Below are 56,995 nucleotides of genomic sequence, written 5' to 3'. Positions count from 1 at the left end.
GAGGTCGGCGAGGTCGCCCTCCTCGAGACGCTCCTGTCCTCGCCACGAGAGCAACCGGCTCCCCGACTCCGCCGCGACCGGCGGCGCCTCGGGCACCTCGACGCCACGGAGCTCGGCCACCACCTGGGCCAGCGACCGCATGCCGAAGACCGCGACGTCCGGCACCAGCGCCGCCTCCGCGGCCTGCGGCTCGGGCACGAAGACGCGCCGGATCCCGTGGCTCGCGGCGGCCAGCACCATCGGCAGCACCCCGGGCACCGGGCGGAGCGCCCCCGCGAGGGTCAGCTCCCCCAGGAACAACGCGTCGTCGGTCGGGATCGGTGCGTCCTTGCGCGGGTCGACCGCGGCAGCCAGCACGGCGACGGCGATGGCGAGGTCGAAGTGGGTGCCGCGCTTGGGCAGGTCGGCGGGTGACAGCAGGATCGTCGTGCGGCGCGTCGTCGGCCAGGCGAACCCCGAGTTCGAGACCGCCATCCGGCAGCGGTCGCGGGCCTCGCTGATCGCCGCGTCGGGGCGGCCGACCAGGATCGTGGCGACCATGCCGGGCGAGACGTCCACCTGGACGTCGATGAGGTGGCCGGTCGCGCCCTGCAGCGCGATCGTGCGGGAGGTGGCGACCGCCATCAGGCGGCCCTGCGGTGAGGAGTCATGGCTCGATCCTCGGAGCGGGGAGGGCCCTGCGGTGGTGCCCGACCGCCTGCTGTGGAGAACCCCGCGCGACGGCTCGGCTGGGGACGAGGAACGGGTCGCGCTAGCCGATCCCGGCGACGTGCTCGACCTCGGCCGGCCCCGTCCGCGGGCACAGCACGCCGACCATGTCGATGCGCACGTGCTCGACCCGGAGACGGCGCTCGGCGACCCAGCGCGCGCCGAGCCGACGGAGGCGCGCGAGCTTGGCGGGGGTGACCGCCTCGAACGGCGACCCGTAGGCCACCGAGCTGCGCGTCTTCACCTCGCACACGACGAGCACGTCGCCGTCGCGGAGGACCAGGTCGAGCTCGCCGGCCTCGCACCGCCAGTTGCGGTCGAGCAGCACCATCCCCGCGGCGACGAGGTGGCGCGCGGCGAGCTCCTCGCCGTGGGCACCGAGGGCGAGGCGGCGGTGGGTCATCGCACCACCGTGGGCCGTCCGCCACCGGGCCACCAGCACCGCTCGACCGTCGGTGGAGAGACGGCCGTCAGACCGGGACTGGGGACGGAACCCGGGCCGTCACTGACGCAGGCGAGGGGCGTTGCAGGTCGGCGTCCGCTTCGCGAAGACGTCCGCGCCACCCAGCTGCAGGCCGAGCAGCTCCGCGAGCGGCAGCACCAGCGCGTTCTGCAACGAGGTCACCAGCGGGGACAGCACCGAACCGGTGAGGCTCGACAGGACGGGGTTCACCACGTCGGTGAAGAGCGGGTCCGTGCGCAGGACCGCTCGCACCTGCGCGCCCCCGAGCAGCGTCGAGTAGCGCAGGCGGAGCGTGGTGGCCGACGACACCGACACCGAGGGGACCGTCAGCAGGACGCCGGAGCCTGACCCCTGCGGGATGTCGTAGCTGGCGGGCAGCGTCAGCGTGACCGGCTTGTCGAAGCCCCCGGCCGTGGAGCGACCCGCGATCGACACCGGCGCGTCGAGCTCGAGAGTCGGCAGCCCGAGCACGCTCCCGAGGCCGAGGAAACCGAGGATCGGTGTGAGGAGCGAGTTGCCGAGCGGGACACCGATCGAGGCGCTCAGACGGGTCGACGCGCTGAGGTCGATGGAACCGACCACCGCCGACCGCACCTGGAGGAGCACCTTGTCGGGGCCGTTGGCGTTGCACTGCACGTCGAGCAGCCTGGCCACCGCCTGGCCGAGGTCGATCGACAGGTGGAGGTCCGTCGCGTCCATGCTGACCGTGGAACCCAACGCGCTCAGGGTCCGCGCGTCCACCCGCGCCGTCAGCTCCAGCTTGATCTGCGCCGTCTCGGCCTCGTTCCCGACGTTGAGGCACGCCTCCTGGGCCGGCTCGACGATCGTGAGCTTCGTGGAGGTGACCACGGCCCCCGGCAGCCCGATGCCCAGGTTCGGGACGTTGACCGTGCGACCGTCGTTGACCAGGTACGCCGTGCCCGTGACCAGGTCGAGCACGTTCAGACTGGCGTCGAGCGCGGCCTGCGGGGTGCCCTGCACCCCGAGCAGGTCCGCCACCGAGACCGTCGGCGTCGACACCGTCGCCGCCAGGGCCCGCAGCACGTCCGCCTGCACGCCCTTGCCCTGCCGGTCCAGGACCGTGGCGGAGGCGATGAAGAGGTCGGCGACCCGCACCGAGGGCAGCTCGAGCAGCTCGTCGACGGTGCCGACCCCGAGCCCGGGCACCTGCACGAGGTCCAGCAGCGAGACGTTCGCCCCCGCGAGTCCCTGGTAGGACACCGCGCTGAGGTTGACGGCGCTCCCGAAGAGGGCGCTGAGGAGGGGGTTGAGCAGGGCGCTCTGCGAGCTGTCGAGCGACGCGATGAACGACCCGATGCGGATGCACGCCGACTTGTCGGCGGTCGACACCGCGCTGCGCGTGACGTCACCCCGGCCGCCCGTGAAGAGGTAGCCCACGGAGCCGACCGCGGTCACCTTCACCGCGGTCGCCGGGTCGCTGGGACCGATGGACGCGAACGCACCCGCCGCGTCGAGCCGGCCCAGCTCGTAGGAGTAGTCCTCCGGCTCCGCACCCAGCCCATCCCCGTTGCGCGCCACGCTCGCCTCGAAGGCACGGTCGAGCGCGGCGCCGGAGTACGCGCTCTTGGCGCGTCCGTCCAGCTCCCGGGCCATGTCGAGGGAGACCAGGTCGGCGATCGCCTGGGCGTCGCGCCGGGCGACCCGCTGCATCCCGAGGTCGACCGCGAACGCGGTGATGATGAGGAGCAGCGCCAGGCTGAGCGCGACGAACAGGGCGACCGCTCCGCGCTCGTCCCGCGCCGTACGCCCTGCTCGGCCCGGGCGGGCCAGCATCAGCTCGTCCTCGCCGAGGCGGAGTAGCTGAGCGTGTCGGGCATGACGGCGCCGACGAGCGGCAGCGGGATGAGGGGGTGTCCGTCGTAGTCGTAGGACAGGCTGACCTGGTAGCAGCTCGTCCCGGTGGCGCACCCCGCCGGCGACGCGTCGAAGGTGCACGTCATCCCCGCGTCGGTGCAGGCGACGCCGTAGGCATCGAGGGCCTCGTCGACCGCCGCACGGGCGTTGCCCTCCCGCTTCGACGCGTCGACCGACACCGCCGCCGCACGCGCACCCTCGGCGGCGGCCTGGCTCATCGAGCCGCGGAAGCTCAGCATGTAGCCGTACGCGATGATGCCGAAGAGCAGCAGGAGCAGGATCGGCAGGACGAGGGCGAACTCGACCGCCGCCGCGCCCCGCTCGTCCCGCGCCGCGCGCCGTGCCCGGAGCCGGGCCACCAGAGCCGCCACCATCATCGCCGTACCTCGACCTGATCCCGGGGACGCAGCTGTCCCCTCCCGCAGGTCAGGCTAGGACCGGCGACAGCTCCTGTCCTCGGAGTCGCGCAACAAACCTCTAGAAAACCGCAAGATTTTGCCTCCGCGTCTTGAGGAAGGGCCGTTCAGCCCTTCGGCGGCTCGAGGTCGTCGGGCGCGAGCTCCTCGACGTTGACGTCCTTGAACGTCAGCACCCGCACGTTGCGGGCGAACCGCGCGGGCCGGTACATGTCCCACACCCAGGCGTCCGACATCGTCACGTCGAAGAAGACCTCGCCGTGCTCCGACTTCGCGCGCACGTCCACCTTGTTGCACAGGTAGAACCGGCGGTCGGTCTCCACCACGAACTTGAAGATCTTCACCACGTCGCGGTACTCGCGGTAGAGCTTGAGCTCCATCTCGGCCTCGTACTTCTCGAGGTCTTCGGTGCTCATCGAGGCTCCTTCTCCGGGGGGTTCTCCAGGGGGACGGACGGGGTCACGCGGGTGGCGCCGGGGGCGACTCTAGCGAGCGGGCGGCGGCGGCGCGCCGTACGTTGACGAAGCACCAGCGGTGGATGGCCGAGGGCCCGTGGGTCGCCAGCAGCTCCTCGTGGAGCGGGGTGATGTAGCCCTTGTGGACGTCGAACCGGTAGTCCGGGTGCTCGTCGTGGTAGCCCGTCATGATGCGGTCCCGCGTGACCTTGGCGATCACGGACGCGGCCGCCACGCAGCCGGCGACCCGGTCGCCCTTCCACACGGCCAGGCTCGGGGCGCGCAGCCCGTCGACGGGGAAGCCGTCGCTCAGCACGTACGACGGGGCGAGACCCAGGCGCGCCACCGCCCGTCGCAGCGCCTCGACGTTGGCGACGTGCATCCCGAGCCGGTCGCAGTCCCCCGGCTCGACCACCACGACGCTCCAGGCGAGCGCGCGGCGCACGACCTCGTCGTACGCGCGCTCGCGGGCCCGGGCGGTCAGCAGCTTGGAGTCCGCCAGCCCCGGTACGACGCCGGACCGGCCCTCGGGGAGGATCGCGGCGGCCGCGACGAGCGGCCCGGCACAGGCACCGCGTCCGGCCTCGTCGACGCCCGCGACGGGGCCGAGGCCGTACCGGCGCAGCGCGCGCTCGTAGCCGTAGAGCCCGGCGTCCCGACGGATCGTGACCCCGCGGGGACGGCTGGTCACGCGGCAGGCACCCCGGGGATCACCGGGGGTCGGGCACGTCGGCGAACGTCGCCGGGCGCTCCAGCCAGTCCCAGCTCGACCGGGGCCACACGACCGCGAAGACCTTGCCGACGACGAGGTCGGTGTCCACGAACTCGCGCCCCGTCGTGCAGGCCGTGTTGACCGCCGGGTCGCAGATGCGGGCCGCGGAGTCCTCGGACTGGGCCCGGTTGTCGCCCATGACGAACATCTGGCCCTCCGGCACCTCCACCGTCTCCCAGTCGGCGGTGCAGCCGTTGACCTCGGGCCCGTTGCACTGCAGGCCGTCCGCCAGGTAGGGCTCGTCGAGCGGCTGGCCGTTGACGAGGATCCGGCCCTGCTCGTCGCAGCACGAGATGACGTCGCCCTCGAGGCCGATGACGCGCTTCACGAGGTGGCCGCCGGTCGGGTAGAGGCCGATCTTCGACATCACCTCCGCGATCGGGTTGCTGGGCCCCTCCGCCGCGGTGGGCCCGAGCCAGCCACCCGGGTCCTCGAACACCACGACGTCGCCGCGCTGGGGGCCGTTGTCGCCCCAGTAGGACGGCTTCTCGACCAGGATCCGGTCGTTGACCTGGAGGCCCGGCACCATCGACTCCGACGGGATGTAGAACGCCTGGAGGAAGAACGCCTTGATGACGAAGGCGAGCGCCAGGGCGACCGCGAGCAGCAGGATCGTCTCCTGCCAGAGCGGCAGCTGCTTGCGCTTGCGGCGCGAGCGCTTGGCGCGACCGGCGGTCTCCCCCGACGTCTCCGCCGAGGTCGTGGTGGTGGTCGAGCCCTCCGCTCCGTCGCCGGAGAACGACGACGACCGCGGGTCCCCGTCCTCGTCGTGAGGGTGGGGGGACACGCGGTCGTCGGACGTCACGGGGACGAGACTAGCCACCTGCGCGACACCCGGGTCGGGCGCCTCGCGGCGAGCCGGGTCAGCTGTCGCGACGCTCCTTGATCTTGGCGGCCTTGCCGCGGAGGTTGCGCAGGTAGTAGAGCTTCGCGCGGCGCACGTCACCGCGGGTGACGACCTCGATGGTCTCGAAGATGGGCGAGTGCAGCGGGAAGGTGCGCTCGACGCCGACGCCGAAGGAGACCTTGCGGACGGTGAAGGTGCGGCCGATGCCCGAGCCCTGCACGCGGATGACGACGCCCTGGAAGACCTGGACGCGCGAGCGGCTGCCCTCGACGACCTTCACGTGCACCTTGACGGTGTCACCGGCGCGGAAGGCCGGGATGTCGCTGCGCTTGCTCGCCGCGGCGAGCTCGGTGATGACGTTGTTGCTCATGTGTGCTCCTCGCGAGTGCCACAGGTCAGCCGCGGTTCGATGGTGCGGATCCGATGAAGTGACGCCGGCACGGCAGTTCCCCTGTGGCAGAGGCGTGCGTGGCGCGACTGGTGATGTTCGCACAGACGGCCCGCCCCGATCCAATCGGGGCGGGCCGCGTGCGGGGTGCTACGGGGTGCTACGGGGTGGTGCGGGGGTGGTGCAAGGTGCTCAGTCGAAGGCGTAGGCGCCGCCACCGTGCTGCACGGAGTCGATGCCCGCGACCTCGTCCTCCTCCTTGACCCGGAAGCCGATCGTCGCGTCGATGATCTTCGCGATCACGAAGGCCACGACGAACGAGTAGATCGCGACGGCGAACGCCGGGATCACCTGGACGATGACCTGCTCGAACGAGCCGCCGGTGAAGAGGCCGGTGTCGATGGCGAAGAAGCCGACGTAGATGGTGCCGATGAAGCCGGCCACGAGGTGCAGGCCGACGACGTCGAGCGAGTCGTCGAAGCCGAGCTTGTACTTCAGGTCGATGGCGAAGGCGCAGACCGCACCGGCGACGAGGCCCAGGACGATCGACCAGAAGGGGTTGAGGTTGGCGCAGGAGGGTGTGATGGCCACGAGGCCCGCCACGATGCCCGAGGCGGCGCCGACTGCGGTCGCCTTCCCGTCCTTGAAGTGCTCGACCACGATGAAGCCGAGCGCGGCGGCGGCCGGGCACACGATGGTGTTGACGTAGATCAGGGCCGCGCCACCGTCGGTCGTGGCCGCACCACCGTTGAAGCCGAACCAGCCGAACCACAGGATGGCCGCGCCGATGAGCACCAGCGGGACGTTGTGCGGGACCGCGTCCTCCTTGGTGAAGCCGCCGGCACGCTTGCCGAGCACGAGGGCGAGCGCCAGGGCGGCCGCACCGGCGTTGATGTGGACCGCGGTGCCACCGGCGAAGTCGATCGTGCCGACGTCGTAGCCGAGGTGCGTGCCGAGCTGGCCGATCCAGCCGGTGAAGGTGGTGACGCCGTCGCCGTCGACCACGAACGAGAAGACCCACGAGGCGACCGGGAAGTAGACCAGCGTGGAGAAGAGGCCGACGAAGACGAGCCACGGGAAGAAGCGGGCGCGGTCGGCGATGGCGCCGGAGACCAGCGCGACGGTGATGATGGCGAACGTGGAGCCGAACGCGGCGCTGGCCAGGACGACGGCGGCGTCACCGTCACCGGCGAACGCGTCAGCGGCGGCGCCGCCCAGCGCGAAGTCCGAGAAGGCGTTGCCGAGGATCTCCGGGATCCAGTCGGCCGACGAGCCGTCGACGAACGCCTGGTTGAAGCCGTAGAGCATCCACAGGACACCGACGAGCCCCATCGAGCCGAAGCTGAGCATCATCATCGAGACGACGCTCTTGGCCTTGACCAGACCGCCGTAGAAGAACGCCAGCCCGGGCGTCATGAAGAGCACGAGGGCCGCCGACAGCAGCAGCCAGGGAACAGTACCGACCATCGAACGCATGTCTCCTCGGGAGATGGGCCACGCGGGACCCGCCGTGCACCGGGCAGCCACGTTGCCACCCCGGACAGCGCCGTACTTTTCCCAGCGGGCGTTACCTCCCGCGGCCATAATTGTTTCGGGGTCGTAACGAGGTTCCCCGGTTCGTGACGATGACGTCACGCAAGCGTCGCTCCCGCCTCAGATGTGGCTCAGACGACACTCAGCAACGTCTCAGGCGTCGCTCTCCCGAGGGGCGACCGTCTCGGCCAGCAGGTCCGGCCGCCGCTCGGCCGTGCGGCGCAGCGACTCCTCGCGACGCCAGCGCGCGACCGCGCCGTGGTCACCGCTCAGCAGCACCGGGGGCACGTCGCGTCCGCGCCACGAGGCGGGCTTCGTGTAGACGGGGTACTCCAGCAGCCCGTCCTCGTGCGACTCCTCCACGAGCGACTCCGGGTTGCCCATGAACCCGGGCAGCAGCCGCACCACGGCCTCGACGATCGCCAGCACCGCAACCTCGCCGCCGTTGAGCACGTAGTCGCCGATCGACACCTCGCGCACCTCGGCGCCTGCGGCGGCGGCGTGCTCCACGACGCGGGCGTCGATCCCCTCGTACCGCCCGCACGCGAACACGAGCCGCTCCCGCGTGCTCAGCTCACGCGCCGTCGCCTGGCGGAAGACCTCGCCCGACGGGGTCGGCACGACGAGCGTCGCGCCCGTGACGTCGAGGGCGTCCAGGGCCTCCCCCCAGGGCTCCGGCTTCATGACCATGCCGGCTCCCCCGCCGTACGGCGTGTCGTCCACGGTGCGGTGCCGGTCGTGGGTGTGGTCCCGCAGGTCGTGGACCCGCAGGTCGAGCAGCCCGGAGCGCTGCGCCTTCCCGGGGAGGGAGAGGTCGAGCGCCCGGAGGTACTCGGGGAAGATCGTGACGACGTCGACGCGCACGCCTCAGGCCCCGGCCTCGGGCTCGCCGCCGTCGCTCTCCTCGGGGTACGGCGCGACCAGACCCGGCCGGTCGGCGACCACGACGTGACCGGCCGCGAGGTCCACGGTCGGCACGAGCGCAGCGACGAAGGGGACGAGCGTGTCGCGGCCGTCGGGCGTGCGGACGCCCAGGAGGTCCTGCGCCGCGCCGTGCAGCACCTGGGTCACCTCGCCGATCACCTGCCCCTCGAGGTCGTGCACCACCAGCCCGACGAGCTGGTGGTCGTAGAACTCCTCGGGGTCGTCGGGGGTCTCTCCCGGCTCGATGGTGGCGTGGAGCAGCAGCCCCCGCAGCGCCTCTGCCTCGTCGCGGGAGGAGACGTCCTCGAAGCGGACGAGCAGCACGCCCTGGTGCCAGCGGGCCGACTCGATCCCGATGCTGGTGCGGGACGTCGTGACGTCACGGGGAGCGGTCACGCGCAGCCGACCCCCCGGGGCGAAGCGGCGCTCGGGCTCGTCGGTGCGCACGTCGACGGTGACGTCCCCCCGGATGCCGTGCGGCTTCCCGATGCGACCCACGAGGACCTCGATGCTGCTGCTCACGGGACCGGATCCTACGTGTCCGCGCGCGGTGAAAATGACGGACGGGCGCCACCCCCTGGGGGGTGACGCCCGTCCGGCGAGCGGTGTGTCAGCGACGGCGGTCGACGTCGACGAAGTCGACCCGAGCGCCGCCCCGACCGGCGAGCGCACCGATGACGGTGCGGAACGCCGTGGCGGTGCGGCCGTTGCGACCGATGACCTTGCCGAGGTCGTCGGGGTGCACCCGGACCTCCAGCACGGAGCCGCGGCGCAGCTCCTTGTCCCGCACGGTCACGTCGTCGGGGTGGGCGACCACCCCACGGACCAGGTGCTCGAGCGCGTCGGCCAGCACGGTGCTCAGGCCTCGGTGCTCTCGGCGGGCGCCTCGTCGGCCGTGGCCTCGTCCGCCTGCGGCTCGTCGGCCTTGGCGTCGTCGGACTTCTTGGCCTTCTTCGTCATGGCGGCACCCTTGGGCTCGTTCTGAGCCTCCTTGAGCGCGGCGTTGAAGATCTCGAGCTTGTCGGGCTTGGGGGCCGCCGTCTTCAGCGTGCCCTCCGTGCCCGGCAGGCCCTTGAACGTCTGCCAGTCACCGGTGATCTTGAGGATGGCCTCGACCGCCTCGGTCGGCTGCGCGCCGACGCCGAGCCAGTGCTGGGCCCGCTCGGACTCGACCTCGATGAACGAGGGCTCCTCCTTGGGGTGGTACTTGCCGATCTCCTCGATCACCTTGCCGTCGCGCTTCTTGCGCGAGTCGACGACGACGATGCGGTACTGCGGCACCCGGATCTTGCCCAGGCGCTTCAAACGGATCTTGACGGCCACGGTGGGTGGTGTCTCCTCGAACGTTGCGGGTTGATGAGGGACGTCGCGACGGCGTGGGGCACCGGCTCCGGACCTCGAAGGGCGAGCGGCCCACGGATGAGAGGGTCCGGGGGTCGCACGACTCGACCGATCATTGTGCCAGAGCGCGCACGTCGCGGCGAATCGGGTCCGCCCTCGTCGTACGCGCCCCGGCGGCGCCGGTCGTCAGCTGACGCCGGCGTCGTCCAGCAGGGCGTCGCGACGGGCGCGGCGCGCCCGCTGCTCCACCGGGTCGGGCACGGGCACCGCGGCGACGAGACGCTGGGTGTACGGGTCCTTGGGGTGGTTGATGACCTGCGAGCTGGGGCCGATCTCGACCAGCTTGCCGTGGTGCATCACGGCGATCCGGGAGGCCAGCATCTCCACGACGGCGAGGTCGTGGCTGATGAAGAGGCAGCCGAACCCGTGCTGCGCCTGCAGCTCGGAGAAGAGGTCGAGGACGCGGGCCTGCACCGAGACGTCGAGGGCCGAGGTGGGCTCGTCGGCGACCAGCAGGCGCGGCTCGAGCGCGAGCGCCCGGGCGATGCCCACGCGCTGCCGCTGGCCGCCGGAGAGCTCGTGCGGGTAGCGGTTGCGCATGGCGCGGGGCAGGTGCACCTGGTCGAGGAGCGTCTCGACCCGCTGGCTGAGCTCCTTGCCCTTCACCCCGGTGTGCAGGTGGAGGGGCTCGCCGATCGACTCGCCGACCGGGATGCGCGGGTTGAGGGAGGAGCCCGGGTCCTGGAACACGATGCCGACCCGACGACGGAGGTCGCGCAGGGTGCGGCGGTTGGCGTCGGCCATGTCCACGCCGTCGACCGTGAGACGACCGCCCGCGACCGGCAGCAGCCCGACGACGGCACGACCGATGGTGGTCTTGCCCGAGCCGGACTCGCCCACCAGTCCGACGACCTCGCCCTCGCCGATCTCGAGGCTCACCTCGTCGACCGCGCGGAAGACGGGCTGGGAACCCCGCTTGGGGTACTCCAGCACCAGGTCCTCGATGACGAGCACCGGCTCCCGCTTCTCGGTGGAGGCCGACTCCGGTCGCGGCACGTCCCCCGCGCGGACCTCGGCGCGGGTGGCCTGGCCGAAGTGGGGAACGGCGGCCAGCAGCTGCTGCGTGTAGGGGTGCTGCGGTCGCGCGAAGACGTCCGCGGTGGTGCCGGTCTCGACGATGCGACCGTCCTTCATGACGACCATCCGGTCGGCCATGTCCGCCACCACGCCCATGTCGTGGGTGATGAGGACGATGCCCGAGTCGATCCGGTCCTTGAGGTCGGCGATGAGCTTGAGGATCTCGGCCTGGACGGTGACGTCGAGGGCGGTCGTCGGCTCGTCCGCGATGAGCAGCGTCGGGTCGCAGGCCAGCGCCTGGGCGATCATCGCGCGCTGCCGCTGACCGCCGGAGAGCTGGTGGGGGAACGAGTTGAAGCGTCGCTCCGGCTCCGGGATCTCGACGAGCCGCAGCAGCTCGAGCGCGCGCGCCTTCGCCGCCGAGGGCGACAGCGGGAGGTGGGTGCGCAGCGCCTCGACCACCTGGGCGCCGATCGGGTAGACCGGGTTGAGCGCCGTCATCGGCTCCTGGAAGATCACGGCGATCTCCTTGCCGCGCAGCCGCCGCTGCGCGGCGCCACGGAGCCCGAGCACCTCGGTGCCCTTGAGCTTCGCGGAACCCGTCGCGCGGCCGTTCGGCGGCAGGAGGCCGAGGAGCGACATCGACGACTGGGTCTTGCCGGAGCCCGACTCACCGACGATCGCGAGCACCTCGCCCGCGCGCACCTGGTAGGACACGTCGAGCGCGGCCGGCACCCACTCGTCCTCGACGAAGAAGTGGACGCTCAGGTCCTCCACGTCCAGCACGACCGGCTTGGCCTCGGCGTCGTCCGTCGTCGGCTTCGTCAGCGACGGGCCCTCGGGGGTGCCCTCGGGGGTGGTGGTCACAGCTCACCTTCCTGGATGCGAGCCCGGGACGGGCCCGGGGTGCTGCTCTGCTGGTCTGCGTGCTGCTCTGGGAGGCTGGCCCCATGGCCACCCCGTACGTCCAGACCTACCGATCCACGGTCGCACGCCGCCTGGCGGTCGCCCTCATGGGCGGCGCCGGCGTGGTGCTCGTCGGCCTGGCCGTCGGCGGCGACGTCGAGCTGCTCCTGCGCTGGGGCGGAGCCGTGCTGCTCCTCGGCGCGATCGGCTGGGTCGTGTACTGGCGCCCCGCCCTCCACCTCACCGACGACGGCCTGCAGGTCGTCAACCCCTTCCGCACCGTCGAGGTGCCGTGGGGCGCCCTGGAGGAGGTCGACGGCCGGTACGGCGTGCGTCTGGTGCTCCTCGACGGCTCCACGGTCGACGCCTGGGCCTGTCCCCCGCCGCTCGGCATGGACCGCGCGAGGGGGAAGGAGTCCGAGGCGGCCACCGCCGTGCGCGAGCGCTGGCGCCGTGAGGAGGCCACCGGACGCCCCGCGGGCCCGGAGGCCACGCGGTCCCTGGTGCGCCCCGACCCGGCCGCCGTCGCCACGCTCGCGCTGCTCGCGCTGGCCGCGGTGGTCACGCCCCTCCTGGTCTGAGGGCCGCGGGCGGCGCGAGGTCACGCGGTGCCGCCCGGCTCGTCGTCCCGGCGGTCCGTCTCGCGCGCCCGCTTCTCGACGTCCACGCCGGCGACGTCCGCACCGGTCGGGAGCGCCGGGGTCGCCGCCACGAGGCTCTCCTGCTGGGCGAGGCGCGCCCGGTTCATCGCGCGGAGCGAGGGGATCTTGCGCTGGCGCGGGTCGAAGGCGTCGCGGAGGCCGTCACCGATGAAGTTGACGCAGAGCGCGATGACGATGATGAAGGCGCCCGGCCACCAGAAGAGCCACGGCCGCGTCTGGAAGTAGGACTGGTAGTCCGACACCATCTTGCCGAGCGAGATGTCGGGCGCCTTGACGCCGAAGCCCAGGTAGCTGAGCGACGCCTCGAGCAGCACCGCGGCCGACATGAGCAGCGTCGTGTTGACGATGATCGGGCCCATCGCGTTGGGCAGCATGTGCTTGAGGATGATGCGGGTGTCGCTCGCCCCCGCCACCCGGGCGGCGTCGACGAACTCCCGTTCGCGCAGCGACAGGAACTCGGCGCGCACCAGGCGCGCCAACGTCGTCCACACGACGAGGCCGAGCACCAGGGCGAGCACGTAGACACCGGAGTCACCGGCCATCTTGCCGAGCACAGCGCCGATGACGATGAGCGGGAACGTGATGACGAGGTCGGTGAAGCGCATGAGGGCCTGGTCGGTGGCCCCGCGGTAGTAGCCGGCGAGCGCGCCGACGGCGATGCCCATGACGGCCGCGACGATGCCCATGATCGCCATGACGATGAGGGAGGTCTGGGCACCGAGCATGGTGCGGGCGAAGATGTCGCGGCCCAGGTTGTCCCGACCGAAGGGCGCGTCACCCCACGCGAGTCCGCTGCCGCCGAGCCACGTGGGCAGCCCGAGGGTCGGGGCGCCGCGGTCGGTGACGGGGTCGAACCCGGCGGGACGGTCGCCCGGCGCGTACTTCCACCACCCGGGGATGCCGCCGACGCCGATCGAGCTGAAGGCGAGGATCGTCACGAGGGCGAGCACGACCATCCCGACAAGGGCGCCGCGGTGGCCGAGGAAGCGCTTGAGGACGATGCGGCCCTGGGACAGGCCGGCGACGTCGCGGTTCTCGATGCCGTTCTCGTGGGGCTCGTCCGGCGTGGCGGCCGGCGGCGGGGTCGTCATGGTCATGCGAGGGATCCTCCGTGCAGAGGTCGGCGGGGGGCGGGCGCGGGACCCGAGCAGGTCGGGCTCCCCGCGCTCATGCGTTCACCCGGATCCGCGGGTCGAGCACCGCGTAGACGAGGTCCGCGACGAAGTTCGCGACCACGGCCAGGATCGCGACCACCAGCAGGTAGGCCATGATCGGGTCGATCACGTTCTTCTCCAGGGAGTCCGCGAACAGGAAGCCCATGCCGCGCCAGCCGAAGATGCGCTCCGTGATCACCGCGCCGCCGATGAGCGTGATGATGTCGACGGGCACGATCGAGGCGAGCGGGATCAGCGCGTTGCGGAAGGCGTGCCGCATGATCACCGTGCGCTCGGTGAGGCCCTTCGCCCGCGCCGTGCGGATGTAGTCCTGGTTGAGCACCTCGAGGGTGCTGGCCCGGGCGTACCGCGTGTAGGCCGCGAACGAGATGAGCGTCAGCGTCAGCGTCGGCAGCAGCAGGTGGCCGAACAGGTCGAGGGTCTCCATCCAGAAGTTGCCCTCGAAGTTCGGCGTGCGCCGTCCGGACGTCGAGATCGGGCGGCCGCTGATGCGCACGTGGTTGACGTAGACGTCCCACGTGGAGAACAGGCGGTCGAGGAAGAGGTAGAGCGACACGGGCACCGCGGTCAGCGCCGCCGTGCGCACCACCGTGCTGCGGTCGGGTCCGCCCCACAGGAAGCCGACGAGAGCGCCGACGAGCACGGCCAGCACGCCCATCCCGATCACGATGAGCCAGTTGGCGCCCGCGTAGTACCAGAAGTAGCGCATCGGCTGGTAGAGCACGATGCCGAGACCGGCGACGGTGAGAGCGGCGTAGAGCGAGCGGCGGTCGCTGAGTCCCGTCGAGAGGATCGTGACGCAGAGGGCCGTGCCGATCGACAGGACGGCGACGCCCACGATGCCGAGGGTCGGGTCCGAGATGAAGTCGGTGAGCTCGACGTAGAGCAGCACGACGAGGGTGGCGCCGCCCGCGACGGCGAAGTTGCGCAACCGGTTCTTCGTGCTCCCGCCGAGGGCCGCCATGAGCGTGAGCCCGGCCAGCACGACGCAGATCACGTAGAACCACCACGCGATCGACGGGTCCGCCAGGAAGTCGTTGAAGCCGATGGCGAGGAACTGCTTGAGGAGCACCGCCACCCAGAAGGTGGGGAGCGAGTAGAGCAGGAACGACACGAAGGTGATCGAGTAGTCGAAGCCCGAGTACTGCCGCAGCGCGCTGACGATGCCGATGAAGACGCCGATGAGGATCGCGAGCACCGTGGCCAGCGAGACCAGCTGCAACGTCGTGAGGATGGCGCCGCTCAGCAGGTCGGTGACCTGCTGGTTGGTCTGCCAGTTGGAGCCCAGGTCGCAGTTGCCGACGACGCAGCCGGCGGCACCGCCCAGCCAGTCGAAGTAGCGGTGGAACACCGACTCGTCGAGCTGCAGCGACTGGCGCCGCTGCTCGATGAGCTGCTCCTTGTTGGGCGACGTGCTCTGGCGCAGGTCGAACAGCGGGTCGATCGCGATGCTCACGAGCACGTACATCACGAACGTCGAGACCAGAACGACGAGGCTCGAGGTGAGCAGTCGTCGGACGAAGAACATGACCATCGGTGTGTCAGGACCTTCGGAGTGAGGGGGGCCGTGGTTTCGACCCCGAGGGGCGGACGGTCGCGAGCAGGGGCCGCCGGCCGGGCGACGGCCGACGGCCCCTGACTGACGGGTGGAGCTGGTGGGTCACTCCTCCTCGGGACCGGTCCAGTTCCAGTAGCCGTAGAAGATCGTCGGGTTGAGCGGCGCAGCCGTCACGTTGCCGATGACCTCCTTGTTGTAGGCCACGACCGCCGGGAACTGGAAGACGGTCGAACCGATGGCGTCCTCGACCAGCAGCGCCTCGATCTCCTCCTGGATGCTCTCCTGCTCGGAGGCCTCCGACGTCACCGCGAGCTCGTCGAACAGCTCGTCGACCTCGGGGTTGCTGTAGCCGATGAGGTTGTTGAGGCCGCCGGTGACGTAGGTCGCCTGCGACTCGGTCACCGCGGTGGAGGTCGACTGCCAGCCGAAGGAGACGGCGTCGTACGTGCCGTCGCCCAGGTCCTCACCCCACGTGCCACGACGGTCGGCGATCAGGTTGAAGCCCGCCTCCGCCAGGATCGGCTGGACGATGTCGAACTGGTCCGAGCGGCGCTGGTTGTCCGCCGGGATCAGCACGCGGACGTCGATCGGGCCCTCGACCCCGGCGTCGTCCAGGATCTGCGCGGCCGCCTCGGCGTCACCGTCGCCGTAGGCCTCCTGCATGCCGCCGGCCTCGGACACGGCGTCGTACGCCGGCGCGCCCGGGGTGACGAGGAACGAGTTGCGCACCTCGGCGTCGGGGTTGATCGGCTTGATCAGCGTGTCGACGATGTCCTTGCGCGGGTACGCCGTGAGGAACGCCTGGCGGACCTGGAGGGCCGTCTCGGCGTCGCCGCCGTAGGCCGCCGGGTCGAACGGGCCGCCGTTGTCCTGCACCAGGTCGATGTGCTCGTAGGTGGCGTCGACACCGGTCTCGATCTCCGCCTGGTCGACGGCCTCGAGCGCCTCGACGACGTCGGTCGTGGCCTGCGGGCCGAAGAGGTCGAGCTCGCCGTTCTGGAGCTGCTGGACCTGGGCCAGCGGGTCCTCGTTGTAGGTGACCGTGACCTCGTTGATCGAGGCCGGACGCTCACCGTCGTAGTCGGGGTTCGCCGTGAGCGTCACGTACTCGCCCTCGACGAAGTCCGTCATCTCGTAGGCGCCGCTGGACAGGTAGAGGAGCTCGTCGTCGGGCAGCGACGTGAAGTCGTAGCCGGTGTTCCAGAACTCGGCGATCGGCGAGAGCGCGGCGGCGTCGTTGTTCTGGACGGCCTCGACGAAGGCGTCCTTCGCCTCCTGCGGGTCCTCGATGCCGAGGCCCTTCATCGCGGTGACGTGGGCCGGGACGCCGAAGTCGAGCGCCACCTCCCAGTCGGCGAAGGGCTCGGAGTAGACCAGCGTCAGCGTCTTGTTGTCGTTGCTGAGCTCGGGCGTCTCGGTCACGAGCGGGAGGCCGGGGGACGAGGAGTTGAAGTAGACCTCGCCACCCAGGTTGCTGACGTCGTCGGCGCGCGTCGATGGTGTTGAAGTTGCCGCTCTGGCCCACGAAGGACAGCAGGAGGTCGGTCGCATCCATCGGCGTGCCGTCGGACCACGTGGCGTCGTCGGCCACGGTGTACTCGACCGTCAGCGGGTCGTCGCTCGTCTTCTCGAACGTGCCCAGGGACTCGTCGCGGATGAGCTCCTGGTTCTCGTCGTAGTAGAAGAGGTCGCCACGGAGCATGTAGTTGATGATCGAGTTGGCGGTGGCGTTGCCGTCCGACGTGTCGTCGTTGTACGAGTAGTACGGCTGGTTCCAGCCGATGGTGATCGCGTCGGGCGCCTCGCCGGCAGCGACTCGGTCGGAGTCCTGCCGGGCCTGCTCCTCGCTCTCGTCCTCCGGTGCCGAGCACGCGGTCAACGCCATGGTGACCGCGATCGCGGCCACGCTGATTCCCCTGAGTCTCACAGGTCCTCCCGCTCTTTCCGTCTCACCGGTGCACCCCACACCCCTCGGGTGGGACCGAGTGGCACCGCGGCGTGAAGTTAGCGCGCAGGTCGAGCCCGCGAACAGAGAGCGGCCGCGTCTAGACCTCTATCGTTACTCAAGCGAGACTTGCGGTGTCCTCCCCGTTCAGCCGCAAGGTCCCGTCTCCTCGCGGGACTCACCGCAAGATCTTCGCCCCGCCGCGGACCTGTCGGACCGATCTGCGGCGGAGCGGTCGCGTCAGCGGACGCCCGCCACCACACGCCCGCGGAGCACGACGGCGCGGGGCGCGAAGAGGGTCGAGAGATCGGCCAGCGGGTCGGCTCCCGTGACCACGAAGTCAGCCGGTGCCCCCTCCTCGAGCGTGGCGTTCCAGCCGAGCCAGTCACGCGCCCGCCACGACGCGGCCCCGAGCGCGTCGTACGCCGGCAGGCCCAGGGCGGCGAGCGCCACGACCTCGCCCACGAGGTTGCCGTGGCGGGCGACGCCGCCGCCGTCGGAGCCGGCGTAGAGCGGCACCCCCGCCTCGAAGGCGCCCATGAGCGTGTCCCGGCGGCGCACGTGCAGGTCGGTCATCGTGGCGGCGTAGGCCGGGAAGCGGGCCGCCCCGCCGCGGGCGTGCTCCGGGAACTTGTCGAGCTGCATCACGGTCGGCACCAGCGCGGTGCCGGCTGCCACCATCCGCTCGACGAGCTCCGGCGTCAGCCCGGTGCCGTGCTCGATGCAGTCGATGCCCGCGTCGAGGAGCCCGGCGAGGACGTCGTGGCCGAAGCAGTGCGCCGTGACCTTGGCGCCCTGCTCGTGCGCGGCGGCGATCGCCGCGGCGAAGGACGGCGGGTCGAACGACGGCGCGAGGTCGCCGGTCTCCCGGTCGATCCAGTCCCCCACGAGCTTGACCCACCCGTCGCCGCGACGGGCCTCCTCGGCGACCCGCGCCGCCAGGTCCTGCGGCTCCACCTCGTGGGCGTAGCCGCGGATGTAGCGCCTCGTGCGGGCGACGTGGCGGCCGGCCCGGATGAGCCGCGGCAGGTCCTCGCGCTCGTGCATCCACGCGGTGTCGAGGGCCGAGCCGCAGTCGCGGATGAGCAGCGCGCCGCCGTCGCGGTCGGCGATCGCCTGCTCCTCGGCCTCCGCGTCCGTGACCGGTCCGTGGTCGTCGAGACCGATGTGGCAGTGCGCGTCGACGAGGCCCGGCACGATCCAGCCCTCCGCCGCGGTCTCCGCGCCGGGCTGGGGCTCGTAGGTCACGTGCCCGTCGACGACGTAGAGGTCCGCGACCTCCCCGTCGGGCAGGACCGGACCGGAGAAGCGCAGCGCCGTCATGCGCCGGACGTTACAGGCGGTCGAGCAGCCAGGTCGGGCCGACCGCGAGCGCACCGACGTGGGTGACCCGCGCCTGCAGCGCCCGGTCCCCCGTCACCACCGTCGTACGCGCGCCGTCGGCCACGGCGGCTTCGGTGCGCGCCACGATCTCGGAGTCGCCGTCACGCGGTGCGTGGACGACGAGGACGTCGCCGTCCCGACCGGCCCGGACACCGCCCTTCGCACCGCCCTCGAGCACGAGGACGACCCGGTCGACGTCGAGGTCGGCGACGAGCAACCCCTCGTGGAGCCGCCGGGCCGCTCCGGCCCGGTCCTTCCACCACCCGTCGGGACGGGCGCCCACCACGTTGGCGCCGTCGACGACGAGCACCCTCACTTCAGGAACTTGGAGAAGTCCGAGGGGAGGTCGAGCGCCGCGGCGGCCTTCTCGTAGTCCACCGGCTCGTCGTTGCCGCCGAACGGGTTGCCGCCCGCGGCGGCGGCCTTGTCCTTCGACGCCCGCTCCTGCTGGGCGGCCTTGGCCGGGTTGCCGGACACGCGGCGACCCTTGCCCTTCTTCGGCTGCTGCTTGGCCTTCGCCTTCTTGCCGCCGGCACCCGGCATCCCGGGCATGCCCGGCATCCCCGGCATGCCGCCGCCCCGGGCCATCTGCTGCATCATCTTGCGCGCCTCGAAGAAGCGGTCGACGAGCTGGTTGACGTCGGAGACCTGGCGGCCGGAGCCCTTCGCGATGCGGGCACGGCGGGAGCCGTCGATGATCTTCGGATTGGCGCGCTCGGCCGGCGTCATCGACTGGATGATCGCCTGGATCCGGTCGATCTCGCGCTCGTCGAAGTTCTCGAGCTGCTCCCGGAACTGCCCCATCCCGGGCAGCATCCCCATGATCTTCGACAGCGAGCCGAGCTTGCGCACCTGCTGCATCTGCTCGAGGAAGTCGTCGAGCGTGAACTCGCCGTCGCCGCGGCCCGCGAGCTTGTCGGCCGCCTTCATCGCCTGCTCGGCGTCGAAGGTGCGCTCCGCCTGCTCGATCAGGCTCATCATGTCGCCCATGTCGAGGATGCGCGACGCCATGCGGTCGGGGTGGAAGAGGTCGAAGTCGGTCAGCTTCTCGCCGTTGGAGGCGAACATGACCGGCTTGCCCGTGATGGAGGCGATCGAGAGGGCGGCACCACCGCGGGCGTCGCCGTCGAGCTTCGTGAGGACGACCCCGTCGTAGCCGACGCCGTCGAGGAACGCCTGGGCGGTCGAGACCGCGTCCTGGCCGATCATGGCGTCGACGACGAAGAGGACCTCGTCGGGGCGCACCGCGTCGCGGATGTCGGCGGCCTGCTGCATCAGCTCGGCGTCGACGCCCAGGCGGCCGGCGGTGTCGACGATGACCACGTCGTGGAGGCGGCGCTTGGCCTCCTCGATCGACGCCCGCGCGACCGCGACGGGGTCCCCGACGCCGTTGCCCGGCTCGGGGGCGTAGACCGGGACGCCGACGCGCTCGCCGTTGACCTGGAGCTGGTTGACGGCGTTGGGGCGCTGGAGGTCGCAGGCGACGAGGATCGGCGTCTTGCCCTGGTCCTTCAGCCACAGCGCCAGCTTGGCCGCGAGCGTCGTCTTGCCCGCGCCCTGGAGGCCGGCCAGCATGATGACCGTCGGGCCGTTCTTCGCGTAGCGCAGCCGCCGGGTCTCGCCACCGAGGATCGCGACGAGCTCCTCGTTGACGATCTTGACGATCTGCTGCGCCGGGTTGAGCGCCTTCGAGACCTCCTCGCCGCGCGCCCGCTCCTTGACGGCGCCGACGAACTGCTTGACGACCGGCAGGGCGACGTCCGCCTCCAGCAGCGCAATGCGGATCTCGCGCGCGGTGGCGTCGATGTCGGCCTCGGAGAGCCTGCCCTTGCCGCGCAGGTTCTTGAAGGTGTCCGACAGGCGGTCGGAGAGTGTGGCGAACAACGAATCGTTCCTCAGGCTCGTGCGGACGGTGCGCGGCCCGGCGCCGCGACGTCCCAGGGTAACCGGCGGGCGGCCCTCACCGGTCCACGGTGGCCGAGAGCAGGGCGCGGAGCGCGTGGGCCGCCGCGGCCGCCCGTTGCTCCGACAGCGCACCGGCCGACGCCTCCTGCACGTAGAACACGTCGACGGCCTGCGGACCGAGGGTCGAGATGTGCGCCGAGCGCACCGAGATGTCGAGCCCGGCGAGCGCCCGGCAGACCAGGGCGACGACGCCCGGCCGATCGTCCGTCCGCACCTCCAGCACGGTCGCGCGTCGCGACGCCTCCGGGCGCACCACCACCGACGGCTCCCGCGTCGAGCGCACCATCCGGGCGATCCGGTCGCCGGGGTCGAGACGGCCGTCGACGATCGCCGCCACCCGCTCGCGCAGCACCGCGGCGTCGACGTCGCGCTCCCCCGACTCCCACACGGACACGGCGTAGGGCCCCTGCGACCAGGCCCGCGCCGCACGCACCGCGACCCGTTGCACGGCGAGGGCCGCGGCCACGTCGGCGAGCACGCCGTTGCGGTCCGTGGCGAGCGTCGTGATCCGCGAGCCGTCGACCGTCTCCTGCACCGTCACCGCGACGGCGCGGGGATCGCGGCGTACCTCCGCGGGCACCTCCAGCTCCACCTCCCCGGCGACCGGGGCCGCCGCGCCGGTGGCGCGGGCGAGCAGGGAGGCGAGGGTACGGCGCGCCAGCTGCCGCACGAGCCCCGCACGCCAGGTGGACCACGCCTTGGCGGAGGCCGCGCGGCTGTCCGCCTCGGTCAGGGCCACGAGCAGCGACAGCGCCTCCGGCGTGGTGACGTGCCGCGCGACGAGCTCGACGGTCGCCGGGTCGTCGGGGTCGCGCGTGGTCGCCGTCTCCGACAGCAGCAGGTGCCAGCGCACGAGGTCCCCGACGAGGTCCACCTCGTCGGGGGCGAAGCCCATGCGGGCCGCCACCTCGCGGGCGATGGGCTCGCCGGCGACGCTGTGGTCGACGAGGCCGCCCTTGCCGATGTCGTGGAGCAGCGCCGCGACCATGAGGACGTCGGGCCGGGCGACCGTGCGGATGAGCGCCGCCGCCTCGATGCAGGTCTCGATGACGTGCCGGTCCACGGTGAAGCGGTGGATCACGGAGGCGTGCGGCAGGCCGTGCACCCGCGACCACTCCGGCAGCAGGCGCTCGGCGACCCCCGTCTCCTCCAGCGTGCTCCAGACGTCGAGCAGCCCGCGGCCCGAGGCGAGGAGACGGACGAAGAGCTGGCGCGCCTCCGCCGGCCACGGCACGGGCAGGGGCGCCGACTCGGCCCCCAGGCGGGCCGCCGTCGCCGGCGCCAGGAGCACGTCGCGCTCCGCGGCCTCGGCGGCTGCCCGGAGCACGAGCAACGGGTCCGCCGCCGGACGCGCGCCCTTCTCCAGCACGATCTCCCCCGCCGCCAGTGCCACGCCGGGGGCGACGCGCTCCAGCTGGGGGCGCCGGGGACGGGTGGGCACCCGCTCCTGGGCGAGCACGGCGTCGACCCGGCGCCACGTGGTGCGCGAGATGTGGTCGATCCGACGCCCGAGGCCCCGCACGTGCCCCTGGGCGGCCACGGCGTCCGCAAGACCGAGCCGCGCGGCCAGCTCGTCCCACATCTCCGGGGCCACGCGGTCCGTGGCCCGCCCGGCCGCCGCGTGCAGGTGGTCGCGCACGTCGAGCAGGGCCCGGCGGCTCAGGTCGAGGTCGGTGTGCGGGATGTCGACGAGCCACGTCGCCACCAGCGCCTTGAGGACGGTGGCGTCGCGCAGGCCGCCCTCCGCCTCCTTGAGGTCGGGGACCGAGACGTGCGCGAGCTCCCCCACGAGGTCGTGGCGGGCCCGCGTCATGGTGCGCAGGCCCGGCAACCGGTTGCGGGCGTCGCGACGCCACGCGGCGAACAGCTGGGCGCGGAGGCGGAGGGTCACGTTGGGGTCGCCCGCGAGGTGCCGGGCGTCGAGCAGCCCGAGCGCGACCTTGAGGTCGTCGGCCGCCGCCGTGAGGGTCTCGTCGACGTCGCGCACCGCGTGGTCGATCTTGAAGCCGCCGTCCCAGAGCGGGTACCAGAGGACCCCCGCCAGCTCCTCCACGTCGACGCCGCGGTCGTGCACGAGCAGGACGTCGAGGTCCGAGTACGGCGCGAGCTCGCGCCGCCCGTAGCCCCCGACCGCGAGGAGCGCCACCCCCGTGTCGGGGCCGCCTCCCGCGTCGTACGCCGCCGTGCACGCCGCGTCCGCCGCCGTCGTGCGCTCGCTCCGCTCCGTCGCGCTCACGTGCTGCTCCCTCCCGGACACGCACGACGCCCGGCCGCACCGAGGCGGCCGGGCGTCGTGGTGACGTCGTCGGCGTCGTCGATCAGCGGTCGGTCAGATCGCCGAGGCGTCGCGGTCGCCGGTGCGCACGCGCACGACCGTGTCGATGCCGGAGACCCAGACCTTGCCGTCGCCGATGCGACCGGTCTGCGCGGTCTTCACGATGATGCCGACGATGTCGTCGGCGTCGCCGTCCTCGACCACGATCTCGATGCGGATCTTGGGGACGAGCGCGATGTCGTACTCCGCGCCGCGGTAGACCTCCGTGTGGCCCTTCTGCCGGCCGTAGCCGCTGACCTCGCTGACGGTCATGCCGGTGACCCCGAAGGTCTCCAGCGCCTCGCGCACGTCCTCCCACTTGTGGGGCTTGATGACTGCGGTGACGAGCTTCATGTTCACACTCCCTCGGAAACGTGCGTGGACCCTGCCAGGTGCTTGGAACCGCCGAGACCACCGCTGCGGGCGCCGACGAGATCGTAGGCCGACTCGCCGTGCTCGACCCCGTCGATGCCCTCGAGCTCGTCGTCCTCGTGGACCCGCAGGCCGACGATCGCCTTGACGACCAGGCCCACGACGAGCGTGGCCACGGCCGACCAGAGGACGGCGAACAGCGCGACCGCGGCCTGCACGACGAGGAGCTTCGCGCCATGGCCGTAGGCGATGCCCCCCGACGTGCTGAGCACGCCGATCGCGACGGTGCCGACGAGTCCACCGACGAGGTGGACGCCGACGACGTCGAGCGAGTCGTCGTAGTTCCAGCGGTACTTGAGGCCGACCGCCAGTGCGCACGCCACGCCGGCGACGATGCCGAGGGCGATCGCCCCCAGCGGCGACAGCGCACCGCAGGCGGGGGTGATGGCGACCAGACCGGCGACGACGCCGGACGCGGCGCCGAGCGACGTGGCGTGACCGTCGCGGAGCTTCTCCACGACGAGCCAGCCGACGATCGCGGCGCAGGTGGCGACGGTCGTGTTGAGCCAGACGAGGCTGGTCTCCTCGAGCCAGTACTGGCCCATCGCGTCGCCCGTGGCGTCCCCGGGGACCCACGAACCGACGTTGAAGCCGAACCAGCCGAACCACAGGAGGCCGGCACCGAGCATCGTCAGCGTCAGGTTGTGCGGCTTCATCGGCTCCTTGCCGAAGCCGATCCGCCGACCGAGGAGCAGCGCGAGCACCAGGCCGGCCACACCGGCGTTGATGTGCACCACCGTGCCCCCCGCGTAGTCCACCGGCGCCACGGCCGCACCGCCGTCACCGGAGAAGAGAAGGTCCGCGAGACCGTTCTGCGCGCCGCTGAGGAAGCCCCCGCCCCACACCATGTGCGCGAGCGGGAAGTAGGACAGCGTCACCCACAGGGGCACGAACAGCAGCCACGCGGAGAACTTGAGGCGGTCCGCCACGGCGCCGCTGATGAGGGCGGCCGTGATGACGGCGAAGGTGAGCTGGAAGCCGACGGTGAGGTAGGTGGCCCCCTCGACGTCGCGCAGCCCGAAGTGCTCGAAGGGGTAGTTGAACAGCAGCGCGACGTCCCTGCTGCCGTAGGTCATCGACCAGCCCCACAGCACGTAGACGAGGCCCACGACGCCAGCGGCCGAGAACGACATCATCATCATGTTGAGGACCGACTTGGACCGGCTCATGCCCCCGTAGAAGAGGGCGAGGGCCGGGGTCGTCATCAGAAGCACCAGCGATGCCGAGGCCAACATCCAGGCCTGGAGCGCGTACTCCATGGAAACTCCCGTCGTCGTACGTCGTCCTGCCCGTCCGCGACGGCGGTGTGCGGCGCACGGGAGGACCGGTGGAGGCAACCATCGAGTCCCGAGGTTTCCGAGCCGACCTCGACTTGTTTCGCGCAGGAAACACGTTCCGGGCGTTTGTTACGTTCCGGTGAACCGCTCGGCTCAGCCGTTCGCCGGCGCGCTGGCCCGCGCCTCGGCCACCGCCGCCTCGACGCGGTCGATGAAGAACGGCGTCAGGGTGCGCACGAAGGTCGCGGTCATGTGCGTGAAGTCGCGGTAGACCGCCACGTTGCCGATGACCGGCGAGCAGGAGTCGTCGGTGCACTGCAGGTCGCGCAGGCTGACCAGCGCGCTGCCCGGCGTCTGCTCGACGGCGGGACTGATCGCGTCGTACCCCGCGAACGCCCGCGACGGCGGCTGCGCGCACTCCGTCACCGCGGCGAGGCCCTCCCGCTCGACGCACTGCACGACGTCCTTGTCCATCATCGGGTTGTCCTGGATCGCCACGACGACCGCGCCGCGGGCGATCTGCGACTCCCAGGCCTCGCGGAGGCCGCGCACCGTCGTCTCCTCCTGCGTCTCCCCGTCGACGGGCTCGGCGAGGAAGCCGGACTGCAGGCTCGTCGTGATGATGAGGTCGTAGGGGTCGGAGTCGGCGAGGAGGTCGGCGACGTTCCGCTTCCACTCGTTGCACTCGTCGCGGCGGGCACCGACGCTGTTGCCCTGGGGCACGGTGCTCCACGAGCACCCGGCGCGGCCCGTCACGTCGATCTGCCAGCCGAGCTCGGAGTACATCTGCTCGTAGGCCGGCAGGAAGACGTTGTTGTGGGAGTCGCCGACCGCGAGCACCCGCAGGGGCTCCGCGTCGGCCGGCGGCTCGGGGGTGTCGTCCTCGAGCGGCAGCCGGCAGACCTGCGGCACGCTCTCCCCGTACGGCGCCCAGCAGCGCCCGTCGTTGTAGTCGTCGCGCCCGGCGACCGAGGGGTCGGGGACGATGACGGTGCCGAAGTCGCCGCACTCGTCGTCGTTGACGAGCTGGCCGGCGCCGAGGCAGCGGAAGTCCGCGCTGGCGAGGAGCGCGTTCGCCTCGGCGATGAGCTCGTCCTGGCGGTGCTCCGCGTAGCGGATCCCACCGAACGCCGAGCCGGCCACCACGCAGGTGACGGCGAGCATCCACGCCCCGACCGCGCGGGCGGACCGCCCGCCGCCGAGCAGGCGGGGCGAGAAGCGGACCGGGTCCTCGATGAAGCGGGTCGAGCCCCACGCGAGCAGGACCGTGACGACGGCGATGCCCAGCTTGTCGACCGTGCGCAGCGGCTGCTCGGTCACGAAGGGGACGAGCACGATGAGGGGCCAGTGCCACAGGTAGATCGCGTAGGACAGGTCGCCGATCCACGTGACCGGGCGGAACCGGCTGGCGAGCGCGACCGGGCCGGCGTCGGCCGCCGCCAGCAGGGCCACGGTGCCGAGGACGGGCAGGGCCGCGGCGTACCCCGGGAACGCCGTGTCCCCGGTGTAGGTGACGACGGTGACGAGCACGGCGGCGGCGCCCGCCCAGCCGAGCACCTCGCGGGTCCAGCGCGGGAGCCGCGGAGCCACCGCGGCGAAGAGCACGCCCGCGAGGAACTCCCAGGCGCGCGTCCAGGTCGAGAAGTAGGCGACGCCGGGCTCGGCCGTCGTGAGGTGGATCGAGTACGCGAGGCTGCCTCCGGCGAGCACCGCCAGCACCGGGATCACCACGGCGCGGCGCGGCAGCCGGGTGCCGCCGCCGGGGCGGCGCAGCAGCAGGGCCAGCGCGGCGAGGATGAGGGGCAGCAGGATGTAGAACTGCTCCTCGGTCGACAGCGTCCAGTAGTGCTGGATCGGCGACGGCGCGTCGCCCGCCGCCAGGTAGTCGACCGCCTCGTTGGCGAGCACCCAGTTCTGGACGTAGAAGGCCGACCCCACGACCTCCTTCAGCACGTCGGCGCGCTCGCTCAGCGGCATCACGACGTGCGCCGCGACGGTCACGACGAGCAGGACGAGCAGCGAGGCGGGGAGCAGGCGCTTGGCGCGGCGGGCCCAGAACCGGCCCAGGCGGATGCGACCGCTGGACTCGAGCTCCTTGAGCAGGTGGGACCCGATGAGGAACCCCGAGATGACGAAGAAGACGTCCACCCCGACGAAGCCGCCGGTCAGGCGGTTCGGCCACAGGTGGTAGAGCAGGACGGAGCCGACCGCGACCGTCCGCAGGCCCTGGATGTCGGGCCGGAGGTCGCCGGGCGCCGGCGCGGCCGCGCCGGGCTTGAGCGGGGCGGGCGCGCGGTGGGCACCGCGCCGGCCGCCCCCGGAGGTGGTCGCCACCAGGGTCAGCCCAGCAGGGCGTCGACGAAGGCGCCGGCGTCGAACGGCGCCAGGTCGTCCGGGCCCTCGCCCAGGCCGACGAGCTTGACCGGCACGCCCAGCTCGCGCTGGACGGCCACGACGATGCCACCCTTCGCGGAGCCGTCGAGCTTGGTGAGCACGATGCCGGTCACGTCGACGACCTCGCTGAAGACGCGGGCCTGCACCATGCCGTTCTGGCCGGTGGTCGCGTCGAGCACGAGGAGCACCTCGGTGACCTCGGCCTGCTTCTCGATGACGCGCTTGACCTTGCCGAGCTCGTCCATCAGGCCGGCCTTGTTCTGCAGGCGGCCCGCGGTGTCGACGAGCACCGTGTCGACACCCTCGGCAATGCCCTGCTTGACCGCCTCGAAGCCGACGCTGGCAGGGTCGGAGCCCTCGGGCCCACGCACGACCGGGACGCCGACGCGCTCGCCCCACGTCGCCAGCTGCTCGACGGCGGCCGCGCGGAACGTGTCCGCGGCGCCGAGCACGACGCTGCGGTCCTGCGCCACGAGGATGCGGGAGATCTTGCCGACGGTGGTGGTCTTGCCGGCGCCGTTGACGCCGACGACCAGGACCACGCCGGGCTTGCCGTCCGAGCCGCTCACCTTCAGGGTGCGGTCCATCGTCGGGTCGACGAGGGTGACGAGCTCCTCGCGCAGCACGGCGCGGACGTCCGCGGTGCCGCCCTCGACCCGCAGCCGCGTGCGGAGGTTGTCGACGAGCTGCTGGGTCGGCGCCACGCCGATGTCGGCCGTGAGCAGCGTGTCCTCGATGTCCTCCCAGGCGTCCTCGTCGAGCCGGTCGCGGGACAGGATCGCGAGCAGTCCACGACCCAGGCCGCCCTGGGAGCGGGAGAGGCGCTGACGCAGCCGCACGAGGCGCGACTGGGTGCCCTCGGGGCGGTCGAGCTCCGGGGCCGGGGTCGGCGGCTCCTCGACGGTGACGGGACCCTCGGGGAGCTCCGTGAGCGTCCCGGTCCCCCCGGCGGGCGCGTCCTCGTCGCCGAGGTCGCCGGGACGGGGCTCGTCGACCGGCCGCTCCGGCGCCAGCACCCCGCCGGCGCGGTCCTCCGGGGCCTCTACGGGCGGCGCGCCGCGTCGACGACCGACCGTCGCAACGAGTCCGACGATGGCGACGACGGCCAGCACGCCGATGCCGATGACGAGGTAGAGCCACTCACCCATGGGCCCAATCCAACCATCCACGAGCGGTCCGACCGGCATTCGCGTCATCGGGGCCGGTGGTGGCGCGCCCCGACCGAGCAGGGTGGGCAGAGGTCGAATATGGCTTGGACAGATCCGGCACGTCGACCGCCCGTTCGTCGCGCATGCACGGCCCTCCCCACGCCCATCGCGCGCAGCGCGGCGTTGTCCGGAGCCCGTCTCACGCGCATCGGGCCCGCCTCGGGTGCGGCGCGCGTGCCGGATCTGTCCAAGCCGTTCGGGACCCCGGACGTCGACTGCTGGCGCCGGCCCGTTGGTCGTCCACACCTGCCCGCGGCCGATCGACCGTCCCCAGGGCGGGCCGGCGACGGCCGCCGGGGGAAGGCCTCGGGGCAGGCTCGACCCCGTGAGCCCCGTCGACCCTGCACTCCCGCCCATCCGCTTCAAGCGGCCCTACCGCAGCAGGCATCCCGGCCGAGCGCCAGGCCGCACGGTGAAGGGCGCGACCGCCTGGCTCTCTGCCGTCTACAGCGCTGCGGAACGGTGTGACCGGGACGGGTGGGAGCGCACGCGGCTCGCGGACGTCGCGGGCGACGTCGGGATCGCCCGGGGGTCGCTGTACCGCTACTTCCCCACGAAGGACGACCTCGGCCTCGCCGTCATCGAGCACGGCGCGGGGCGGTGGACCGCAGCCGCCCGTGCGGCGAGCGAGGCGACCCTCGTGGTGGCCGAGCCCGCGGTCCCATCCCAGGGGGTCCTCCACCGGCTGGTCCGGACGACTGCCCGGGCTGAGGCGCCGTCGTGTCTCGGGGCCACCCTCGGCAACGCTGCTCTCCAGACCCCGTCCGTCCGGGTCGTCACGGCCCTCGCGGCAGCACTGGGCGACGGTCCTCACGCAGACGCGGTGCACGAGCTGGTCGAGGTCAGCGACACCGCCGTCGCCGAGGCCGTCGAGCAGGCAGCGGACCTCGCCTTCCGCGCCGCGGTCGCACGAGAACGGAGGGTGGAGCGCGGCCGCACCCCCGCCGGAACGGGAGACGGGGACGACGAGGCGTGGGCATCGAAGTCCGCGGCCGGAGCACAGCTCGACTCCGCCACCCAGCTCGCCCTCGCCCGAGTGCTGCGCGCGGCAGCCGCCGAGGTCCGGGACCGTGCCGCCGTCGATGCCTTCGCGCGCCTGACGGCGGTCGCCGTCGGCTGAGTGGACGCGACGCGACGCGGACCAGGAGCGTCAGCGACGCAGGTGGACGTCCTCGTCCTCGCGGATCACCGGGAGGCTCGGGACGGACCCGCGCAGACGCTGCACCCAGCGGTTCTCGCTCTCCTGGGCCTCGGCCGAGGTGCTCGCCACGACGGCGACGACGGCGCCGGCCACGACGAGCACGAGGAAGAGGGACAGCCAGACGACGAGCACAGGGGCCTCCGAGAGGTGGGACGGGAAGGAACGCAGGGCTGAACCACACGTCTGCGATTCAGGGTGCCACCTCCACCCAAGGGACGACGAAACCGCGCCGCGGCCTCGACCGTCAGCGCTGCACCAGCGGCTCCACGGCGGACCTGATGGCGGCCGGGATCGGGGTGACGGGCCGGTCGCCGGGGCCGCGGGTGTTGTCGACGTAGACGTGGACGAAGCGGCCCTCGGCGGCCGCCTCCTCGTCCGGTCCGCCGTCGGGTCCCTGGAAGAGCCCGATGCGGTAGACCACCGACGACGAGCCCACCCGGTCGACGACGAGGCCCATGTCGATGGGCGCGGGGAAGCCGATCTCCCGGAAGTAGCGGCACGAGGTCTCGGCGACGATGCCGATCTGCGGCTGGGCGCGCACGTCCAGCCCGGTCGCCTCGTAGAGGTACGCGTTGACGGCCGTGTCGAACAGCTCGTAGTACGTCGCGTTGTTGAGGTGGCCGTAGGCGTCGTCGTCCCGCCACCGGGTGGTGGCGCGGCGCCAGACCACGAAGTCCGAGCGGCGGGGACGGGGTGGGCGGTCGCTCATGCAGGTTCCTCCTCGCGGGAGCCCTCCCGCAGTCGCTGGCTGATCACGGTGGAGACCCCGTCGCCGCGCATGGTGACGCCGTACAACGCGTCGCCGACCTCCATCGTGCGCTTCTGGTGGGTGATGACGAGGAGCTGGGAGCTCTCCCGGAGCTCTTCGTAGATCTCGAGCAGGCGCCCGAGGTTGGTGTCGTCGAGGGCCGCCTCCACCTCGTCGAGGATGTAGAACGGCGAGGGTCGCGCCTTGAAGAGCGCCACGAGGAAGGCGACGGCGACGAGCGAGCGCTCGCCGCCCGAGAGCAGCGACAGCCGCTTCACCTTCTTGCCGGGGGGCCGCGCCTCGACCTCGACACCGGTCGTCAGCATGTCGGAGGGATCCGTGAGGAGGAGCCGCCCCTCACCGCCGGGGAAGAGTCGGGCGAAGACGTGGTCGAAGGCCGCCTGCACGTCCAGCCAGGCCTCGGTGAAGACCTGCTCGACCCGCGCGTCGACCTCGCGGACGATGTCGAGCAGGTCCTTGCGCGTGCGGCGGAGGTCCTCGAGCTGCTCCGTGAGGAACTGGTGCCGCTCCTCCAGCGCGGCGAACTCCTCCAGGGCCAGCGGGTTCACCTTGCCGAGCTGGGCCAGCGCACGCTCCGCCGAGCGCAGGCGCTTGGCCTGCTCCTCGCGGTCGTACGGCGCGTGCCCGTCCTCGAGCGGCACGGGCACGTCGGGGCCGTACTCGGCCACCAGCACCTCGGGATCGGTGCCGAGCTCCTCGACGGCCCGCGTCTCGAGCTGCTCGATGCGCATGCGCTGCTGGGCGCGCGCCATCTCGTCGCGGTGAACGCTGTCGACCAGCTCGTCGTGCTGGCGCCCGAGGTCGCGCAGCGTCGCGCGGACCGCGAGGAGCTGCTCCTCCCGCGCACGGCGTGACTCCTCGACGCGGCTCCGCTGGACGGCGGCCTCCGCCACCGAGAGCTCGAGCCACGACAGCGCGACGTCGGCACCCGCCACCACGGCCTCGGCCGCTTCCGCCTGCCGCCGCAGCCGCGCCCGACGCTCCGCGGCGCGCGCCCGTGCCTCGCGCTCCTGCCGGGCCTGGCGGAGCAGCCCGTCGGCGCGCCCCTGGATGGCGCGCCCCCGCTCCTCCGCGGTGCGCAGCGCCAGCCGCGCCTCCATCTCCGCCTGCCGGGCGTCCCGTGCCGCCGCGGCGAGCTCCTCGCGCTCCGACGTGTCCGGCTCCTCCACGGGCGCCGACTCGGCCCGCGCGAGGCGCTCCTCCAGGTCGGCGAGCCCGGCGATGCCCTCCTCGCGGGCCTGCTCGGCCGCGGCGATCGCCGCCCCGAGCCGGTCCGCCTCACCGGTGGCGGCCCGGGCCGACGACCCGTGCTGGGCGAGCTCCTCGGCCACCGCGGCGAGAGCGGCGTCGGACTCGTGCAGGCGGGCCAGCGCGGCCTCGACGCGCTCGGCCACGTCCTGCCGCTGCGTCTCCGCCGTGCGCACCGTCAACGTCAGCCGCTCGACCTCGGCCGTCGCCGCGGCCAGCTGCTCGGCGGCCTCGTCGACGGCGGCCTGCACCTCGAGCAGGCTCGGCTGGGCCTGCGACCCGCCGCTGGCCCGGTCGGCGGCGAGCACGTCGCCGTCCTGCGTCACGACGACGAGGTCCGGGGCATCGTCGAGCAACGACCGCGCCGTACCGAGGTCCGGCACCACCGCGACCCGCTCCAGCAACCGCGTCACGCCCGCCCGCAGGCGGTCGGGCACCTCGACGACGTCGAGCGCGTACGTCGCGTGGCCCGGCAGCACCGGCCAGGTCCCGCGGTCCGCCACCCCGGTCGGCGCGGTTCCCTCCGCCCGCGCCACCACCAGCTGGGCCCGTCCGGCGTCGTCGGTCTTCAGCAGCTCGATCGCCGCGAGAGCCCCGTCGACGCCCTCGACGGCGACGGCGTCGGCGGCCGCACCGAGCGCGGCGGCCACGGCGGTCTCGAACCCGTGCCGTACCGCCAGGAGCTCGGCGGTGGAACCGAGCACGACCCCCAGCCGGTCGCCGGCGGCGAGCAGGGCGCCCGCGGCGTCCTTGCGGGTGAGGCCGAGCTCGAGGGCCTCCGTGCGGGCGGCGAGCGCGGAGCGGCGTCGCTCCGCCTCCTGCAGCGCCGCGCGGGCGCCCGCGATCTGCTCCTCCAGGGCGTCGAGCGCGTCGGCGGCCGCCTCGTGCTCGGCATCGAGGCCCTCCTCCCCCGCGTCGAGACCGGCGACGCGGGTCTCGAGCGCCGTGAAGTCTCGCTGGGCGCGCTCCGCGCGGGCGAGCGCGTCGGCGCGGGCACGGGTCAACCGGCCGACCTCGTCCTCGGCCGCGCGGGCCCGGGAGCGGACGGCGTTGACCTGGCCGTGGAGACGCGCGAGCCCCTCACGGCGGTCCGCCGCGGCCCGCTGCAGCGCACCGATGCGCCGCTCCTCCGCGGCCGCGGCCTCCTCGGCGTCGGCCCGGCGCTCGACGGCCCGGGCGAGCGCCGCGGCCTTCTCCTCGACCTCGGCGCCGATGCGCTCCTCGTTCGCCCGCACCCGCTCGGCCTCGGCCTCGAGCTGCTCCGGGTCGCGGCCGGCCGGGCTGGCGGGCTCGTCGTGCCGCGCGGTCCGCACCCGCTCGGCGGCGAGCGACCGTGTCCCCTGCAGGCGGTCGCGGAGACCGGACAGCGCGAACCAGGTCTCCTGCGCCGCGGCCAGGGCGGGGAGGTCCTCCCGCAGGGCGGCCTCCACGGCGCCCTCGGACTCCCGCGCCGCGGCGAGCTCGGCGGCGACCGCCGCGCGGCGCCGCAGGAGCAGCGACTCGTCGGACAGCTCCTGGGCGAGCGCGGCGCGGGCGGTCACGATGTCGTCGGCCAGCAGCCGGGCGCGGGCGTCGCGCACGTCCGCCTGCACCGTCTGGGCCCGCCGCGCGACCTCGGCCTGACGACCCAACGGCTTGAGCTGCCGCCGGATCTCGGTGATGAGGTCGGACAGCCGGTGGAGGTTGCCCTCGGTGGCGTCGAGCTTGCGGAGTGCCTTCTCCTTGCGCTTGCGGTGCTTGAGGACCCCGGCGGCCTCCTCGATGAAGCCGCGCCGGTCCTCCGGCGTGGCCCGCAGGATGGAGTCGAGCTGGCCCTGGCCGACGATGACGTGCATCTCGCGCCCGATGCCGGAGTCGCTGAGCAGCTCCTGCACGTCGAGGAGGCGGCAGGCGGTACCGTTGATCGCGTACTCCGAGCCGCCGTTGCGGAACATCGTGCGGCTGATCGTGACCTCGGCGTACTCGATCGGCAGCGCCCCGTCGGCGTTGTCGATCGTCAGCGCCACCTCGGCGCGCCCCAGGGGCGGGCGGCCGGACGTGCCCGCGAAGATGACGTCCTCCATCTTCCCGCCGCGGAGGCTCTTGGCCCCCTGCTCCCCCATCACCCAGGCGAGCGCGTCCACCACGTTGGACTTGCCGGAGCCGTTGGGGCCCACGATGCACGTGATCCCCGGCTCGAGCTGGAGGGTCGTCGCGGACGCGAAGGACTTGAACCCCTTGAGGGTCAGGCTCTTCAGGTACACCCGCGGATCTCCTCGCCGACGCCGGTCGCTCCCGGTAGGTCGGGCCAGGCTAGGCCATCGGGAACCCCGAGGAGGCGGACCGGCTCACTCGCCGGCGTGCGCGATCCGCGGGAGCTGCCGCCAGATGAGGGCCAGGATGAGCGCCGACCCGGCGCACCCGAACCACAGCGTGGCCCGGACCCCGCCGAGCTGGGCGAGCGCGCCGCCGAGCAGCGCCCCCGCGACCAGGCCCGCCTGCATGCCCAGCAGGTAGACGCTCGTGACCCGCCCCTGCACGGCGGCGGGCACGGCGCGCTGGCGGACCGTCGTCGACGTGGTGCCCCACACGGAGGCCTGCACCCCGAAGGCGACGAGCACCGCCATCGCGACCGCCGGCCACGTCGTCAGCGCCAGCACCCCGTGGGTCGCGGTCTCGACGAGCAGCCCGACGCGCATCATCGAGCCGAGGGCGAAGCGGCGCTCGAGCGCGCCGTAGGACAGTGCCCCGATCACCCCGCCGACCGCGGCACAGGCCGTGAGCAGGCCGAAGCCGAGCTCGCCGAGCCCGAGCCGGTCCCCGGCGTACACCACGAGCACCGCCCAGGTGGCGCCGAAGGTGACGTTGAAGCAGAGGATCGCGAGCGCCAGCGTGCGGACCGGTGCGTTGCCCGCCAGCCACCGCACCCCGTCGGCCACGTCGCGGGCGACCGAGCGGCGGCCGGGGTCGCGCTCGAGCGTCGGCAGCTCGAGGCGCGCGAGCTGCAGCACGACCAGCGCCAGGAGCACCGCCTGCGCCGCGACCGGCCAGACGGCCCCGGCCACGAAGAGCGCCGCCCCGATCGGCGGGCCCGCGAGCTGGTTGATCGTCATCGCGCCGACCATCACCCGGGCGTTGGCGATCCCGAGGTCGCGCTTGGCGACGAGCATCGGCATGAGGGTGGCGCCCGCCGTGTCGCTGAAGCACTCGGCGGCGCCGAGCAGCAGGAGGCTGACGAGCACCCACGTCACGCCCACCCGGTCGGTCACGAGGGCGACGACGAGCACGGTCACCACGACCAGCCGTGCGACGTTGGTGGCGAGCATGAGGAGCCGCCGGTCGACGCGGTCGGCGACCACGCCGGCGTACAGGCCGAGGACCACCCACGCCGCACGCGGCGCAGCCGCCCCGAGGGCGATGAGGAAGGGGTCGCTCGTGAGCGAGGCGAGGAGCAGCGGACCGGCCGCGATCATCACGCCGTCGGCGAGGTTGGCGGTCCAGAAGGTGAGGACGAGGCGGCGGAAGCCGGGCCCGAGACGGGCGGGCGCCAGCAGGTCCCAGAGACGGTGCACCGAGAGGAGGACGTGCTGCGGAGCCCCGGGTGACCGGGGCTCCGACGAGCGGCCGTCAGGCCGGCTGGAGGTCCTGCGACTCCTCGAGGTCGAGGAGCACGGCCGCCTGCGCGGCCGTCAGCCGGTCGTTCTCCGCCTGCAGGCGCAGGACGAGCTGCTCGAGGTCGTTCACCCGAGCGCGGAGGCGGGCGTTGTCCACCTCGAGGCGGGCCGGGACCCGCAGGTCGCTGTTCAGGTAGCCGATCAGCGCCTTGGCCATGAAGATCCTCCGGGAGCGTGACGCAGTGGGTGGGTGGGCCCGATCGGGCCGTCGTCTAATGTCTCACCCGGCCACGCGACGGTCAATCTGACGCGTCGTCCTGCGCGGGACCGGTTGGCACGACGGGCAGAAGTAGGACGAGCGGTTCATGAACGCGACCCGGCGGATCGGGGTGCCGCAGCGCGGGCAGGCCCGTCCCTCCTGGCCGTAGGCGGACAGCGAGCGGTCGAAGTAGCCCGACTCCCCGTTGACGTTCACGTAGAGCGCGTCGAACGACGTGCCGCCCTGCGCCAGCGCGTCGCTCATCACCGCGCGGGCGTGGTCGAGGAGCTCCTGCACCTGGACGGCCCGCAGCCGCTCCCCCGGGCGCTCGCCGTGGATCCGTGCCCGCCAGAGCGCCTCGTCGGCGTAGATGTTGCCGACCCCCGAGACGACGGTCTGGTCGAGCAGGATGCGCTTCACCGCGGACACCCGACGCCGTACGGCGCGCACGAACGCCTGGTCGTCGAACGCGGGGTCCAGCGGGTCGCGCGCGATGTGGGCCATCTCCGGCGGCAGCTCGGCGCCGCCGACGCTGACCGCCACGCCGCCGAACATGCGCTGGTCCACGAAGCGCAGCTCCCGCCCCTCGGCGGCACCCTCCAGGTGGAAGCGCACGCGGAGGTGGCGCTCGTCGGCCGCGTCGGTCGGCTGCACCAGCATCTGGCCGCTCATGCCGAGGTGGGCGGTGAGGGCGTCGCCGTTGTCGAGCGGCAGCCACAGGTACTTGCCGCGACGACGTGCGCCGGTGATCCGGCGGTCGAGGAGAGCGGCGGCGAAGCCGGCGGGGCCCCCGGGGTCGCGGCGTACCGGGCGGGGGTGGAGCACGTCGACGGCCGTGATGCGGGCGCCCACCACGTGGCGCTCGAGCCCGGCCCGGACGACCTCGACCTCAGGGAGCTCCGGCACCGTCGGTGCTCTCGACGGCGGGCGTCGCGGTGGTGTCGGCAGCGGTCTCGGCAGCGGTCTCGACGGACAGCTCGCCGTAGGCCGTCTGGGCGGCCTGCTGCTCCGCCTCCTTCTTGGAGCGCCCGACGCCGTGGCCGTAGACGCCCTCGCCGACGCGCACGCGCGCCGTGAAGGTCTTGAGGTGGTCGGGGCCCTCGTCGGTGATGAGGTACTCCGGGACGCCGAGGGAGCGCTCGGCGGCGATCTCCTGCAGGGAGGTCTTCCAGTCGAGGCCGGCGCCCAGGGCGGCCGCGGCCTCCATGAGCGGGTCGAACAGCAGGTGCACGACGTCGGAGGCGACGGTGATGCCGCCCGAGAGGTGCACGGCGCCGATGACGGCCTCGAGGCAGTCGGAGAGGATGGAGGCCTTGTCGCGGCCCCCGGTGGCCTCCTCGCCCCGGCCGAGCTTGATGTTCTCGCCCAGCCCGATGCCGCGGGCCACGCCAGCGAGGGCGCGCGCGTTCACCACGGCGGCGCGCAGCTTCGCCAGACGCCCCTCCGACAGGTCGGGGTGCGTCCGGTAGAGCGTCTCGGTGACGACGATGCCGAGCACCGAGTCCCCGAGGAACTCGAGGCGCTCGTTGTGGGGCAGCCCGCCGTTCTCGTACGCGTAGGAGCGGTGCGTCAACGCACGCTCGAGCAGCTCGGGGGCCAGCTCGGGGCCCCCGAGCGCTGCTCGGAGCTCGGCGTAGTCAGACAGGGCGAGCGGGGGGTTCGGCGAGTCGCCGGAGGCGCTCAGAGGACCTGGCGACGGCTCGCCTTGGCGCCGTACTGGCCGCAGCTCGCGCACGCACGGTGCGGGAGGTGCTGGGCACCGCAGGCGGGGTTGACACAGGTCACCAGCGACGGCGCGGACGCCTTCCACTGCGAGCGACGGTGGCGCGTGTTGCTGCGCGACATCTTCCGCTTCGGGACAGCCACTTCATTCTCCTCGTTCGTCCGCCGGCCTGGTGCCGACCGATCCTCACCCCGCCGGGTCCGGCGGGTCCCCCTGCGGGGACGTTCTCGGGTCTTGCTCGAGGCCTCGCCTCAGGTCGTGCTCTCGTCGCGGTCCTCGACCAGCCCGACGAGACCGGCCCACCGGGGGTCGATCGGGTCGCCGTGCGTGTGCCCCGGGTCGTCCGCCAGCCGCGCGCCGCACTCGACGCACAGCCCCGGGCAGTCCTCGGAGCACACGGGCTGGAACGGCAGCGCAAGCACCACCGCGTCCCGCAGCAACGGCTCGAGGTCGACCAGGTCGTCCTCGAGCCGACGGACACCGAGCTCGTCGTCGGCCTCGGGATCGGCAGCCGCCCCGTCGTCGTACACGAACAGCTCCTGGAAGGACACCGACAGCTCGTCGGAGATCTCCTCCAGGCACCGCACGCACTCGCCGACGAGACCGGCGCGCGCCGTTCCCGTGACCAGGACGCCCTCCATGACCGCCTCCAGCCGGAGGTCGAGGTCGACCTCCGAGCCTTCGGGGACACTGAGGACCTCGATGCCCAGCTCTGCCGGCGCCGGCACCGAGCGCTCCACCTCGTGCTGGGACCCCGGGCGGCGGCTCAGCTCGCGTGTGTCGAGCACGAGCGGCGCTCTCGGGTCCAGGCGGTTCAGTGGTCTACCTTCGGTGCACGGACAGGACAGAACCGGGAAAGCGTACCGATCACGCTCTGCTGCGCCAAACCGGTCCCCGTCGGGCCCGACCTGCCGCGACCCGGCGCGGCTCAGCCCTCGGCGCGGCGCTCGGCGATCCGCGTGAGCAGCCGCGCGTGCACGGCGGGGGTGAGGAAGGGCTCGACGTCGCCGCCGAGGCCGGCGACCTCCTTGACCAGGCTCGACGAGACGTGGGTGAACGCCGGCCGCGAGGCCACGAACACCGTCTCCAGCCCGCTGAGGTGGTCGTTCATCTGGGCCATGGGCAGCTCGTACTCGTAGTCGCCCGCGCTCCGCAGCCCCTTGACGACCGCGACCGCGCCGACGGCGGTGCAGAAGTCCGTGAGCAGGCCGCTGAAGCCCTCGACGCGCACGCCGGGGAGGTCGGCCGTCGCCTCGGCGGCCATCTCGAGCCGCTCCGCGTCGCTGAAGAGACGCCGCTTGCTGGCGTTGACGCCGACGGCCAGCACGACCTCGTCGAAGAGCCGTGCCGCCCGGGCCACGATGTCGAGGTGGCCCCGCGTGAGCGGGTCGAACGAGCCCGGGCACACCGCACGCGTCATGGCGCGGGACGGTACCAGCCGCACCAGAGGGTGGTCTCGCCGTACTTCCGCCCCACCTCCAGCTCGATCCCCGGCGGCCACACGGGCTCCGGGCTGCGCGTCGACCGCTCGACCACGACGACCGCCTCCGCGGCGAGCCAGCCGTGCTCGACGAGCGCCGCCAGGTCCGCCTCCACCGCGGCGTCGGCGAGCGGGTAGGGCGGGTCGCTGAACACGACGTCGTACGGCGCGGCCGGCGCCCGCCCGAGCGTCGTGCCGACCGAGGCGGCCACCACCTCGACCTCGGCGTCGGGCCCGCCGAGCCGGGCCCCTACGGTGCGGGCGTTGGCCGTCACGAGGGCGGCCGTGCGCCGGTCGTGCTCCACGAGCGTGACCACGGCACCCCGGGACCAGGCCTCGAGACCGACGGCGCCCGACCCGGCGTAGAGGTCGAGGAACCGCAGGCCCTCGAGCGTGCCGACCCAGGACTCGATGCGGGAGAACAGCGCCTCGCGCACCCGGTCGGAGGTCGGCCGGGTCGCGTCGCCCCGGGGGGTGGCCAGGCGGCGTCCGCCCGCGCGGCCGGCGACGATGCGCGTCACGACTTCTCCAGGTAGGACGCCGTCGACGAGGCCTCGAGCTCGGCGACCGCGGCGCGCACGCGCGGCAGCCCGGTGAGGTCGGGGTCGGTGGCGAGCAGGTCCTCGGCCGCGCCCCGGGCCGCCACGATGGTCTTCTCGTCGCGGAGCACCCGCAGCGTCTGGAGGCTCGAGCGGTAGCCCGACTGCGAGGCGCCCAGCACGTCGCCCTCCCGGCGCTGCTCGAGGTCGACGCGGGACAGCTCGAAGCCGTCCGTGGTGGAGGCGACGGCGTCGAGGCGCTCGCGCGCCGGCGTTCCCGACTGCGCCCGCGTCACCAGGAGGCAGAGCCCCGGGAGGCCGCCGCGGCCCACGCGGCCACGCAGCTGGTGGAGCTGCGAGACGCCGAAGCGGTCGGCGTCGAGCAGCACCATCGTCGTGGCGTTCGCGACGTCGACACCGACCTCGATGACGGTGGTGGAGACCAGCACGTCGATCTCGCCCGCCGCGAACCCACGCATCACCGCGTCCTTCTCGTCGGGGTGGAGTCGACCGTGGAGCGCCGCGACCCGGAGGCCGTGCAGCGGTCCGCCCGGCCCGGACAGCTGCTCGAGCGTGGTCTCGACGGCGGCGGGGGCCGGGGTGGCCCCTCCCCCGCTGCCGTCGCCCGCGCCGCCCGTGGCGATGGGCAGCACCTCGCCGTCCTCGTCGAGGTCGACGGCGTCGCTCTCGCCCTGCTCGCTGGTGCCCTCGCTGATGCGCGGGCACACGACGTACGCCTGGTGGCCCTTCTCCACCTCCTCGCGGACCCGCGCCCAGACCCGGTCGATCCACCGGGGGGCGTCCGCGAGCGGGACGACCGTGGTCTGGATCGGGGCACGGCCGGCGGGCAGCTCGCTGAGCACGGAGGTCTCGAGGTCGCCGAACACCGTCATCGCGACCGTGCGCGGGATGGGGGTCGCCGTCATGACGAGCACGTGGGGCGGGGTCGCCGCCTTGGCGGTGAGGGCGGCGCGCTGCTCGACGCCGAAGCGGTGCTGCTCGTCCACCACGACGAGGCCGAGGTCGGCGAAGACCACGTTGTCCTCGAGCAGGGCGTGGGTGCCGACGACGATCCCCGCCTCCCCCGACGCGATGCGCAGCAGGGCCGCGCGCCGCTGGGCCGTCGACATCGAGCCGGTGAGCAGCGCGACGCCCGTCGCCTCGTCGGCGCCGCCGAGCATCCCCGGCTGCGCGAGCGGGCCGAGGAGCCGGGTCAACGAGCGGTCGTGCTGCTGGGCGAGCACCTCGGTGGGGGCCAGCAGCACGGCCTGACCGCCGGAGTCGACGACGCGCAGCATCGCCCGGAGCGCGACGAGGGTCTTGCCGGAGCCCACCTCGCCCTGCAGGAGCCGGTTCATGGGGTGGTCGGCGGCCAGGTCGGCCTCGAGCTGCGCCCCCACCTCGCGCTGGCCCGCGGTCAGCTCGAAGGGGAGCGTCGCGTCGAAGGCGGCGAGCAGGCCGCCCTCCCGGCCGTCGGGGTGGACGCCGGTGCGCGGCGCGGCCACGACACCGCGGAGCGCGGCACGCCGGCGGGCGAGCACGAGCTGGGTCACCAGCGCCTCGTCGAAGCGGAAGCGCTGCATGCCCCGGGTGACGTCGCCCCACGAGTCGGCCTGGTGCACCCGCTCGAAGGCCTCCCGGAGACCGACCAGCTGCTGCGCCTCGCGCAGGGAGGGAGGCAGCGGGTCCTCCGGCTCCTCGAGCACGCTGAGCGCGAACCCGATCGCGGCCTGCAGGTCCCACGACTCGACGCCGGCCGTCGCGCGGTAGATCGGGAACAGGTTGCGCAGGGCCGCCACGGCCGCCCGGCCCGCCTCGTCGCGGTCGGTCGCCGCCGCCGTGTCGGGCAGCTCCAGCGGCACCATCGTGGGGTTGGTCAGCTGCCAGCGCCCCCCGAAGCTGTCGACCTTGCCGAGGAACACCCCGACCGTGCCCACCTGGTGGCGCCGCTCGTGGTGGGTCGCCATGCCCTTGTGGGGCGCGAAGTAGGTCAGCCGCAGCGACGGACCGTCGGTCGCGACGACGACCTCCAGCCGGTACGCCGTACGGCGGGTCCGGCGGTCCGTGTAGGACCGCAGGCGCGACTCGCTCACCCGGCCCACGACGCTGACCTGCTGCCCCACCTTGAGGGCGGGGTCGAGCGTCGTCAGCTCGCCCACCGGCAGGTAGGTGCGCGGGAAGTGGCGCAGCAGGTCGCCGACCGTGCGGAGCCCCAGCTGCTCCCGCACCTTCGTGACCTTCTTGGCCGCCCCGCCGAGGACGGCCTCGATCGGGGAGTCGAGCGTGATCATGAGGCCTGCCTACCTCACTCCACCGACAGCAGGACGGCGTAGCGCGGCTGCCCGCCGTCGTAGGTCACCACGTCGACGCCGGGGTGGACGTGCTCGACGTGGGCGGCGAGCCGGGCGGCCAGGTCGCCGGAGCCCTCGCCGCCGACGATGGTCACGAGCTCGCCGCCGACCGCGAGGAGCCGGGTGAGGACCTCGACGGCGACGCCCAGCCGGTCCTGCCCGACGACGGCGAAGTCGCCCATGACGACGCCGAGCACGTCGCCGGGCTCGCACGGCCCCGCCGACGTGATCGCCCGCTTCGAGGCCTCCGTGACCGCGCCGTGCCGGCAGTGCCGGGCCGCGGCGGTCATCTCGAGCACGTCGGGCCCGAAGGAGCGTCCCGGCTCGTGCACCGCCAGGGCGGCGAGGCCCTGCACCTGCGCCCGGCTCGGCACGACGGCGACCTCGACGTCGCCGTCCTCCTCCGCCGTGCGGGCCGCGATCTCGGCGGTGCGCAGCGAGTCCTGGTCGTTGGGGAGGATGACGACCTCGGCGGCACCCGTCCGGCGCACCGCCTCGAGGAGCATGCCCGCCGACGGCCGGTCCCCCGGACCGCCCGGCACGGCGAGGGCGCCCGCGTCCTCGAACAGCGCCGCCAGGCCCGGTCCCGCGGAGACCGCGACGACCGCGCGGCCGGTGCGCCGCGTCGTACCCACGCCGTGGCTGCCCGGGCGCCCGTGGCCGTGGCCGCCGCCGTGACCGTGCACGCTGTCGTCGAAGTGGGTGATGCGGACCTGGTGGGGGCGTCCCGCGGCGATGCCGGCCTCGACGGCCGCGCCCGCGTCGTCCACGTGCACGTGGATGCTCCACAGGTCGTCGTTGCCGACGACGACGAGCGAGTCGCCGATCTCGGCGAGCCGGGTGCGCAGCTCGACGACGGCCTCGGGGGAGGTGGGCTCGAGGAGGTACATGACCTCGTACGCCGGCGTGGCCGCCCCGCCCGCGGCGTCGGCGTCGTCCGCCTCGGGCGGCGGGAGGGGGATCTGGTGGTGGCCCAGGCGCACGGGACCCGAGAGCCGACGGCGGCCCGTGAGCGCGGTCTCGGCGGCGTCGAGGATGACGCTCAGACCACGGCCGCCCGCGTCGACGACCCCCGCGGCCGCGAGGGCGGGGAGCTGCTGGGGCGTGAGGAGGAGGGCGTCGCGCGCTGCCGCGGCGGCCGCGACGTAGACGTCGCGCGAGCGGGCGCCCGGCGCCGCGGCGGCCTCGGTCGCCGCCTCGCTGGCGGCGCGCGCGACGGTGAGGATCGTGCCCTCGACGGGCTCCCCCACCGCGGCGTAGCTGGCCGCCGTCGCGTCGGCGAGCGAGCCCGCGACGAGCGTCGCGGCGCGGACGTCGGGGGTGGCCTGCTCGAGGTGGGCCGCGATGGCGCCGAGCATCTGGGCCAGGATCACGCCCGAGTTGCCCCGCGCCCCCATGAGCGCCCCGCGGGCGAGCGCGCGCAGGGCGAGCACCAGGTGCTCGGGACGCACGGCCCCCGGAACGGGCGGGCCCGCGTGGGCGTCGCCGGCGATGCGCCCGAGCCCGGCCTCGCGGAGCACCTGCCGCAACGACTCCCGCGCGGTCGACATCGTCAGGAACATGTTGGTCCCCGTGTCACCGTCGGGCACGGGGAAGACGTTGAGCGCGTCGATCTCCTCGCGCGCGTCCCCCAGCGCGTCGGTCGCGATGTCGACGAACCGGGCCACGACCTCGAGCCGCACGGGCTGACCGGGCTGCCCGTCATCGGTCATGGGTCCTCCGGGGCTGGGCTGGGCGGGGCGCGGCGGTGCGCCGTGGCGTGATCGAGCCGAGGTTAGTCGGACAGCCTCCGTCGTGGGACGATGCGGGGGCCGCGGCACCCCGTCGCGGCGACGATTGGCCCCTGCTCCCGGGCATCCGCTACTCTTCTGCGGTTGCCTTCTCCGAGTGCCGCACCCGCGGGTCCGCTCAGGGCGACGATCGAACCGTCTCGACATCGACTTCAGGAGTTCACGGTGGCTGCCGTCTGTGACATCTGCGACAAGAAGCCGGGCTTCGGCAACAATCGGCCGTGGTCGCGGAAGATCACGAAGCGTCGCTTCAACCCCAACATCCAGCGCGTCCGCGCGAAGGTCGGTGGCACCCCCACCCGCCTCAACGTCTGCACCGGTTGCCTCAAGGCCGGCAAGGTCACGCGCTGACCTGACGCCTCGCGTCCTCACCGGAGGGCCCGCCAGCACTGCTGGCGGGCCCTCCGGCATTTCCGGGCATCCTCGGGCACTGCCGGGGCACGGCGCTCGGGCCGCGTCAGAAGTGGCGCCAGCCCGTCGGGCCCTCGTGGGGGGCGCCGTCGACGGTGACCCAGGGCTCGTCGTCGGCGACGCGCTCGTGCACGCGCCCGATCACGGTCCAGCCCTCCGGCAGGTCAGCGTCGGCGGGGAACGCCGCCAGCAGCCCGTGGTCGTCGCCGCCGCTCAGCACGAACTGCTGCGGGTCCGCCCCCAGCGCCGCGCCGACGGCGTGGAGCGGCTCGTCGACGGCCAGGTCCGCGGTGGCGACGTCGATCCGCACCCCCGAGGCGACCGCGACGTGCGTGGCGTCCGCCAGCAGGCCGTCGGACACGTCGATGAGCGCGTGGGCACCGGCGTCGGCGGCGACGGCTCCCGCGTCGTACGGGGGCTCGGGGCGACGGTAGGCGTCGACCAGCACCCGCGGCGAGCGGAAGCCCCGCCCCAGCACGGCGAGCCCGGCGGCCGCCCAACCCTGCCGCCCGCAGAGGGCGAGCACGTCCCCGGGGAGCGCGCCCGAGCGCAGCACGGGGGCCTTCGCGACACCGCCGATGACGGTGACGGCCGCGACGATCTCGGTGGCTCGCGTGACGTCGCCGCCGACGACCACCGCGCCGACGCGCGCGGCCTCGGCGGCGAACCCGGTCGCGAAGTCCTCGACCCAGCCCAGCGTCAGGTCGTCGGGCAGGGCGAGCCCGAGGGTCAGCGAGTGGGCCCGCCCGCCCATGGCGTTGATGTCGGAGAGGTTCTGGGCCGCGGCCCGGTGGCCCACGTCCTCCGCCGAGCACCAGTCGCGGCGGAAGTGGCGGTTCTCCACCACGAGGTCGGTCGACACGACCGCGTGGCCGCGGCGGATCCGGAGCACGGCGGCGTCGTCGCCCGGCCCCACCAGCACGTCCTCGCGCTCGGCGCGGAAGCGCTCCAGGAGGGCGGCGACGACGGCGAACTCGCCCGCCTCGGTCAGCGGGGTCTCACGGGGAAGCGACGCCATGGGTCCATCCCACCAGACGGACCCACCGTTCCGGCGCACGCCCTGCGCAGCCCTCCCGGCCGGGTGCGTGGGATGCTCGGCGGCGCCCGACCCGCCCGCTCGCCCGCTGCCCCCAGGAGGTCCGCGTGCCCCCCTCCCCGCGCCGTACGCCGCGTGCCGCCGCCGGTCTGGCCCTCGCCCTCGCCGGGGCGACGGCCGGCCTCACCGCCTGCTCGGCGGACCCCGTGCGGGTCGAGGGGGCTCCTGCGCTGGCCGAGCTGTCCGACGCCGACCGCGCCGCCTGCGAGGCCGTGCTGGACGCCCTGCCCGACGAGGTCGACGGGCAGGAGGTGCGGGAGGTCGAGCAGGACGGTCTCGCCGCGCGGGCGTGGGGCGAGCCCGCCGTCGTCGTCGTGTGCGGCGTCGACATGCCCGCCTCGTTCACCGAGATCTCGGACTGCGAGGAGGTGGGCGGCGTGGGCTGGTACGCCGAGCCCGCGACCTACCGCGACCAGACCACCGACGCCGTGCTCACGACCATCGGGCAGGTCCCGGTCGTCGAGCTGCGCATCCCCGCCGAGCGCCGGCCGCCGGTGGAGGAGATGGTGGACGTCGCGCCGGCCGTGCTGGCCGGCACGGAGACCGTGTCGCCCTGCGTCTGAGTCAGGGTGGTCCGAGGCGTCAGCGCAGGCCGACGTCGCGACCGAGCGCGAGCGTGACCAGCCGGTCCACGAGCGTCGGGTAGTCGACCCCGCTCGCCGCCCACATGCGCGGGAACATCGAGAGGCTCGTGAAGCCCGGCATCGTCTCGACCTCGTTGAGCACGACCCGGCCGTCGGGGAAGACGAAGAAGTCCACGCGGGCCAGGCCCTCGCAGTCGAGCGCGTCGAAGGCGGCCACCGAGAGCTCCCGCACCCGCGCCTCGACGTCGGCCGGCACCTGGGCGGGCACGTCGAGGGCGGTGTTCTCCTCGGGCAGGTACTTCGCCTCGAAGTCGTAGAACGCGTGCTCTGAGGTCACCCGGATCTCGGCCAGCGCACTCGTGCGGTGGTCGTCCGCCCCCTCCCCCGCGAGCACGCCGCACTCGATCTCGCGCGCGCCCATCGCGGCGGCCTCGACGACCACCTTGGGGTCGTGCTGCCGGGCCTCCGCCAGCGCGGCGTCGAGGTCCGCGAGGTCGTCGACGCGGGTGATGCCGAAGCTGGAGCCCGCCCGCGCGGGCTTGACGAAGACGGGGAGCCCGAGGTCGGCGATCCGGCGCCGTACGCCCGCCTCGTCGCGCGCCCAGTCGCGCGGGGTCACCGTCACGTAGGGCAGCACGGGGAGACCGGCGGCCTCGAAGAGGCGCTTCATGTGGATCTTGTCGGTGCCGACCGCGGAGGAGAGCACGCCGGCGCCGACGTAGCGCACGCCCGCCATCTCCAGCAGGCCCTGCAGGGTGCCGTCCTGGCCGAACGGGCCGTGCATGACGGGGAAGACGACGTCGACGTCGCCGAGCACGCGGGGCACGTCCGCGGCGTCGTGGACGACGAGCTCCGCGGTCGCGCCGGGCACGAGCTGCACCGCGGTCTCGCTCTGCACCGACGGCAGGGCGCCACCCGGTCCGAGCTCCAGGCGGTTGGTGGCCGGGTCCTCGAGCACCCAGCTGCCGTCGCGGGCGATGCCGATGGGCACCACGTCGTACTTCTCCGGGTCGAGCGCGGCGATCACGCTGCCGGCGGAGATGCACGAGATCGAGTGCTCCGCCGACCGTCCGCCGAAGACGACGGCGACCCGGGGACGTGGGGAGGGCGCGCTCATGGAGGCTGACCCTACCGGCCTAGGCTCCTCCCCATGCCCGACGACTCCCTGTCCGTCCCCCGGTCCGCGGACGCCGCGCCCGCCCTCGAGCCCGCCGTCGAGCCCGGAGAGCGCCTCCGCCCGGCCACCCGTGCCGTGCACGTGGGCCGTCCGCCGGTCGTCCCCGACGCGCCGCTGAACACGCCGATCACCATGGCGGCGACGTACGTCGGGGGTGGCGACGTCGAGTACGGGCGCTACGGCAACCCGACCTGGCTGGCCTTCGAGGAGGCGCTCGGCAGCCTCGAGGGCGGGCGGGCGCTCGCCTTCTCCTCCGGCCTCGCCGCCGTCGCCACCGTGCTCGACCTCGTCGCCGGGGGCGAGACGGTCGTCGCGCCGCAGCACGCCTACCAGGGCACCCTGGGCCAGCTCGGCGACGCGGGCCTCCGCGGTCGTGCCCAGGGCAAGCTCGTCGACATCGCCGACACCGCCGCCGTCGCGGCCGCGTGCGAGGACGCCGCCCTCCTGTGGGTCGAGTCGCCCACCAACCCCGCCCTCGAGGTGGCCGACATCGCCGCCGTCGCGGAGGCCGCCCACGCCGCCGGCGCCCAGGTGGTCGTCGACAACACCTTCGCGACGCCGCTCCTGCAGCGGCCGCTCGACCTCGGCGCGGACATCGTGCTGCACTCGGCGACGAAGTACCTCGCCGGCCACTCCGACGCCCTCCTCGGCGCGCTCGTCGTGCGCGAAGACGCCCTCTTCGACGTGCTCAAGGGTCGCCGCGACCTGCTCGGCGCGATCCCCGGCACCCTCGAGGCGTGGCTCGCGCTCCGCGGCCTGCGCACGCTCCACCTGCGCGTCGAGCGCGCCCAGGCGAACGCCGTCGAGCTCGTGCGCCGGTTGGAGGCCCACCCGGCGGTCTCGCGGGTGCGCTACCCGGGCTTCGGGGCGATCGTGGCCGTCGAGCTGCACGCCGGCCCGGACGCCGCCGACCTGCTGTGCCGCGCCACGGACCTCTGGGTGTTCGCGACCAGCCTCGGCGGCGTCGAGTCGACGCTCGAGCGCCGGCGCCGGTGGAAGACCGAGTCGCCCACGATCCCGGAGTCGCTGGTGCGGCTCTCCGTGGGGGTGGAGGACGTCGAGGACCTCTGGGCCGACCTGGCGCAGGCGCTCGACCGGCTGGGCTGAGCGCGCGCCGTACCCCGCCGTCGTCCCGGCGGGCGGGACGTCAGTCGGTCTCGGCCTTCGTCTCGCGCGCCACGAACGACTCCATCATGTCGCGCGCCGTCATCCGGCCGGCGACGACCTCGTCGACGTGGTCGGCGATGGGCGCGTCGACGCCCGTGCGCCGCGCGAGGTCGCGCAGCGAGCTGCACGACTTGGCGCCCTCGGCGACCTGGCGGGTCGACGCGTAGATCTCCTCCGTCGTCATCCCCTGGCCGAGGCGCTCGCCGAACGTGCGGTTGCGGCTCAGCGGCGACGAGCAGGTGGCGACGAGGTCCCCGAGCCCGGCGAGGCCCATGAGGGTCAGCGGGTTGGCGCCCAGCGCCATCGAGAGACGCGCGGTCTCCGCCAGTCCGCGCGTGATGACCGACGCCGTCGTGTTGTCGCCGAAGCCGAGGCCCACGGCCATGCCGACGCTGAGCGCGACCACGTTCTTGTAGGCGCCGCCGATCTCGCAGCCGACGACGTCCGTCGTCGTGTACGGCCGGAACGCGGGCGTGTGCACGAGCCGCTGGAGCCGCACCGCGGTCTCCTCGTCCTCGCAGGCGACCACGGACGCGGCGGGCTCGCGACGCGCGATCTCCTTCGCGAGGTTGGGGCCGCTGACGACGGCCACCTGGCGGCGGGGCACGTCGAGGGACTCCTCGATCACCTCGCTCATCCGCTTCACCGTGCCCAGCTCGACGCCCTTCATCAGGGAGACCGAGACGGCGTCCCGCGGCACGAGGTCCCGCCAGCCCTCGAGGGTCGGCCGGAGGGTCTGGGACGGCATCGACCACACGACGACGTCGGCTCCCGCCATCGCCTTCTCGGGGTCGGTGGTGGCGTCGACCGTGGGCGGGATCTGGATGCCCGGCAGGTACTCCGCGTTCTCGTGCCGCTCGTTGATGCGCTCCACGACCTCGTCGCGACGGGCCCACAGGGTCACGTCGCCACCGCCGTCGGCGAGCACGAGCGCGAACGCCGTCCCCCACGACCCGGCGCTCAGCACCGCCACCTTCGTCATGCGTCCTCCTCGTCGCGGCGCTGGTCGGCCTGCTGGTCGTGCGGCTGCGTGCTGGATCGGTCGGTGCTCGCGGCCGGCTGCGGCGCCACGGCCCGGGGGCGCCCGAACTCGCTCACGCCGTGGGCCCGCGGATCGAACCGCTCGGCGGGCGGCTCCTCCCCCCGGATCCCGGCGAGCAGCGTGGTGATGGCCCCCATGATGCGCTCGGTCGCCTCCGCCGCCGTGGCCGTGTCGACGCGGCCGCGGGCGGTGAGGTCGGCCAGGTCGACGGGCGGGCCGGCCTGGATCGTCACGTGCTTGCGCGGCAGCAGCCGCGGGGTGGAGGAGTACGGCGCGAGCACGTCCTGCGCGCCCCAGTGCGCCACCGGGATGACGGGCGCGCCCGTGGCCAGCCCGATGCGTGCGGCGCCGGTCTTGCCGGTCATCGGCCACAGGTCGGGGTCGCGGGTGATGGTCCCCTCGGGGTAGACCACGACGCAGGCACCGGCGTCGACGGCGGCCACCGCCGCCTCGTAGGCCGAGAGCCCGGCGCTCTCGCGCTCGACGGGGATCTGGCCCGCCCCGGTCAGGAACGTGCCGAGACCCTTCACCTCGAAGAGGCTCGACTTCGCCAGGTAGCGCGCCAGCCGTCCGTGGTCGTAGACGAAGTGCGCGGCGAAGAGCGGGTCGACCTTGGTGATGTGGTTGAGCGCGATGACGCAGCCACCCTCGGCGGGGATGTTCTCGCCGCCCACCCAGGTCCGCGTCACCGCGGCCGTCAGGGTGGGCCTCAGGATGGAGGCCCCGAGCGTGTACGCCCACCCCCGGCGCTCGCTCAGCCTGCGCACCGACACTGTCTGCTCCTCACCGACACCACCCCGCGGGCGCCGCACGTGAGGATAGGCGCTCCGCACCCGGGCGGCCGACCCCGCCGTACCCCTCACCCGCGCGACCTGCTGCGACAATCGCTCCCGATGTCTCCATCCTCCGCCGTCGTGATCCTGCCCGTGAAGCCTCCCGCGGTCGGCAAGTCGCGCCTGGTCTCGATCCCGGTGGCGCGTCGGGAGCTCGCGGCGGCGTTCGCGCTCGACACGGCGGCCGCGGCGCTGGCCGCTCCCCGCGTGACCGCGGTGCTGGCGCTCACCGACGACCACCTGTTCGCCGACGAGCTGGCCGGCGTCGGCTGCATCGTGCTCCCCGACCCCGTGGACGGCGACCTCAACGGCAGCCTGCGCCAGGGGGCCGCCGAGGTGCGGCGACGGTGGCCCGACGCCCGGCCGGCGGCACTCTGCGCCGACCTGCCGGCCCTGCTCCCGGAGGATCTCGACGCGGCCCTCGCCGTGATGCTGGGACGCCCCGGGCCGTCGTTCGTCGCGGACACCGAGGGCACCGGCACCGTGCTCTACTCCGCCTCGCTCGAGGACTTCGACCCGCGTTTCGGCACCGGGTCCGCGGACGCGCACGCCCTCGGCGGCGCGGACGCCGTGCCCGGCGACCTGCCCACCCTGCGCCGGGACGTCGACGACGGCCCAGCTCTCGCCGCCGCGACCCGCCTGGGCCTGGGCGCCCGCACCCGCGCGCTGCTCCACTGACCCTCCTCCGCGTCCCCCCACGGTCGTGGTGCGAGGCCCACGGTTTCCGCTGGGCTCACACCACGACCGGGGGGAGGTACGGCGGCGCTCCCGTCAGGCGTCGCCGCTCGACTTCTCGGGGGCCGGGGGTCTCGGCGGCCCTCTCCGCCACGGGAGCCGGTGCGTCGGCCGTCGTGGTGGCCGAGGTCTTCTTCGCGGGGGTCTTCTTCGCGGGGGTCTTCTTCGCCGGAGCCTTCGTCGCCGAGGTCTTCTTCGTCGTGGCCTTGGTGGCGGGGGCCTTCTTCGCCGGAGCCTTCGTCGCCGGAGCCTTCTCCGCGGTGGTCGACGACGCAGCGGACGTCGTGGCCTTCGTGGCAGGCGCCTTCTTCGCCGGCGCCTTCTTCGCCGGCGCCTTCTTCGCCGGCGCCTTCTTCGCCGGCGCCTTCTTCGCCGGCGCCTTCTTCGCCGGCGCCTTCTTCGCCGGCGCCTTCTTCGCCGGCGCCTTCGTCGCGGGCGCCTTCGTCGCGGGCGTCGCGGCAGCGGCGTCGGTGGCGGTCTCGGTCGGCGCGGGCGTGCTCGACTTCCGCGAGCCCCGGCCGGTCACCTTCGCCACGAGGCCGCTGGCGGCGTCCCCGGCCGCCTCGACGGTCGCGGCGGGCAGCTGCTTCGCCCCGGAGATGACGTTGCGGAGGTCCGCGCCCGGCGTGAACTTCGGGACGGCCTTCTTGGCCGCCTCGATCAGCTCGCCCGTCTGGGGGTTGCGCACCACGCGGGCCTCCCGCACCCGCTTCTCGAACGCGCCGAAGCCGGTGATGACGACCTTCTCGCCCCGGGCGACCTCGCGGGTGATGGTGTCCACCACGGCGTCGAGCGCCTCGGCGGCCGCCTTCTTGTTGCCCTCGAACTTCGCGGACAGGGCGTCGACGAACTGCGACTTGTTCACTGGTGTCCTTCCGGTGCCCCCGGGCGGCCCCGTGCCCCGCGGGTGGTGATCGTGAACGCTAGGTCGCCGACGCCCTCGCCACAACGGGGCGGGACGGATTTCTGCGCGCCGCGGTCAGCGTCCCGCGGGCGGGACGGCCGTCCACGCGCGGCCGTCGTCGGCGCTCCGCCACAGCCCGTCACCGTCGACGCCGCGGCCCCACAGCGCGTCGCCGGCCCACCACAGCACGCGGTCCCCGTCGGTGGAGGACATGAGCTCGGGCCCGGCGACACCGCTCGCGGGCCCGCCGGCGGGCAGCCGGACGATCCCGTCCCGTGCCAGGTCAGCGGGGACGCCCGTCCCCACGACGGTCCCGACGGCGGTCGTCGCGACGTCGACGAGCGTGGCGGGGAAGGGCGTCCGGTCCTGCTGCTCCCACGTGGCCCCGCCGTCGTCGCTCGTCCAGATCGTCCGCACCGCGGACGCCTCGACGGACTCGGCGGTGGTGGCCACGACGTGGCGGCCGGCGGCAGCCACCGTGCCGGAGGTGGTGGACGCCCCGAGACCGCTGCCGCTGGGCGGTGTGCGGTCGAGCTCGACGACGTCCCAGCGCCGGCCGTCCCAGGTGGCGACGCCCGCCTCGGCGCCCCGGTCCGTGGTCGGTGCCCCCTCGAACCGTGACCACGTCGCGACGATCGTCCCGTCGCCGGTCACGGCAGCGGAGCCCAACGCGTCGACATCGGGGCGCGGGAGGGTCTGCACCGCGTCGCGTTCCGGCGAGAACACACGGACCGCGTCCCGCTGCGGGGTGACGACGGCGACGTCGCCGGCCGCCACCCCGAAGGCCCCGGTCTCCGCCGGCTGGGTCGTCCCGCCGTCGACGTCGACGGCCGTGAGGGCACCGCTGTCCTGGTCGGCCAGGAGGAACCCGTCGCCGTACGGCAGGAGGGCCGGCGGGCGGTCCGACCCCGGGAGCAGCAGGGTGACCTCCGGGCCGTCCGCCGGTCGGAGCGCCAGCGCCCAGACCGGAGCGGGGGCGTCCGGGTACCGCGGCCCCCCCTGCTCCCCCCAGACGGTCGCCACGTCGCCGGCCGCCGTGGTGGCCGAGCCGAAGGTCATTACGTCCTGCCGCGCCACGAACGCCGCGGCGTCGACGGGCGTGGCGGTGCCGACCTCCCAGGTCGTGGTCGTCGGCGCCGCGACCGCTCCGCCGGTATCGTCCCCGCCCGGCCGCGGCGGCCCGGACCCCGCGCCGTCCACCATCCCGACGACGCCCCCGACGAGGAGCACCGCTCCCGTCACCGCACCGATCGCCACCAGCGTCCGAGACCGCCGACCGTCCATGTCTCCCCCTCGTGCCCGGACGCCGCCGCTCGGCGTCCCGTCAGAGGTGGGGACGCCGAGCGGCCAGGTTCGGTTGCACGGCGAGGCGTCAGCGCGCCAGGAAGTCCCCCAGCGCCGCGTTGAACTCGGCGGCGTGGCTGACGTTGAAGCCGTGCGGGGCGCCCTCGACGACCACGAGCTCCGCGCCGGCGATCGCGTCGGCGGACCTCTGGCCCGACACCGCGAACGGCACCGTGGCGTCACCGTCACCGTGGATCACGAGGGTCGGGACGGTGATGGCGGCCAGGTCACCGCGGAAGTCCGTGCGCGCGAAGGCGTTCACGCAGCCGGCCAGCGACGCGGTCGTGGCGGGCTCCGTGAGGGCGAGCGCCTTCTGCCGCTCCTCCTCGCTCACCTTCAGCTCCCCGTCGACCGAGAAGAAGTCGGTGGTGAACCCGTCGAGGAAGTTCTCGCGGTCGTCGGTGACGCCGTCGACGAACTCCTGCACGTCGTCCTCACCGAGACCACCCTCGGGGTTGTCGTCGGTCTTCAGCAGGTACGGCGGCACCGCGGCCGCCAGCACGGCCGAGCGGACGCGGTCCGCGCCGTACGTCGAGAGGTAGCGGACCACCTCGCCGCCGCCCATGGAGAAGCCCACGAGCGTGACGTCCCGCAGGTCGAGCTCGGTGAGCAGGCCGTCGAGGTCGGCGGCCAGCGTGTCGTAGTCGTAGCCGGTCTCGGGCTTGTCCGAGTCGCCGAACCCGCGGCGGTCGTAGGCGACGACGCGGTGGCCGGCCTGCATGAGGACGCTCGCCTGGTTCTCCCAGGACGCGGCGCTGAGCGGCCAGCCGTGGATGAGCACCACGGGCCGGCCCTCGCCACCGGTGTCGGTGACGTTGAGGGTGATGCCGTTGGAGGGGACGGAGGTCATCGATGGCTCCTCAGGATCGTCGATCGTGCCGACCCACCGAGGGGGCCGGTCCAGACCATCGTGCTTCGGCACTGGTCGCGGATCGGATGGGTCAGCCCCGCTGCCCCGTCGACCCCGGCCAGATCTCGTCGGTGACGTAGCGCTCGCCGACCGCGACGTCGTACTGCACGAGACGCAGGTCCTGCAGGAGCCGCTGCTGCTCGTCGTCGAGGTCCTCCTCCGCCACGACGTCGCCGTCGGGGGTGACGATCTGGCCGTGGAAGACGGACCCGACGCGCTCGTGGAAGGTGCGCAGGAGCGCGAGGTAGGGCGGCAGCGGCGCGTCGGCCACGTCGTAGAGGTAGGGCATGAGGAGGGCCGACGAGCTCACGCCCGCGTCGAGGGGCACGTTGCCGCGGTTGCTCCAGGCGAAGAACGGCGTCGAGTGCATGGCGATGTCGCCGTTGAGGCCGCGGAAGCCCTCCCCGTAGAAGCCCGGGAGGTGGTCGCCGTAGAAGAGCACGACAGTGTCTTCGTCGCTCTCCTCGAGGGCGTCGAGGAAGTCCCGCAGCGCGGCGTCGGTGTCGGAGATGCCCCGCACGTAGTCGCCGAGCGCCAGCGTGAACGACGGCCCGAGGGAGATGCCGTCGGCCGTGCCGACCTGCGGCACGTCGTCGTACTTGTTGCCGTACTGGGCGTGGTTCTGCATCGTCACCAGGTTGGTGACGAGCGGCGCGTCGGAGTCCTCGATCTGGGCGAGCACCTCGTCGAAGGCCGCCGTGTCGTCGATGTAGGGGTTCTCCTCGGTGCGGTCGGTGAACCGCATGTCGTCCTCGGTGACGAAGGCGTCGAACCCGAAGGTGTCGTAGACGCTGGGACGCTTGTACATGCCCGCGAGGTAGGGGTGCACAGCCACGGCCCGGTGGCCCTCGGTGCGGAGGGTGCCGACGAGCGAGGGGTACGTCGCGAAGTTCGGCACCAGCATCTGGTAGGGCACCACCATCTGCGGGGCGAAGAGCCCGAGGTGCTCGCCGGTCAGCACCTCGAACTCGGCGTTCGCCGTGCCGCCACCGATGCCGGTCGCCAGCATGGTGCCGGAGGTCGTGCCGGCCATCGTCTCGCGCGTGAGCGGGATCGGGTCCTCGGGGATGTCGAGCCCCTCGAGCGCGGTGGGGTCGGAGAAGGACTCGCTGAGCACGACGACCACGTTGGTGTCCTCGAACGAGCCCGTCCGGTCCACGTTGAGGCCGTCGGCAGCGGTCTGCCACCGGGCGGCCAGCTCCTCCATCCCTGCCTCGGAGTAGCCGGCCGGTCGTTCCATCGCGGCGGTCGGCATGTTGTAGAGGAACCCGCCGACCACGCTGTTGGAGAGGTAATTCTCCTGCTGGCTCCAGGGACGCCACTGGGCGCCGCGCTCCTCGTAGAGCGCGCGCCAGGCGTTGCCGTCCTGGTTGAAGCGGCCGAGCTGCAGCACCATCAGGCCCGTCACGACGAGCACGAGCGCGCGCACGACGACGACCGTCACGAGCTCCCGCCCGCGGGTGCGCGGTCGGCCGCGGCGGCCTGTCAGCCACTCACCGCCGCCGCCGACCGCGGCGACGATCACCACCACGAGGAGCAGCACCAGCACCGCCAGCACGGGCGGCACCATCGAGAAGAGGAAGCCCGGCTCGCTGAGGAAGGCGAGGTCGGCCGGGTAGAGCGGCTCCTGCCGCTCGTCCAGCTTGCGGAGCGCTGCCGTGAGGATGAGCGGCACCAGGGCCAGGACCACGCCCGTCGTCCACCACCACCGGCCGATCGCGGCCCAGGCGAGCAGGAGCAGCGTCCAGAGCACGAGCACGTCGGCACCGAGGAGGCCCGAACGCCGCATGAGGCGCTCGTCCCAGGCGTACTGCGGCTGCGTGCCCATCAGGGTCAGGTTGAGGACGAGGGCGATGACCACCGCGATGACGAACAGCCCGGCCGCGCCCAGGAAGGCACTGAGGAGACGACGCGTCCACCACCGCGACGTACCGACGGCGAGCACCCGTCGTCGGCGCCACCACGTGCTCGAGCGCGTCTCGGCGCGCTCCTGCTCCCCCATGACCACCCGAAGAGGGTAGGTGAACGGCAGGTGGACGCGGGGAGAACCCCCCGCTGCGGGGGCAGATCACACTCCGGTACGACGCGGGCGGGGCGGACCGTCGTCGGTCCGCCCCGCCCGGGGTCGTGCTGAGGTGGGGCCGCTCAGGCCCGCTGCGTGACGGGCTTCCAGCGCGGCCGCCCGGCCTCGTACGCCGCGATGTCGGCCTCGTGGCCGAGCGTGATGCCGATGTCGTCGAGGCCCTCCAGCAGCCGCCAGCGGGTGTAGGGGTCGATGTCGAACGAGTCCTCGACGGCGTCCGGGCCCTCGCCGGCACGGACGGTCTGCGACTCGAGGTCCACCGTGACGGTCGTGCCCGGGTTCTCCTCCAGCAGGGACCAGAGCCGCTGCACGACCTTCTCGTCGACCTGCGCGGCGACCAGGCCGGACTTGCCGGAGTTGCCCCGGAAGATGTCGGCGAAGCGCGGGCTGATCACGGCACGGAAGCCGTAGTTCTGCAGCGCCCACACGGCGTGCTCACGGGACGAGCCCGTGCCGAAGTCGGGGCCGGCGACGAGGACGGAGCCCGCGGCGTACGCCGGGTCGTTGAGCACGAAGGTGGGGTCGTTGCGCCAGGCGGCGAACAGCCCGTCCTCGAAGCCCGAGCGCGTCACGCGCTTGAGGTAGACCGCGGGGATGATCTGGTCGGTGTCGACGTTGCTGCGGCGCAGCGGCACGCCGACGCCGGTGTGCGAGGTGAACTTGTCCATGACGACTCCTCGTCAGCTCAGCGGGCGCCGGCGGTGGCCGGCTCCAGGTCGGCGGGGGACGACAGCGTGCCGCGGATCGCGGTCGCGGCGGCGACGGGCACCGAGACGAGGTGCGTGCGACCGCCCTTGCCCTGGCGCCCCTCGAAGTTGCGGTTGGAGGTCGACGCGCTGCGCTCCCCCGGGGCCAGCTGGTCGGGGTTCATGCCGAGGCACATCGAGCAGCCCGCGCCCCGCCACTCCGCACCGGCCTCCTTGAAGACGGCGTCGAGGCCCTCGGCCTCGGCCTGCAGGCGGACCCGCACGGACCCGGGCACGACGAGCAGCCGGGTGTCGGCGGCGACCTGACGGCCCTTGAGCACCTCGGCGGCGAGCCGGAGGTCCTCGATGCGGCCGTTGGTGCAGGAGCCGACGAACACGGTGTCGACCTTGACCTCGCGCAGCGGGGTGCCCGCCTCGAGACCCATGTAGGCGAGCGCCTTCTCGGCGGCCACCTTGTCGTCGGGCTCCTCGAAGTCGTCGGGCGAGGGGACGCTGGCGCCGAGCGGCGCGCCCTGGCCGGGGTTGGTGCCCCAGGTGACGAAGGGCGTCATCTCGGAGGCGTCGAGCACGATCTCGCGGTCGAACTCGGCGTCCTCGTCGGTGACGAGCGTGCGCCAGTGGGCGACGGCGGCGTCCCAGTCCTCGCCCTGCGGGGCCTCGGGGCGACCCTCGATGTAGGCGAACGTCGTCTCGTCGGGAGCGATGAGACCGGCCTTCGCGCCCCACTCGATCGACATGTTGCACACCGTCATGCGGGCCTCCATGGAGAGCTCGCGGATCGCCTGGCCGCGGTACTCCACGATGTAGCCCTGGCCGCCGCCGGTGCCGGCGTGCGTGATGAGGGTCAGCACCAGGTCCTTCGCGGTGACGCCCTCGGGCAGCGAGCCGTTGACGGTCACGGCCATGGTCTTCGGCTTGGCCTGGGGCAGCGTCTGCGTGGCGAGCACGTGCTCGACCTCGGAGGTGCCGATGCCGAACGCGATCGCGCCGAACGCGCCGTGCGTCGACGTGTGCGAGTCGCCGCACACGAT

At 73.4% G+C, this 56,995-nt stretch carries 54 protein-coding genes (2 of these 54 cut by a window edge); 6 read left to right on the top strand and 48 right to left on the bottom strand.

Annotated features, from left to right (window positions below; all coding sequences use genetic code 11):
* The 14 genes from QE405_RS02100 to QE405_RS02035 all read right to left on the bottom strand — a co-directional run.
* On the bottom strand, positions 1-624 hold the 5' portion of the coding sequence (locus tag QE405_RS02100) for a YifB family Mg chelatase-like AAA ATPase (protein ID WP_307198569.1). 960 nt of this gene lie to the left of the window's left edge; 624 of the gene's 1,584 nt are visible here — the first part of the coding sequence; the start codon lies at positions 622-624; the stop codon falls past the left edge of the window.
* A 127-nt stretch (positions 625-751) separates the two neighbouring features.
* A complete protein-coding gene (locus QE405_RS02095; RefSeq protein WP_307198568.1) occupies positions 752-1,111 on the bottom strand; it encodes a YraN family protein in 360 nt (119 codons plus the stop codon).
* Positions 1,112-1,210: 99 nt separating this feature from the next.
* Complete coding sequence (locus QE405_RS02090; RefSeq protein WP_307198567.1) at positions 1,211-2,965, bottom strand: pilus assembly protein TadG-related protein; 1,755 nt, start codon at positions 2,963-2,965, stop codon at positions 1,211-1,213.
* The gene (locus tag QE405_RS02085) at positions 2,965-3,423 is read right to left on the bottom strand and encodes a TadE/TadG family type IV pilus assembly protein (protein WP_307198566.1); all 459 of its coding nucleotides are present in this window, start codon (positions 3,421-3,423) and stop codon (positions 2,965-2,967) included. The genes QE405_RS02090 and QE405_RS02085 overlap by 1 nt, the downstream gene beginning before the upstream one ends.
* A gap of 146 nt (positions 3,424-3,569) precedes the next feature.
* Positions 3,570-3,878, bottom strand: coding sequence for a DUF2469 domain-containing protein (locus QE405_RS02080; RefSeq protein WP_307198565.1), 309 nt, complete (start codon positions 3,876-3,878; stop codon positions 3,570-3,572).
* 43 nt (positions 3,879-3,921) lie between these two features.
* Positions 3,922-4,608: a ribonuclease HII gene (locus QE405_RS02075; protein WP_307198564.1), complete on the bottom strand. Its 687-nt coding sequence runs from the start codon at positions 4,606-4,608 to the stop codon at positions 3,922-3,924.
* A gap of 19 nt (positions 4,609-4,627) precedes the next feature.
* Positions 4,628-5,494, bottom strand: coding sequence for a signal peptidase I (lepB, locus tag QE405_RS02070; protein WP_307198563.1), 867 nt, complete (start codon positions 5,492-5,494; stop codon positions 4,628-4,630).
* A gap of 58 nt (positions 5,495-5,552) precedes the next feature.
* Positions 5,553-5,906, bottom strand: a complete 354-nt coding sequence (gene rplS / locus QE405_RS02065; RefSeq protein WP_307198562.1) for a 50S ribosomal protein L19 — start codon at positions 5,904-5,906, stop codon at positions 5,553-5,555.
* A gap of 210 nt (positions 5,907-6,116) precedes the next feature.
* Positions 6,117-7,400, bottom strand: coding sequence for an ammonium transporter (locus QE405_RS02060; RefSeq protein WP_307198561.1), 1,284 nt, complete (start codon positions 7,398-7,400; stop codon positions 6,117-6,119).
* A gap of 210 nt (positions 7,401-7,610) precedes the next feature.
* Complete coding sequence (trmD, locus tag QE405_RS02055) at positions 7,611-8,321, bottom strand: tRNA (guanosine(37)-N1)-methyltransferase TrmD (RefSeq protein WP_307198560.1); 711 nt, start codon at positions 8,319-8,321, stop codon at positions 7,611-7,613.
* 3 nt (positions 8,322-8,324) lie between these two features.
* The gene (rimM, locus tag QE405_RS02050) at positions 8,325-8,903 is read right to left on the bottom strand and encodes a ribosome maturation factor RimM (RefSeq protein WP_307198559.1); all 579 of its coding nucleotides are present in this window, start codon (positions 8,901-8,903) and stop codon (positions 8,325-8,327) included.
* A gap of 88 nt (positions 8,904-8,991) precedes the next feature.
* Positions 8,992-9,234, bottom strand: coding sequence for an RNA-binding protein (locus QE405_RS02045; protein ID WP_307198558.1), 243 nt, complete (start codon positions 9,232-9,234; stop codon positions 8,992-8,994).
* 5 nt (positions 9,235-9,239) lie between these two features.
* On the bottom strand, positions 9,240-9,704 hold the full coding sequence (gene rpsP, locus QE405_RS02040) for a 30S ribosomal protein S16 (protein WP_307198557.1): 465 nt from the start codon (positions 9,702-9,704) through the stop codon (positions 9,240-9,242).
* Between the two features lie 204 nt (positions 9,705-9,908).
* Positions 9,909-11,666 (bottom strand): ABC transporter ATP-binding protein, encoded by a 1,758-nt coding sequence (locus QE405_RS02035; RefSeq protein WP_307198556.1) that lies wholly within the window; start codon positions 11,664-11,666, stop codon positions 9,909-9,911.
* An 83-nt stretch (positions 11,667-11,749) separates the two neighbouring features.
* Here QE405_RS02035 and QE405_RS02030 point away from each other — a divergent pair, with 83 nt between their 5' ends.
* Positions 11,750-12,286 carry a PH domain-containing protein gene (locus QE405_RS02030; protein WP_307198555.1) on the top strand — a complete coding sequence of 179 codons (537 nt, stop codon included), beginning with the start codon at positions 11,750-11,752 and terminating at the stop codon, positions 12,284-12,286.
* A gap of 20 nt (positions 12,287-12,306) precedes the next feature.
* On the opposite strand, the gene QE405_RS02025 is transcribed toward QE405_RS02030, so the two are convergent.
* The 11 genes from QE405_RS02025 to ftsY all read right to left on the bottom strand — a co-directional run bounded on the left by QE405_RS02025 (position 12,307) and on the right by ftsY (position 27,958).
* Positions 12,307-13,464, bottom strand: a complete 1,158-nt coding sequence (locus QE405_RS02025) for an ABC transporter permease (RefSeq protein ID WP_307198554.1) — start codon at positions 13,462-13,464, stop codon at positions 12,307-12,309.
* 70 nt (positions 13,465-13,534) lie between these two features.
* A complete protein-coding gene (locus QE405_RS02020) occupies positions 13,535-15,070 on the bottom strand; it encodes an ABC transporter permease (protein WP_307198553.1) in 1,536 nt (511 codons plus the stop codon).
* A 132-nt stretch (positions 15,071-15,202) separates the two neighbouring features.
* Positions 15,203-16,522, bottom strand: coding sequence for an ABC transporter substrate-binding protein (locus tag QE405_RS02015; RefSeq protein ID WP_307198552.1), 1,320 nt, complete (start codon positions 16,520-16,522; stop codon positions 15,203-15,205).
* A gap of 763 nt (positions 16,523-17,285) precedes the next feature.
* Positions 17,286-18,368 carry an amidohydrolase family protein gene (locus QE405_RS02010; RefSeq protein WP_307198551.1) on the bottom strand — a complete coding sequence of 361 codons (1,083 nt, stop codon included), beginning with the start codon at positions 18,366-18,368 and terminating at the stop codon, positions 17,286-17,288.
* 10 nt (positions 18,369-18,378) lie between these two features.
* Entirely contained in the window at positions 18,379-18,744 is a 366-nt protein-coding gene (locus tag QE405_RS02005) for a hypothetical protein (RefSeq protein WP_307198550.1), read from the bottom strand.
* Positions 18,741-20,312 carry a signal recognition particle protein gene (ffh, locus tag QE405_RS02000; RefSeq protein WP_307198549.1) on the bottom strand — a complete coding sequence of 524 codons (1,572 nt, stop codon included), beginning with the start codon at positions 20,310-20,312 and terminating at the stop codon, positions 18,741-18,743. The genes QE405_RS02005 and ffh overlap by 4 nt, the downstream gene beginning before the upstream one ends.
* 76 nt (positions 20,313-20,388) lie before the next feature.
* Complete coding sequence (locus tag QE405_RS01995; protein WP_307198548.1) at positions 20,389-22,650, bottom strand: [protein-PII] uridylyltransferase; 2,262 nt, start codon at positions 22,648-22,650, stop codon at positions 20,389-20,391.
* A 72-nt stretch (positions 22,651-22,722) separates the two neighbouring features.
* Positions 22,723-23,061, bottom strand: coding sequence for a P-II family nitrogen regulator (locus QE405_RS01990; RefSeq protein WP_163773665.1), 339 nt, complete (start codon positions 23,059-23,061; stop codon positions 22,723-22,725).
* A gap of 2 nt (positions 23,062-23,063) precedes the next feature.
* A complete protein-coding gene (locus QE405_RS01985) occupies positions 23,064-24,398 on the bottom strand; it encodes an ammonium transporter (RefSeq protein WP_307198547.1) in 1,335 nt (444 codons plus the stop codon).
* Between the two features lie 171 nt (positions 24,399-24,569).
* Entirely contained in the window at positions 24,570-26,750 is a 2,181-nt protein-coding gene (locus QE405_RS01980; RefSeq protein WP_307198546.1) for an acyltransferase family protein, read from the bottom strand.
* A 5-nt stretch (positions 26,751-26,755) separates the two neighbouring features.
* A complete protein-coding gene (gene ftsY / locus QE405_RS01975; protein WP_307198545.1) occupies positions 26,756-27,958 on the bottom strand; it encodes a signal recognition particle-docking protein FtsY in 1,203 nt (400 codons plus the stop codon).
* 385 nt (positions 27,959-28,343) lie between these two features.
* Here ftsY and QE405_RS01970 point away from each other — a divergent pair, with 385 nt between their 5' ends.
* Complete coding sequence (locus tag QE405_RS01970) at positions 28,344-29,138, top strand: TetR/AcrR family transcriptional regulator (protein WP_307198544.1); 795 nt, start codon at positions 28,344-28,346, stop codon at positions 29,136-29,138.
* A gap of 30 nt (positions 29,139-29,168) precedes the next feature.
* On the opposite strand, the gene QE405_RS01965 is transcribed toward QE405_RS01970, so the two are convergent.
* The 13 genes from QE405_RS01965 to QE405_RS01905 form a co-directional block, all read right to left on the bottom strand.
* Positions 29,169-29,351: a hypothetical protein gene (locus QE405_RS01965; protein WP_307198543.1), complete on the bottom strand. Its 183-nt coding sequence runs from the start codon at positions 29,349-29,351 to the stop codon at positions 29,169-29,171.
* 112 nt (positions 29,352-29,463) lie between these two features.
* Complete coding sequence (locus QE405_RS01960) at positions 29,464-29,928, bottom strand: acyl-CoA thioesterase (protein WP_307198542.1); 465 nt, start codon at positions 29,926-29,928, stop codon at positions 29,464-29,466.
* Positions 29,925-33,479, bottom strand: a complete 3,555-nt coding sequence (gene smc, locus QE405_RS01955; RefSeq protein WP_307198541.1) for a chromosome segregation protein SMC — start codon at positions 33,477-33,479, stop codon at positions 29,925-29,927. Before smc ends, QE405_RS01960 begins: the two co-directional genes overlap by 4 nt.
* A gap of 84 nt (positions 33,480-33,563) precedes the next feature.
* Positions 33,564-34,787: an MFS transporter gene (locus QE405_RS01950; RefSeq protein ID WP_307198540.1), complete on the bottom strand. Its 1,224-nt coding sequence runs from the start codon at positions 34,785-34,787 to the stop codon at positions 33,564-33,566.
* 55 nt (positions 34,788-34,842) lie between these two features.
* Positions 34,843-35,046, bottom strand: a complete 204-nt coding sequence (locus tag QE405_RS01945) for a hypothetical protein (RefSeq protein ID WP_307198539.1) — start codon at positions 35,044-35,046, stop codon at positions 34,843-34,845.
* Between the two features lie 63 nt (positions 35,047-35,109).
* Complete coding sequence (mutM, locus tag QE405_RS01940; RefSeq protein ID WP_307198538.1) at positions 35,110-35,994, bottom strand: bifunctional DNA-formamidopyrimidine glycosylase/DNA-(apurinic or apyrimidinic site) lyase; 885 nt, start codon at positions 35,992-35,994, stop codon at positions 35,110-35,112.
* Positions 35,978-36,772, bottom strand: a complete 795-nt coding sequence (gene rnc, locus QE405_RS01935) for a ribonuclease III (RefSeq protein WP_444939694.1) — start codon at positions 36,770-36,772, stop codon at positions 35,978-35,980. The genes mutM and rnc overlap by 17 nt, the downstream gene beginning before the upstream one ends.
* On the bottom strand, positions 36,769-36,954 hold the full coding sequence (rpmF, locus tag QE405_RS01930) for a 50S ribosomal protein L32 (protein WP_163773647.1): 186 nt from the start codon (positions 36,952-36,954) through the stop codon (positions 36,769-36,771). The genes rnc and rpmF overlap by 4 nt, the downstream gene beginning before the upstream one ends.
* A gap of 108 nt (positions 36,955-37,062) precedes the next feature.
* Complete coding sequence (locus QE405_RS01925; RefSeq protein WP_307198537.1) at positions 37,063-37,599, bottom strand: YceD family protein; 537 nt, start codon at positions 37,597-37,599, stop codon at positions 37,063-37,065.
* Between the two features lie 140 nt (positions 37,600-37,739).
* Entirely contained in the window at positions 37,740-38,231 is a 492-nt protein-coding gene (gene coaD / locus QE405_RS01920) for a pantetheine-phosphate adenylyltransferase (protein WP_307198536.1), read from the bottom strand.
* A complete protein-coding gene (rsmD, locus tag QE405_RS01915; protein ID WP_307198535.1) occupies positions 38,228-38,812 on the bottom strand; it encodes a 16S rRNA (guanine(966)-N(2))-methyltransferase RsmD in 585 nt (194 codons plus the stop codon). The genes coaD and rsmD overlap by 4 nt, the downstream gene beginning before the upstream one ends.
* Positions 38,809-41,121, bottom strand: a complete 2,313-nt coding sequence (locus QE405_RS01910; RefSeq protein ID WP_307198534.1) for an ATP-dependent DNA helicase RecG — start codon at positions 41,119-41,121, stop codon at positions 38,809-38,811. The genes rsmD and QE405_RS01910 overlap by 4 nt, the downstream gene beginning before the upstream one ends.
* 14 nt (positions 41,122-41,135) lie before the next feature.
* Positions 41,136-42,893 (bottom strand): DAK2 domain-containing protein, encoded by a 1,758-nt coding sequence (locus tag QE405_RS01905; RefSeq protein WP_307198533.1) that lies wholly within the window; start codon positions 42,891-42,893, stop codon positions 41,136-41,138.
* Positions 42,894-43,136: 243 nt separating this feature from the next.
* Here QE405_RS01905 and rpmB point away from each other — a divergent pair, with 243 nt between their 5' ends.
* Positions 43,137-43,322: a 50S ribosomal protein L28 gene (rpmB, locus tag QE405_RS01900; RefSeq protein WP_163773638.1), complete on the top strand. Its 186-nt coding sequence runs from the start codon at positions 43,137-43,139 to the stop codon at positions 43,320-43,322.
* Positions 43,323-43,428: 106 nt separating this feature from the next.
* Here the strand turns inward: rpmB and QE405_RS01895 are convergent, their stop codons facing one another.
* Positions 43,429-44,400 carry a thiamine-phosphate kinase gene (locus QE405_RS01895; protein ID WP_307198532.1) on the bottom strand — a complete coding sequence of 324 codons (972 nt, stop codon included), beginning with the start codon at positions 44,398-44,400 and terminating at the stop codon, positions 43,429-43,431.
* 125 nt (positions 44,401-44,525) lie between these two features.
* Here QE405_RS01895 and QE405_RS01890 point away from each other — a divergent pair, with 125 nt between their 5' ends.
* Positions 44,526-45,041 carry a DUF3515 family protein gene (locus QE405_RS01890; RefSeq protein ID WP_307198531.1) on the top strand — a complete coding sequence of 172 codons (516 nt, stop codon included), beginning with the start codon at positions 44,526-44,528 and terminating at the stop codon, positions 45,039-45,041.
* Positions 45,042-45,060: 19 nt separating this feature from the next.
* Here the strand turns inward: QE405_RS01890 and QE405_RS01885 are convergent, their stop codons facing one another.
* The gene (locus QE405_RS01885; protein ID WP_307198530.1) at positions 45,061-46,179 is read right to left on the bottom strand and encodes a D-alanine--D-alanine ligase family protein; all 1,119 of its coding nucleotides are present in this window, start codon (positions 46,177-46,179) and stop codon (positions 45,061-45,063) included.
* 33 nt (positions 46,180-46,212) lie between these two features.
* Here QE405_RS01885 and QE405_RS01880 point away from each other — a divergent pair, with 33 nt between their 5' ends.
* Positions 46,213-47,346, top strand: coding sequence for a trans-sulfuration enzyme family protein (locus QE405_RS01880; protein ID WP_307198529.1), 1,134 nt, complete (start codon positions 46,213-46,215; stop codon positions 47,344-47,346).
* Between the two features lie 40 nt (positions 47,347-47,386).
* On the opposite strand, the gene QE405_RS01875 is transcribed toward QE405_RS01880, so the two are convergent.
* Positions 47,387-48,388 (bottom strand): NAD(P)H-dependent glycerol-3-phosphate dehydrogenase, encoded by a 1,002-nt coding sequence (locus QE405_RS01875; protein WP_307198528.1) that lies wholly within the window; start codon positions 48,386-48,388, stop codon positions 47,387-47,389.
* The gene (locus QE405_RS01870) at positions 48,385-49,221 is read right to left on the bottom strand and encodes a lysophospholipid acyltransferase family protein (RefSeq protein ID WP_307198527.1); all 837 of its coding nucleotides are present in this window, start codon (positions 49,219-49,221) and stop codon (positions 48,385-48,387) included. Before QE405_RS01870 ends, QE405_RS01875 begins: the two co-directional genes overlap by 4 nt.
* A gap of 120 nt (positions 49,222-49,341) precedes the next feature.
* Between QE405_RS01870 and QE405_RS01865 the strand changes: the two genes are divergently transcribed.
* Complete coding sequence (locus QE405_RS01865; RefSeq protein ID WP_307198526.1) at positions 49,342-49,959, top strand: 2-phospho-L-lactate guanylyltransferase; 618 nt, start codon at positions 49,342-49,344, stop codon at positions 49,957-49,959.
* 55 nt (positions 49,960-50,014) lie between these two features.
* Here the strand turns inward: QE405_RS01865 and QE405_RS01860 are convergent, their stop codons facing one another.
* The 6 genes from QE405_RS01860 to leuC form a co-directional block, all read right to left on the bottom strand.
* Positions 50,015-50,881: an HU family DNA-binding protein gene (locus tag QE405_RS01860; RefSeq protein ID WP_307198525.1), complete on the bottom strand. Its 867-nt coding sequence runs from the start codon at positions 50,879-50,881 to the stop codon at positions 50,015-50,017.
* Positions 50,882-50,995: 114 nt separating this feature from the next.
* Positions 50,996-52,204 (bottom strand): hypothetical protein, encoded by a 1,209-nt coding sequence (locus QE405_RS01855; protein ID WP_307198524.1) that lies wholly within the window; start codon positions 52,202-52,204, stop codon positions 50,996-50,998.
* 88 nt (positions 52,205-52,292) lie between these two features.
* Complete coding sequence (locus QE405_RS01850) at positions 52,293-53,114, bottom strand: alpha/beta fold hydrolase (protein ID WP_307198523.1); 822 nt, start codon at positions 53,112-53,114, stop codon at positions 52,293-52,295.
* A 91-nt stretch (positions 53,115-53,205) separates the two neighbouring features.
* Positions 53,206-55,176 (bottom strand): LTA synthase family protein, encoded by a 1,971-nt coding sequence (locus QE405_RS01845; protein WP_307205441.1) that lies wholly within the window; start codon positions 55,174-55,176, stop codon positions 53,206-53,208.
* Positions 55,177-55,319: 143 nt separating this feature from the next.
* Positions 55,320-55,925 (bottom strand): 3-isopropylmalate dehydratase small subunit, encoded by a 606-nt coding sequence (leuD, locus tag QE405_RS01840; RefSeq protein WP_307198522.1) that lies wholly within the window; start codon positions 55,923-55,925, stop codon positions 55,320-55,322.
* A 17-nt stretch (positions 55,926-55,942) separates the two neighbouring features.
* Positions 55,943-56,995, bottom strand: the 3' portion of a protein-coding gene (gene leuC / locus QE405_RS01835; RefSeq protein ID WP_307198521.1) for a 3-isopropylmalate dehydratase large subunit. 381 nt of this gene lie beyond the right edge of the window; the window shows 1,053 of its 1,434 coding nt (coding positions 382-1,434); its start codon lies beyond the right edge, outside the window; the stop codon is at positions 55,943-55,945.

Source organism: Nocardioides zeae (assembly GCF_030818655.1).
GTDB lineage: Bacteria > Actinomycetota > Actinomycetes > Propionibacteriales > Nocardioidaceae > Nocardioides > Nocardioides zeae_A.
This window is presented reverse-complemented; position numbering and strand designations above follow the sequence as displayed.

Excerpts from the sequence above, each read along its gene's own strand:
- QE405_RS02095 (WP_307198568.1), bottom strand. The coding sequence starts at position 1,111 with ATGACCCACCGCCGCCTCGCCCTCGGTGCCCACGGCGAGGAGCTCGCC.
- QE405_RS02090 (WP_307198567.1), bottom strand. The coding sequence starts at position 2,965 with ATGCTGGCCCGCCCGGGCCGAGCAGGGCGTACGGCGCGGGACGAGCGC.
- QE405_RS02085 (WP_307198566.1), bottom strand. The coding sequence starts at position 3,423 with ATGATGGTGGCGGCTCTGGTGGCCCGGCTCCGGGCACGGCGCGCGGCG.
- QE405_RS02080 (WP_307198565.1), bottom strand. The coding sequence starts at position 3,878 with ATGAGCACCGAAGACCTCGAGAAGTACGAGGCCGAGATGGAGCTCAAG.
- rplS (WP_307198562.1), bottom strand. The coding sequence starts at position 5,906 with ATGAGCAACAACGTCATCACCGAGCTCGCCGCGGCGAGCAAGCGCAGC.
- QE405_RS02060 (WP_307198561.1), bottom strand. The coding sequence starts at position 7,400 with ATGCGTTCGATGGTCGGTACTGTTCCCTGGCTGCTGCTGTCGGCGGCC.
- QE405_RS02030 (WP_307198555.1), top strand. The coding sequence starts at position 11,750 with ATGGCCACCCCGTACGTCCAGACCTACCGATCCACGGTCGCACGCCGC.
- QE405_RS02025 (WP_307198554.1), bottom strand. The coding sequence starts at position 13,464 with ATGACCATGACGACCCCGCCGCCGGCCGCCACGCCGGACGAGCCCCAC.
- QE405_RS02020 (WP_307198553.1), bottom strand. The coding sequence starts at position 15,070 with ATGTTCTTCGTCCGACGACTGCTCACCTCGAGCCTCGTCGTTCTGGTC.
- QE405_RS02010 (WP_307198551.1), bottom strand. The coding sequence starts at position 18,368 with ATGACGGCGCTGCGCTTCTCCGGTCCGGTCCTGCCCGACGGGGAGGTC.
- QE405_RS01990 (WP_163773665.1), bottom strand. The coding sequence starts at position 23,061 with ATGAAGCTCGTCACCGCAGTCATCAAGCCCCACAAGTGGGAGGACGTG.
- QE405_RS01985 (WP_307198547.1), bottom strand. The coding sequence starts at position 24,398 with ATGGAGTACGCGCTCCAGGCCTGGATGTTGGCCTCGGCATCGCTGGTG.
- ftsY (WP_307198545.1), bottom strand. The coding sequence starts at position 27,958 with ATGGGTGAGTGGCTCTACCTCGTCATCGGCATCGGCGTGCTGGCCGTC.
- QE405_RS01960 (WP_307198542.1), bottom strand. The coding sequence starts at position 29,928 with ATGAGCGACCGCCCACCCCGTCCCCGCCGCTCGGACTTCGTGGTCTGG.
- QE405_RS01945 (WP_307198539.1), bottom strand. The coding sequence starts at position 35,046 with ATGGCCAAGGCGCTGATCGGCTACCTGAACAGCGACCTGCGGGTCCCG.
- coaD (WP_307198536.1), bottom strand. The coding sequence starts at position 38,231 with ATGACGCGTGCGGTGTGCCCGGGCTCGTTCGACCCGCTCACGCGGGGC.
- QE405_RS01910 (WP_307198534.1), bottom strand. The coding sequence starts at position 41,121 with ATGATCACGCTCGACTCCCCGATCGAGGCCGTCCTCGGCGGGGCGGCC.
- QE405_RS01905 (WP_307198533.1), bottom strand. The coding sequence starts at position 42,893 with ATGACCGATGACGGGCAGCCCGGTCAGCCCGTGCGGCTCGAGGTCGTG.
- QE405_RS01895 (WP_307198532.1), bottom strand. The coding sequence starts at position 44,400 with ATGGCGTCGCTTCCCCGTGAGACCCCGCTGACCGAGGCGGGCGAGTTC.
- QE405_RS01885 (WP_307198530.1), bottom strand. The coding sequence starts at position 46,179 with ATGAGCGCGCCCTCCCCACGTCCCCGGGTCGCCGTCGTCTTCGGCGGA.
- QE405_RS01880 (WP_307198529.1), top strand. The coding sequence starts at position 46,213 with ATGCCCGACGACTCCCTGTCCGTCCCCCGGTCCGCGGACGCCGCGCCC.
- QE405_RS01875 (WP_307198528.1), bottom strand. The coding sequence starts at position 48,388 with ATGACGAAGGTGGCGGTGCTGAGCGCCGGGTCGTGGGGGACGGCGTTC.
- QE405_RS01865 (WP_307198526.1), top strand. The coding sequence starts at position 49,342 with ATGTCTCCATCCTCCGCCGTCGTGATCCTGCCCGTGAAGCCTCCCGCG.
- QE405_RS01855 (WP_307198524.1), bottom strand. The coding sequence starts at position 52,204 with ATGGACGGTCGGCGGTCTCGGACGCTGGTGGCGATCGGTGCGGTGACG.
- QE405_RS01850 (WP_307198523.1), bottom strand. The coding sequence starts at position 53,114 with ATGACCTCCGTCCCCTCCAACGGCATCACCCTCAACGTCACCGACACC.
- QE405_RS01845 (WP_307205441.1), bottom strand. The coding sequence starts at position 55,176 with ATGGGGGAGCAGGAGCGCGCCGAGACGCGCTCGAGCACGTGGTGGCGC.
- leuD (WP_307198522.1), bottom strand. The coding sequence starts at position 55,925 with ATGGACAAGTTCACCTCGCACACCGGCGTCGGCGTGCCGCTGCGCCGC.